The following is a 55,947-nucleotide window of genomic DNA, read 5'->3' on the forward strand; positions in this document are numbered from 1 at the left end:
CGTTCGGGCCGGTCCCGCCGCTGGAGCGCCTGCTCGTCGGCGGGCGCACCGTCGTGGCCGGCGACGCGCTCGTCACCGTCCCGCAGGACGAGGCCGGGCGGCGCGGCGCGGACGCGCACCGCCGCCTGATGCGGCTCGCGGAGGAGGTGCTCTGAATGACGTCCCCGGTCAAGAGTCCGGTCCCCGCGGCCGCTACGGGAACCGGCGGGGTCGGGGAGAGCCCGCTGCGCCCCGACGGCACCCTCAAGGTCGCCGGAGAGTTCGCCTACGCGTCCGACCTGTGGATGGAGGGGATGCTGTGGGGCGCGACGCTGCGCAGCCCGCACCCCCGGGCCCGGATCCGGTCGCTCGACATCGGGCCCGCGCTCGCGATGCCCGGCGTCCGCGCCGTCCTCACCCATGAGGACGTGCCCGGCCGCAAGACGTTCGGCATCGACCACACCGACGACCAGCCCGTCCTCGCGATCGACCAGGTCCGGCACCAGGGCGAGCCGGTCGCGCTGGTCGCCGCCGACCACCCCGAGACGGCGCGGCGCGCGATGGACCGGATCGCCGTCGACTACGAGGTGCTGGAGCCGATCACCGACCCGCGCGCCGTCATCGCCGACCCGGAGGGCCTGAAGGTCCAGGACCGCGGCGGCATCACCCGCCACCAGCCGGTCCGGGTCGGGGACGTGGACGCCGCAAAGGCCGAGGCGGCGGTCGTGGTGTCGGGCGAGTACGAGGTCGGCATCCAGGACCAGGCGTTCCTCGGGCCGGAGTCGGGCCTCGCGATCCCGGCCGAGGACGGCGGCGTCGACCTGCACGTCTCCACCCAGTGGATCCACAACGACCTCAAGCAGATCGCGCCCTGCCTCGCGCTGCGCGAGGACCAGATCCACATGACGCTCGCCGGCGTCGGCGGCGCGTTCGGCGGGCGCGAGGACCTGTCGATGCAGATCCACGCGGCGATGCTGGCGCTGCACACCGGCAGGCCCGTCAAGATGTCCTACAACCGGTACGAGTCGTTCTTCGGGCACGTCCACCGGCATCCCGCGCAGATGCGGTACGAGTTCGGCGCCACGCGCGACGGCAGGCTCCTCTACGCGGACGTCGAGATCGTCCTGGACGGCGGCGCGTACACCTCGTCCACGATGAACGTCGTCGGGAACGCCGCCTCGCTGGGCGTCGGGCCCTACGAGATCCCCAACATCCGGATCGACGGCTACGGCGTCTACACCAACAACCCGCCGTGCGGCGCGATGCGCGGGTTCGGCGCCGTCCAGGCGTGCTTCGCCTACGAGTCGATGATGGACAGGCTCGGCGCCGCCTGCGGCCTCGACCCGCTGGAGATCCGCCGCCGCAACGCCGTCTCGCAGGGGTCGAGGCTCGCGACCGGGCAGGTCATCGAGTCGCCCGCGCCGCTCGCGGAGATGCTCACCCGGCTGGAGGCCATGCCGATGCCTCCCGGACCCGACCGGTCCGACCTGCGCAACCTGCCGGGAGGGGTCTCCCAGACGACCCACGGCGAGGGCGTCGTGCGGGGCGTCGGCTACGGCGTCGGGCTCAAGAACATCTGCTTCTCCGAGGGCTTCGACGACCTGTCCACGGCCCGCGTCCGGCTGGAGGTCATCGGCGGGGAGGCGACCGCGCTCGTGCACACCGCGGCCGCCGAGGTCGGGCAGGGCCTCGTCACCGTCCAGGAGCAGATCGCGCGGACGGAGCTCGGCGTCCAGCGGGTCACGATCGCCCCGGCGGACAACCGGGTCGGCGACGCCGGGTCCTCCAGCGCGTCCCGCCAGTCGTACATGACGGGCGGGGCGGTCAAGACGGCCTGCGAAGCGGTCCGCGCCGAGCTGCTCGCGCGCGCCGCGCGCCGCTTCGGCCGCACCGACCTGGCCCTGGCCGGCGGGAAGATCATGTCGCGGGCGGACGGGGCGCTCGGCACGATCGAGGACGTCCTCGGGGACGCCGCCATCGAGGAGACCCGCGAGTACCACCACCGGCGCACGACCCCGATGGACCCCGTCACCGGGCAGGGGCGCACCCACACCCAGCTCGCGCTCTGCGTGCACCGGGCCGTCGTGGACGTGGACGTGGACCTCGGGCTGGTCAAGGTCGTCGAGCTGGCCGCCGTCCAGGACGTCGGCAAGATCATCAACCGGACCGGGGTGGAGGGCCAGATCCACGGCGGCACCGCGCAGGGCCTCGGCCTCGCCCTGATGGAGGAGATCGTCGTGACCGGCGGCCTCGTCCGCAACCCGTCCTTCACCGACTACCTGATCCCCACCATCCTCGACATGCCGCCCATGCGGCTGGAGATCCTGGAGAACCCCGACCCGGAGGCCCCCTACGGGCTGCGCGGCGCGGGGGAGCCGCCGACGCTGTCGTCCACGCCCGCCGTCGTCGCGGCGATCCGGGACGCGACGGGCCGGGCGCTGACCCGCGTCCCCGTCCGCCCGGAGCACATCGTGGCCGGCCCATGACACCGGCCGACCTCGTGATCCGTTCCCGCCGGACCGTCCTGCCCGAGGGCGAGCGGCCGGCGGCCGTCTCGGTCCACGACGGCCGCATCGCCGCGGTCCTGCCCTACGAGACCCCCGCCTCGGTGGACCTCGGCGACGTCGCGCTGCTGCCCGGACTCGTCGACACCCACGTCCACATCAACGAGCCGGGCCGCACCGAATGGGAGGGCTTCGCCACCGCGACCCGCGCCGCGGCGGCGGGCGGCGTGACCACGCTCATCGACATGCCGCTCAACTCGCTGCCCCCGACCGTCGACCCGGCCGCGCTCGCGGCCAAGCGCGCCGCCGCCGAGGGCGCGTGCGCCGTGGACGTCGGCTTCTGGGGCGGCGCGGTCCCCGGCAACGCGCCCTCGCTCCGCCCGCTGCACGACCTCGGCGTCTTCGGGTTCAAGTGCTTCACCTCCGACTCGGGCGTGCCGGAGTTCCCGCCCCTCGCGCCCGACGAGATGAGGACGGCGTTCCGCGAGATCGCCTCGTTCGGCGGCCTGGTCATCGTGCACGCCGAGGACCCGGCGTCCCTGGCCCCGCCCTCCGGCGGCGACTACGCCGCGTTCCTGGCCTCGCGCCCGCCGTCCGCCGAGCGCCGGGCCGTCGAGCGGGTCGTCCGGCTGGCGGAGGAGACCGGGGTGCGCGCCCACATCCTGCACCTCTCCGCGGCCGACTGCCTGGACGTCCTCGCGAAGGCCCAGGCCGGCGGCCTGCCGGTGACCGCCGAGACCTGCCCGCACTACCTGACCCTCTGCGACGGCGACGCCGGGACCGCCGCGTTCAAATGCTGCCCGCCCATCCGCGACGCGGCCAACCGCGACCGGCTCTGGCAGGGGCTCGCCTCCGGCGTGATCTCCTGCGTCGTCACCGACCACTCGCCCTGCACACCCGACCTGAAACGCGGCGACTTCGCGACCGCATGGGGCGGCATCTCGTCCCTGCAGCTCGGACTGCCCGCCGTCTGGACGGCCGCCCGCGCCCGCGGCCACGACCTGGCCTCGGTCGTCCGCTGGATGTCGCAGGCGCCCGCCGCGCTCGCCGCCGTCCCCGGCAAGGGCGGCATCGTCCCCGGAAACGACGCCGACCTCGTCGCCTTCGCTCCCGAGAAGACGTTCACCGTCGACCCCGCGTCCCTTCACCACCGCCACCCCGTCACCCCCTACGAGGGCAGGGCGCTGACGGGAGTCGTCCAGGCCACGTGGCTGCGGGGCGTACGCGTCGCCGACACCCCCACCGGACGCCTGCTCACCCGATCGGAGCCCCGGTGACCGACTTCACCTCCCTGCCGGACCTCGCCGTCCGCACGCTCGGCGGATCGGTCATCGCCGCGAGCGACGAGTCCTTCGCCGAGAAGGAGAACCTGCTCAACCCGTGGAAGCCCGCCTTCCGGCCGGAGACCTTCGGCCCGAAGGGCCAGCTCTACGACGGCTGGGAGACCGCCCGCCGCCGAACCCCCGGCCACGACTGGGCCCTGATCCGCCTGGGCCTCCCGGGCCAGATCCAGGGCGTGGTCATCGACACGGCGTGGTTCAAGGGCAACTACCCCCCGCACGCCTCAGTGGAGGCCTGCTTCGCCGACGCCTACCCCAGCCCGTCGGAACTCGAAGCCGCCGACTGGGTGGAGATCGTCCCGAGAACACCCCTCAAGGGCGACACCGAGCACGCCTTCCCGACCACCGAGCCGGACCGCGTCTTCACCCACGTCCGCCTCAACATGTTCCCGGACGGCGGCATCGCGCGGCTCCGCGTCCACGGCAGGGTCGTCCCCGATCCCGCCTTCCTGACCGGCCTGACGGTGGACCTGGCCGCCCTGGAGAACGGCGCCCGCGTCCTCGACTGCTCCGACCGCTTCTACTCGTCCCCCGACAACATGCTGTTCCCCGGCCTCGCCCGCACCCAGGCCGAAGGCTGGGAGACGTCCCGCCGCCGCGACGACGGCAACGACTGGGCCGAGATAGCCCTCGCCGCCCCCGGCACGATCGAACTAGCGGAGATCGACACAACGAACCTCAAATTCAACGCCCCCGCCGAGGCCCAATTGACGGCCACCACAAACACCGGCGAACAAACCACCATCCTCCCGCGCACCCGCCTACAACCCGACACCCGCCACCGTTTCCGCCTGAAAACGGAAGAGGTGACAAAGGTCCGCCTGGACATCTACCCCGACGGAGGCATAGCCCGCCTACGCCTCTGGGGCGCCCTAACCCCCAAAGCGGAACAGGCCCTGATAACCGCCTGGAGCACCCAAACTCGCCAATAATGCACTGTGATGCACGCCACACTTAGAGTTATTGGATAGTCACGATATCTAACAGTGTCGGTCAAGTAACTTTCCGCACATGGTCACCACCAAACATGAAGGGCCCATCCAGATCATCCGGGACAACCCGGAAGTCGTGGCCCAATTACTCAAAATCGCCTTCGGAATCGAGGTTTCGGACGCGTCCACCATCCGGTCGACGAGCGAGGCCTGTACCCAGCTGACCCCCGCCGCCTACGTCGCCGACAACGTCGTGGAGATATGCGAAGGCGGGTCGACCAAGCCCACCATCGGCGTCGTCGCCGAGACCCAGCTCGCCAAAGATCCCGACAAGCAGGGCAGTTGGCCGCTCTACCTGACCTCCCTGCATGCCAAGCTCATGTGTCCGTGCTATCTCCTCGTCATCTGCCCCAGCCGATCGGTGGCGGAATGGGCGCGGGAGTCGATCCAGATCGGCCACCCGGGCTTTGACCTCACCCCGTACGTGATCGGCCCCGGCCTGGGGTCTCTCGTCACCACCCCCGACCAGGCCGCGCAAATGCCTGAGATGACCATCTTGGCCGCACTGGCCAACATCATCCCGTCCGACAGGGAGTCCCTGGAGATCACACACGCAGCCCTCGCCACCATCTCGAACGAGGATGAGGAAAAGGGTCGTCTGTACACTGACCTGGTAACAGACGTGCTCTCGAAAGCCGCCCAGAAGATCTTGGAGGAGTACGTGAACACCGGAGTCGCCGGATACAAGTACAAGAGCGAGCCGTTCCGGCGTGCGTACGCCGAAGGCGAGGCCAAGTCGTTGCTGATGGTCCTCGACGCGCGGGGGCTGTCGGTGTCGGACGAGGTTCGGGAGCAGATCCTGGCCTGCACTGATCAGGAGCAGTTGGATCGGTGGCTGGTCCGCGCCGCCACGGCCGAGAGCGCCGACCGTCTGTTCGACTGAGGCGGCCTCGCGGTCAATGAGAACGCCCCCCGGTGGTCGCCGGGGGGCGTTTCTTGTTCAGGAGGCTTCGGTGGGGTCTTCCAGGAGGTCGTCGAACTCGCCGTCCTTGACGCCGGCGATGAAGGCGTCCCACTCGGCCTCGGTGAAGTAGAGGATCGGGCCCTCGGGGTTCTTGGCGTCGCGCATGACGACGGCCCGCTCACCGAAGTCCTTGTGCTGGACGGGGACGTCCTTGCCATCGATGAACTCGATGATGACCCCGTCGCTGAGGATCGGTTCCTGCTCGGTCACTGGCACCCCTTGCTCGTCCTGGGTCCTGTCGGATCCAAGGCTAATGGGGAAGGCATGGGCGCCACGTGGGAATGCGTTGGGGAGGTGACTCTCCGTTCGCGTCCGGCTCGGGGCGGGCGCGGTCAGTCGATGAGGAGGCGGGAGGCGGTGATCTCCAGGCGGGCCTGGATCTCCTCGGCGGTGGCGTTGCCGCGCAGCATCTCGATCATCTCCATGGTCCAGATGCCGGACAGGGCGCGGGCCGCGAGGCGGCGGGGGTCCTCGGCGGGGATGTCCTCCGGCGGGCCGGACGCGGCGCGCAGCAGCAGCTCGCTCATGCGGTCGCCGAAGTCGGTCTTGACGTCGGACAGCAGGAGGGAGCGGATCAGCGCCTCGGCCAGCTCCGGCTCGCGCATCAGGCCGCGGGTGGCGCGCATCAGCACCTCGACGGCGCGGTCGGGGGCGGCGCCCGCGCGGGGCGGGCGGCGCTCGATGCTGCCTTCGAGGAGGTCGATCTCCTCGCTGACGACGGCGACGACCAGGTCCATCTTGGACGGGAAGTAGCGGTAGAGGGTGCCGAGGGCGACGCCGGCGCGCTCGGAGACGGTGCGCATCTGCATCGCCTCGATGCCGCCGCGCGAGGCGAGCGCCGCGGCCGCCTGGACGATACGCTTGCGCCGCTGGTGCTGGCTGCGGGAGCGCACGCCCTGGCCGCCCGGCTGACCCCGGGTCTGGTCCCCGGCCACTGTCGGCTCTGCGGTCACGGTCGCCTTCCCTTCTGTGCGGGCTCGGCCGCCCGACGGTCCCCCCAAGCGTACCGCTCTTGCGAGAACCTGTTATCTGATCGGCCCATCGCGATCTCGTCTCGGCCGCCCATACCCGGCCGGTCGCCCATGACACCCAGGGGAACCGGGTTGCGGGCGAGGGAGATCGGCCCTCTGGACACTTAGTAGAATCTGTTCTACTTTTTCGCCGTGGGACGGACCAGGGAGGTGGGCCGGTGAGCGTCGCGGCGCTGCTGGAGGCGCGGGCGGACGACGACCGCCCCGGGCTGCGCTCCGCCGACGACGGCCGTACCTGGACGTGGCGGGAGGTCGTCGAGGAGTGCGCGGCCCGCGCCGCCTGGCTGAGCGGCCAGGCGCGTCCCGAACGTCCGGTCCATGTCGGTGTGCTCCTCGACAACCATCCCGAGGTGGTGTTCCTCCTCGGCGGCGCGGCGCTGTCCGGCGCGGTGGTGGTGGCGCTGAACCCGACGCGGAGCGCCGCCGAACTGGCGGGCGACGCCGAGCGCGCCGACTGCGACCTCGTCGTCACACAGCCCCGGTACTCCGAGAAGGCCGCCGCGCTCGGGCTCCCCGTCATGGACGTGGACGCTCTCGCCGGACTGGTCGCGGCGTTCGCGGGCTCCCCGCCGCCCGACGCGTCGGGGATCGGGCCCGGCACCCTGCTCATGCTGATCTTCACCTCCGGGACGTCGGGGCGCCCGCGCGCCGTCCGCGTCACCCACCGGAAGGTGGTCGTGCCGGGTGAGATGCTCGCCGAGCGCATGCTGTCCCCGGACTCGGTCGTCTACTGCCCGATGCCGCTGTTCCACTCGGGCGCGGTCATGGCGGCGTACGCGCCCGCGCTGGCCGCAGGCGCCGAACTGGTGCTGCGCGCCCGGTTCTCCGCGTCGGCCGTCCTGCCGGACGTGCGCGCCCACGGCTGCACCTACCTGCACTACGTCGGCAAGGCCCTGTCGTACGTGCTGGCCACGCCCGCCAAAGACGACGACGCCGACAACCCGGTGCAATTCGCCTTCGGGAACGAGGCGGCGCCGGTGGAGCAGAAGACCTTCGGTGAGCGTTTCGGCTGTTTCGTGATCGACGGCTACGGCTCGACGGAGACCGCGATCGCGCTGTCGCCCGACCCGCTCGGCCCGCAGGGCGCACTCGGGAAGCTGGGCGAAGGCGTCGCGATCCTCGACCCGGCGACCGGGCGGACGTGCCCGCCCGGGGTGTTCGACGAGGCCGGGCGCCTGCTGAACGGCGACGAGGCCGTGGGGGAGCTGGTCAACACCGGCGACCTCGGCCTGTTCGACGGGTACTACAAGGAGGACGCCCCCGACCGGCTCCGCGACGGCATGTTCTGGAGCGGCGACCTCGCCTACGCCGACGCGGACGGCTACGTCTTCTTCGCCGGGCGCACCGGCGACCGGCTCCGCGTGGACGGCGAGAACTTCGGCGCCGTCCAGGTGGAGCGCGTCCTGGCGGAGCTGCCCGGCGTCCGGCAGCTGGCGGTGTACGGGGTACCGGACGCGGCGTCCGGCGACCAGGTGATGCTCGCCGTCGCCGCCGACGCCTTCGACCCCGGCGCGTTCGCGGACTACGTGCGCGGGCGCGCCGACCTGAGCCCGAAATGGATCCCGCGCTACGTCCGGGTGGCGCGGGAGCTGCCCGCGACCGCGTCCAACAAGATCCTCAAGCGCCGGCTGGCCCGGGACGCCTGGCGCACCGACGACCCGGTGTGGTGGCGGCCCGGCCGCGACCTCGACTACCGCCCGCTGACCGCTTCGGACGCGGCGGCGCTGCGGGCCGAGTTCGAGCGCCGCGGCCGGCTGCACCTGCTGGAAGGGAGCGGATGAGTGGACTTCAACCTCGACGAGACCCAGCAAGAGATCAAGGGCCTCGCGGCGGACGTGCTCGCGCGGGAGGCCGCGCAGGAGCGTCTGGAGGCGTTCGAGAAGAGCGGGGCGCCCTATGACGACGTGACGTGGAAGGCGCTCGCGCAGGCGGGGCTGCTCGGCATCGTCCTGCCCGAGGAGGCCGGCGGCGCCGGGTTGGGGCAGGTCGAGCTGGCGGTCGTCCTGCGGGAGGTCGGCGCCCGCGTGGCGCCCGTCCCGGCGTACGCCTCGCTCGCGCTGGCGGCCGTCCCGATCGGGGTGCACGGCACGGCGGAGCAGCGCGCCCTGCTCGCCCCGCTCACCGAGGGCGCGGCGGTGCTGACGGGCGCGTACCGCGAGGTCGGCCCGGTCGGGGAGGTCGCCACGACGGCCCGGGAGGACGGCGGCGGCTACGTGCTCGACGGCGTGAAGACGTTCGTTCCGTACGCGCGGGAGGCGTCCCGCATCCTGGTCCCGGCCCGCGTCGAGGGCGGCGGCATCGGGGTGTTCCTCGTGGAGCCCGCCGCCGTGTCGATCACCGAGCAGCCGTCGGCGACGAGCGAGCCGCTGTCGCGGATCGCCCTGGACGGGGTCCGGGTCGGCGCGGACACCCTGCTCGGCGGGACGGCGGACGGCGCCGCCTGGGACACCCTGCGCCGCTCGGCCGTCGCGGGCGCGGTCGCCGTCGCGTCCGGCGTCATCGACGGCGCGCTGGAGCTGACCAAGGAGTACACCAAGACGCGCGAGCAGTTCGGCCGGGCGCTCGCGCAGTTCCAGGCGGTCACGATGCAGATCGCGGACGTCTACATCGCCAAGCGGGCGCTGGACGTGGCCGTGTGGGCGGGCGTGTGGCGCCTCGCGCAGGGCGCGGACGACGCCGAGGAGGTCCTCACCATCGCGGCCTACAACGCGTGCGACCCGGTGGTGAAGGCGCTCTACACCTGCCAGCACCTGCACGGCGGCATCGGCCTGGACATCACCTACCCGCTGCACCGGTACTTCGCCTGGGGCAAGCACTGCGGGCATCTGCTCGGCGGCGGCGAGGACCGGCTCGACGCGCTCGGCGCCCTCATCGCTCAGGAGGCCTGAATGTTCATCGACCTGACCGACGAGCAGAAGCGGCTGCGCGCCGAGCTGCGCGAGTACTTCGAGAACTGCCTGACGCCGGAGCAGCGGGCCGCGATCCGCGCCGACCCGTTCGGCCCGCCCTACCTGGAGCACTGCCGGCGCCTCGGCCGCGACGGCATGCTCGGCGTCGCGCTCCCGAAGGAGTACGGCGGCCGCGGCTACGGGCCGGTCGAGCAGACGATCTTCGCCACCGAGATCGCCCGCGCCGAGGTCACCTACCCGCTGATCACGCTGAACTCGGTGGCGCCGACGATCCTGCAGTACGGGTCGGACGCGCACAAGGAGTACTTCATCCCGCGCATCCTCGCGGGCGAGTGCCACTTCGCGATCGGCTACAGCGAGCCGGGCGCCGGCACCGACCTCGCGGCGCTGCGCACCACCGCGGTCCGGGACGGCGACCACTACGTCGTCAACGGCCAGAAGATCTTCACCTCCGGCGCCCACCACGCCGACTACGTGTGGCTCGCGGCCCGCACCGACCCGGAGGCCAAGAAGCACAAGGGCATCTCGATGCTCATCGTGGACTGCAAGGACCCCGGCTTCTCCTGGACGCCGATCATCACGATGGACGGCGCGCACCACACGAACTCGACGTACTTCCAGGACGTCCGCGTCCCGGCCGACATGCTGATCGGCGAGGAGAACAAGGGCTGGGACCTCATCGTCAACCAGCTGAACCACGAGCGGGTCACGCTCGGACCGGCCGGGAACATCGGGCACGTCCACGTCCGGTTCGCGCGCTGGGCCCGCACCACCCCCGGACGCGACGGCCGCCCGCTGATCGAGGAGCCCGCCGTGCGGCGCGCGGTCGCGCAGGTCTACGCGTACCTGCGCGCCAACGAGCTCCTCAACTGGCAGGTCGCGGCGAACCAGGACCTCGGCTGGCTCGGCGCGGGCGACGCGTCCGCCACCAAGATCTACTCCTCGGAGCGGATGATGGAGGTCGGCCGGATCGTGGGGGACGTCCTCGCCCGCTACGGAGACCCGGGCGACCCGGAGACGGCGGACTTCACGGCGTCCGTCGACCGGCTCGCCAAGGGCGCGCTCGTGCTGACCTTCGGCGGCGGCGTCAACGAGATCCAGCGCGAGCTGATCGCGATGATCGGCCTCGGCCTGCCCCGGGCGCCCCGCTGATGCCGCGCCGGGGAGTCAGCTGGGTCTGACGGCGGCCCGCGGCCTGACCCGGCCGTCCGTCAGACCTTCCTGGCCCGGACCTTCTTGGGCTCGGCGCCGTGCGCGAAGCCGCTGGCCTGCTGCGGGTCGCGGTGCGGCTGCCTCTGGGAGCGGAGCCGGAGCGTGGTGCGGCGGAGGTCCTCCAGGAACAGGTCGGCGAGGTCGTGCCCGAACCCGTTGCGCACCACGACGCGCAGGACGTCGAGGTCGGTGCGGTTCTCGGGGAAGCTGTAGGCGGGCACGAGCCAGCCGGACTCCCGCAGCGCGGCGGAGACGTCGTAGACGGTGAAGCCGTCGAAGTCGTCCCTGACCCGGAACGCGAAGACCGGCAGGTCGCCGCCGCCGGTGAGCGCGTAGTACGGGTAGGTTCCGTCGATCTCGGTGGCCAGCCGGGTGGCGACGTCCCGGCACGTCTGCTGGACGCGGCGGTACCCGTCGAAGCCGAGCCGCAGGAAGTTGTAGTACTGGGCGACGACCTGCGCGCCGGGACGCGAGAAGTTCAGCGCGAACGTCGGCATGTCGCCGCCGAGGTAGTTGACGTGGAAGACGAGGTCGTCCGGCAGGGCCTCCTCGTCCCGCCACAGCGCCCAGCCCACGCCGGGCATGACCAGCCCGTACTTGTGGCCGGAGGTGTTGATGGAGGCGACCCGGGGCAGCCGGAAGTCCCAGAGCAGGTCCGGGTCGAGGAACGGCGCGATCATCGCGCCGGACGCGCCGTCCACGTGGATCGGGACGTCCGGCCCGCCGCGCGCGTGGAGGTCGTCGAGCGCCGACGCGATGCCGGCGACGGGCTCGTAGCTCCCGTCGAACGTCGACCCGAGGACGGCGACGACGCCGATCGTGTTCTCGTCGCACAGCTCCACGGCCTCGGCCGCGCCGAGGTGGTAGCGGTCGCCCTCCATCGGCACGTAACGGGGCTCGACCTCGAAGTAGTTCGCGAACTTCTCCCAGCAGATCTGCACGTTGACGCCCATGACGAGGTTCGGCTGGTCGGCCGGCTCGCCCGCGGCCCGCCGCCGCCGCTGCCAGCGGCGCTTGAGCGCGAGCCCGCCGAGCATCGCGGCCTCGCTCGACCCGGTGGTGGAGCAGCCCACCGCCTTGTGCGGGTGCTCCGCGCGCCAGAGCTGGGCGAGCATCCGCACGCACCGCATCTCCAGCTCCGCGGTGCGCGGGTACTCGTCCTTGTCGATCATGTTCTTCTCGGCGCACTCGGCCATCAGCACCCGCGCCTGCGGCTCGGCCCACGTGGACACGAACGTCGCCAGGTTCAGGCGGGCGTTGCCGTCCAGCATCAGCTCGTCGTGGACCACCTGGTAGGCGGTGGACGGCTCCATCTCCCGCGCGGGCAGCCGGTACCGCGGGATCGTCATCGGCTCCCGGCTGAAGATGGGGTTGACCTCCAGGTCGCGGCCGCCGCGCCCGGGGCGGAGCGGGTCCTTCGGAGCCCTGTCGCCCTCCATGTCGCCCTCCTCCTCCGTGCGGGGACGGGCCGTCCCCCGGTTCGCACGGAAGTACCCCCGGCACCGCCCCGCACACCCGGCGCGACCGCGTCCTCGCAGGTCGGCAAGGGGATCCCACGGCGCAGGAGGGACCAGACGCCATCCGCGGAGGTCGGCCGCCGGGCGGGAGGACCAGACGCCGCCGGGCACGGGGCAGCGCCGCCCGGCCCGGACGGGCAGACGCCGTCCGGAGCGGTTCCGTCGCCGGGGCGAGCGGGTCAGTCGTCGGACGGGGCGGTTCGGTCGGCGGGCGGGACCGGGTCGTTCAGGCCGCCTTCGAGGATGGCGAAGGCCTGGTCGACGGTCTCCGACAGCGTGGTGAACGTCCCGCCGAGGCGGCTGACGGCGTCGGCGGAGGCCTGGAAGGCGCAGGTGGTGGCGGCGGCGACGACGTGCGGGCGCAGGTCCGTGGCGGGATCGAGGCCCATCCGCTCGGCGATGACCTCGGTGAGCAGCGCCTGTTTGCGCTGCGCGTGCTCCAGGCTGCCGGCCATGAGCGTCGGGCTGTCGCTCATCATCGTCAGCATGCACTCGAAGCGGCCCGGCTCGAACCCGAGCTCGCCGGCCTCGCAGGCGCGCGCGATCTCCACCACGGTGTGCCGCAGCGCGGTCATGATCGGCTCGTCCGGCGGGCGCTCGCCGAGCGCGGCCAGGACGGCGCGGGTCTGCTCCTCCTGGAAGGTGAGGGCGACGTCCTCCTTCGAGGCGAAGTAGCGGAAGAACGTGCGGGAAGAGACGTCGACGGCGTCGGCGATCTCCTCGACGGTGGTGGCGTCGAACCCCTTCTCGGCGAACAGGGCGAACGCCGCGTCGACGAGCGCCTCTCGGGTGCGCTGCTTCTTGCGTTCGCGCCTGCCCGGGGGCTGGGAACCGGGGCCGGGTGTGCCGGTCTCGGGGGCGGTCGCGGTCATGCGCGCATTGTAATCGCCCGGCGATCCCCCGTCGACCGTTGGCTGTCGTGATGTGAAACATGTCGCGTCGAGACCAAGGGCAGTTGACGACAAGTGTCATGCCATGACAATTTGAGAACCCTGCCAAGCCGGAGGTCGATGATGACTCAATCCCAAGGCGCCGAGATCCTCGAACCGGGCGCCGTCCCCATGACCCCGCGCGACCAGGCGCGCGGCCGACCCGCGAGAGCGGGCCACGGCCATCCCTGGCTCACCCTCGTCGCGGTCGCGCTGGGCGTGATGATGGTCGGGCTGGACGCGACCGTCGTGTCCATCGCCAACCCCGCGATCGCCAAGGACCTCGGCGCGAGCCTGTCCGGCCTGCAGTGGGTCACCAACGCCTACCTGCTGGCGCTCGCCGTCACGCTGATCCCCGCCGGGAAGATCGCCGACCGGTTCGGCCGCAAGCGCACGTTCCTGGCGGGCGTCGTCGGGTTCGCCGTGTCGTCGCTGCTGATCGGGCTCTCGGGCGGGCTCGGCATGGTGATCTTCTGGCGGGTCGTGCAGGGCTTCGCGGGAGCGCTCCTGCAGCCCGCGAGCCTCGCCATCCTGCGCAACACGTTCCCGGCCGAACGGCTCAACGCCGCGATCGGCATCTGGGGGTCCACGGTCGGCATCTCCATCGCGGGCGGCCCGATCGTCGCGGGCCTGCTGGTGGAGAACGTCAACTGGGAGTCGGTGTTCTTCCTGAACGCCCCGCTCGGGCTGGTCGCGCTGCTCGTCGGCATGTGGGTGATCCGCGAGTCGCGGGACGAGGAGGCCGCCGGCTCGTTCGACCTGCCGGGCGTCGCGCTGCTCAGCGGTGCGCTGTTCGCCCTGGTCTGGGGGCTCATCAAGGCCGGTGAGAACGGGTTCGGCGACGCGGTGCCGCTCGTGTCGTTCGCCGCGTCCGTCGTGCTGTTCGCCGCGTTCGTCTGGAACGAGCTGCGGGTCGAGCGCCCGCTGCTGCCGCTCGGGCTGTTCCGGTCGGTGTCGCTGTCGGCGGCCACCGGCCTCATCGTCCTCGGCTTCTTCGGGATGTTCGGGACGATCTTCTTCATCACCCTGTACCTGCAGCAGGTGCACGGGATGAGCCCGGTGGACGCGGGCGTGCGGATGCTGCCGATGACCGGCGTGTTCATCGTGGCCTCCCCGGTGGCGGGCGCGCTGACCAGCCGGTTCGGGCCGCGGGTGCCGCTCGTCCTCGGGATGGCGTTCACCGCGACCGCGATGTTCGGCCTGTCGCGCATCGGGGTGGACGCCCCGTACGTGCAGCTGTGGCCGTGGTTCGTGCTGGTCGGCCTGGCGTTCGGGATGGTCATCGTGGCCGGGACCGAGGCCATCGTCGGCAACGCGCCCGCCCACCTCGCGGGCGTGGCGGGCGGGCTCCAGCAGACCGCCGCGCAGGTCGGCGGCGTCCTCGGCACGTCGGTGCTGGGCGTGCTGCTCTCGACCAGGGTCGGGGACGTGCTGTTCGGGCGGCTCACCGACGCGGGCCTTCCCGGCGCGGCGGCGCGCCAGCTCGAAGGGCAGGGCGGGCTCGTGTCGCAGGGCGTGGCGCCCGTGCCGCCCGGCACGACGAAGGAGGCGGCCGACGCCATCACGACCGGGAGCCACCTCGCGTTCATGGACGGCTTCCAGACGTCCCTGACCGTGGCGGGCGCCGTCGCGCTCGCCGCGGTCCTCGCCGCGCTCCTGGTGCGGCGCGGCACCTCTCCGGTCGAAGGCGCCGTGGCGGCGTAGGTCCCGGATTAGGCTGCCGGTGTGATGGGTTTCGCGAGGCTCGGCCGGATCCTCAGGTCCTATCCGATGCCTGTGACGTTCCTCGGGCTGTTCGCGGCCGTGTGGACGGTGCAGGCCCTGGTCCTGCCGCCGGGCGCGCGGCAGGCGGTGATCGCCTGGGCGAGCACCAACCTGGCCAACCTCGAGGTCAACCCGGTCGGGACGCTGGTCGCCTCGGCGTTCGTCGCCGAGGGGGCGCAGGGCGTGCTGCTCGTCGCGGTGGCGATCGGGCTGTTCCCCATCACCCGGCGGTTCGGGAACCTGCGGGCCGTCGCCCTCATCGCCGCCTCGCACGTGCTCGGCACGCTCGTCAGCCAGGGCATCGCGCTGGTGCGGCTGGAGGCGGGCCTGCTCTCGGACTCCGTCCGCACGATCCCCGACGTCGGACCGTCCTACGTGCTCTGCGCGGCGCTCGTCGCGGCCTTCCTGTACGGGCACGGGCGCGTCCGCCGGCTGCTCGCGCTGGCCGGCTGGTGCGCGCTCGCGCCCGTGCTGCTGGACGGCCTGCTCACACTGGAGGTCGCCGCCGTCGGCCACGTCGTGGCCATGCTCACCGGCGCACTCGCCGGTCGGCTGCTCCTCGTCCTGGAACGCCGCCGCAAGCCCGCCGCGGCCCCGGCGCCCGCTTCCCCGGTCGCCGACGCCGCGCAGGCCTGACGCCCGTCAGTCTCCGCTCGGCTGCGGAGCCGGGTTGGAGGTGGGGTTCGGGCTCGGGGTGCCCGGGTCCGACGGCGGGTCCGACGGGGTGCCGGTCGGCGGCGTCGTCGGGTCGGTGGAGCCGTCGTCCGGCGGGGTCGTCGGGTCGGACGGCGAGTCCGGGGGAGTGGTCGGCGTCGCGTCGTCCGGAGGCGTGGACGGCTTCTCCGGCTTCGAGGGGGTGCCGGACGCCGGCGGCCTCTCGCGCGCGGGCTCCTTCGACGGAGAGGTCGCGGGCGGAGCCGGCGCCGCGCCGCCGCCCGGCGCGCCGCCCTGGGTGCCGCCCGCCTGCTGCGGCGGCGAGCCGTACGCGCTCGTCACCGGGTTCCCCGAGCCGCCGTCCGCACGCCGGGTGCCGGACAGGCCGGGCGTCGGGTCCTGCGGGACGCCGCCGCTCGTCGTGGACGCCGGGTGGGTCTGCCCGCTGCTGGACGTCGGGACGAGCGAGGCGGCGCTGCCGCCCTTGGCCGTGGGCCAGGACACCAGCAGCCCGATGACGGCGGCGGCCGAAGCCGCGACGCCCGCGACCGCGCCGAGGCCCCGGGAGACGCGGCCCTTGGGGGTCGCGCCGGGCGACCCGTGCTTCGGGCGGTCCGCCCGCTCCGAGCCGATGACGACGAGCGGGCTCGGCGCGATGACGCTGGGCAGCGGCCGGGTGGCCTCCTCCTCGCAGGCGGCCAGGACCTGCTCGCGCAGCCAGCCGGGCGCGTGCGCGGGCGCCCGCCGGGCGAGCAGCCGCGGCAGCCGCCCCTTCTCGAACGCGGAGATGAGGTCCAGCCGCGGCTCTGCGGTCCCGCGCATGAGGATGTCGAGGACGGCGCGCTCCAGCCGCGTCCGCGCCGCGTTGAGCAGCTGCATCACGGTGTCCGGCGCGATGCCGAGGACACGGGCGATGTCGTGCGGTTCGAGCCACTCGCCCGCCCACAGCAGCAGCACCTCGCGGTGGTCGGAGCGCAGGCCCGCGGCGGCGCGCAGCAGCGGGTCGGGGTCGGCGAACAGCGGACCGCGGCCGCCGGCGGCGCCCACCTCGCCGGTGAAGGCCCCGCGCTCGGCGCACGCCGTGCGGGAGAGCGAGTAGAGCCAGAGGACGCTGTCGCCGCGCGGCGGCTGGTGCACGGCCGCGCTGAACGTGTCGCCCACGGCCGCCGCCGCGAGCTGGTCGCCCACGAGCGACCAGCAGTAGGCGTACAGGCGGTCGGCGTGCGCGTCATAGAGCGAGCCCAGGTCTCCGCCCATGTGAGCCCCCGTCTCCGTCCGGTTTCACTTCCGACAAAACGTGCATATCGCTGGCCAGGGGGACTCTAGCGCTTCCGGTCAACCCATGAGAAGCCGGAGATCGGACGTTACGTCGAATAGCACAGAAGGTAGCAGTGAGGGCTGCGGACAGTGACGTTCACGGAGATTTAAGAAAGTTCCTGAAAAAGCGCTGATTCCTGATCCGGTTCAGCAGGGAAGGATTCGAACTCGTTATCGAACTACGTGAGGAGTCAAAGGTGACCCGGCTCACAGTGGACGACGTCTACCAGCACATTCGCGGCGTCTGCTTCAAGACGGGCCCGCCCGGGACGGTCGGCGCGGAGACCGAGTGGATCGTCGTCGACGCCGCCGACCCGGCCGCGCACGTGCCCGCCGAGCGGGTGCGCGCGCTCGTGGACGGGGCCGGACCGCCGACCGGCGGGAGCAAGGTGACCTACGAGCCGGGCGGGCAGCTCGAACTCAGCTCCGCCCCGTTCCAGGCGCTGGACGACCTGACCGCCGCGCTCGGCCGCGACATCGCGCACGTGCAGGATGCGATCGCGCCGGACGGGCTCGCGCTCGTCGGGCACGGCGTCGACCCGGTCCGCAGGCCCCGCTTCCAGGCCGACCATCCGCGCTACGCGTGCATGCGGGACTACTTCCGTGCGGGCGGCTTCCGCGACGCGGGCATGGCGATGATGTGCTCGACCGCGTCCGTCCAGGTGAACCTGGACATCGGCGCCGACGACCCGGACGCGTCCCGCCGCTGGCGGCTCGTGCACGCGCTCGGACCGGTGCTGGTCGCGGCGTTCGCCAACTCGCCGCTGCGGGCGGGCCGCCCTACCGGGATGCGCTCGTCCCGCCAGGCCATCTGGACCGAGCTCGACCCGTGCCGCACGCTGCCCGTGCTGCGGGACGGGGCGGACGGCGACCCCGCCGAGGCGTGGACGCGCTACGCGCTCGACGCCCAGGTCATGCTCGTCCACACCCCGGACGGCAGATGGGTGTCGGCGCCCGGGATGTCCTTCCGGGAGTGGCTGGACAAGGGGGAGCCGGGCGAAGAGGACCTCGCCTACCACCTGTCCACGCTGTTCCCGCCGGTGCGGCCGCGCGGCTGGCTGGAACTGCGCATGATCGACGCGCTGCCCGGCCCGTACTGGCCGGTGCCCGTCGCCGTCGCCACCGCCCTGCTGGACGACCCGGCCGCCTCGCGCGCCGCCGAGGCCGCGGCCGAGCCGGTGGCGGACCGGTGGGCGTCGGCGGCCTGCCACGGCCTGGCGGACCCGGCCCTGGCCAGGGCCGCGCGGGCGTGCTTCGCGGCGGCGCTGGACGCGCTCCCGCGGCTCGGCGCGTCCGGGCTCGTGCCGCTGGTCGAGGAGTACGCCGACCGGTACGTCCTGCAAGGCCGCTGCCCCGCCGACGACGGTCCCGCCGACGACGGTCCCGCCGCCGACCGGCCCGACCATGACAGTCCCACCGCCAACCGCCGCCTCACCGACGACCGGCCTGTCGGCGACCGGTCCGCCGCCGGTCCCGCCGTCGAGCGTCCCGCCGCCGGCTCCCAGACACGTCCGATGGAGGATCCGACATGAGCGTCCCTGGCCCGTCCGCCGACGAGGCCGCCCTGAAAGAACTGATCGCAGCCGAGCTCGGCGCGGTGCGCGACCGCAGCTTCGGGCTCACCACCGAAATCCTCGCCGAGGACGAGCTCACCGCGCAGGTGTCGCCGCTGATGTCGCCGCTCGTGTGGGACCTCGCGCACGTCGGCAACTACGAGGAGCTGTGGCTGCTGCGCGCGGCCGCCGGGCAGGAGGCGATGCGCCCCGAGATCGACGACCTGTACGACGCGTTCGAGCATCCGCGGGCGGAGCGGCCGACGCTGCCGCTCCTGAGGCCGGAGGAGGCGCGGTCCTACATCGGCACGGTCCGCTCCAAGGTGCTGGACTCGCTGTCGTCGGTGCGCTTCGACACCCCGGACCCGCTGACGTCGGGCGGGTTCGTGTACGGGATGGTCGTCCAGCACGAGCACATGCACGACGAGACCATGCTGGCCACTCACCAACTGCGCCGCGGAGCACCGGCCCTGCTCGACCCCAAGGCGGAGCCACTCCAGGTCCCCGCCGCCGGAGGGGCGCCGAGCGCAGACGAGGTGCTCATCGAGGCGGGCCCGTTCCAGATGGGCACGTCGGACGAACCGTGGGCTTACGACAACGAACGCCCCGCCCACCTCGTCGACCTGCCCGCGTACTACATCGACGTGGAGCCGGTCACCAACGCGGCCTACATCGCCTTCATCGAGGCCGGCGGATACGACGACCCGCGCTGGTGGGACCCGGCGGGATGGGAGTGGCGCAACAGCAGCGGCAAGCGCGCCCCCGCCTTCTGGGAGCGGGAGGGCGGGCAGTGGATGCGGCGCCGGTTCGGAAGGACCGAACCCGTCCCGCCCGGCGAACCCGTCCAGCACGTGTGCTGGTACGAGGCCGACGCCTACGCGCGGTGGGCGGGGAAGCGGCTGCCGACCGAGGCCGAGTGGGAGAAGGCCGCGCGCTGGGACCCCGCCGCAGGACGGTCCCGCCGCTATCCGTGGGGCGACGTCTACGAGGAGGGACGCGCCAACCTCGGGCAGCGCGCGCTCCGCCCGTCCGAGACCGGCTCCTACGCGGCCGGTGCGTCGGCGTACGGGGTGAGGCGCCTCCTAGGAGACGTGTGGGAGTGGACGTCGTCGGACTTCCACGGCTACCCCGGCTTCCGCTCGTTCCCCTACAAGGAGTACTCGGAGGTCTTCTTCGGACCCGACTACAAGGTGCTGAGGGGCGGGTCCTGGGCGACGCACCCGCTCGCCATACGCGGATCGTTCCGCAACTGGGACTACCCCATCCGGCGGCAGATCTTCTCCGGGTTCCGGTGCGCCCGCTCGGCGGCCCCGTCGGCAGGGGAGGCGCGCTGAATGTGCCGCCATCTCGGCTACCTGGGCCCCGAGCGCACGCTGCACTCCCTCATCTACGAGGGGGAGCACTCCCTTGAGGTCCAGTCGTACGCGCCGCGCATGACGAACGGCGCCGTCCTCAACGCCGACGGGTACGGCGTCGGCTGGTACCAGGACGGCGGGGCCGTCCGGTTCCGCCGCGCCCAGCCCATCTGGACCGACCAGTCGTTCCGCGAGGTCGCCGGGGCCGTCCGCGCGTCGTGCGCGGTCGCGGCGCTGCGGTCGGCGACCGTCGGGTTCCCCGTGGACGAGTCGTGCGCCCAGCCGTTCCGCGCCGGGCCGTGGCTGTTCAGCCACAACGGGAAGATCGAGGGCTACGGCGGCGTCGAGTCCAAGCTCCGGGAGCTGGCCGGGGACATCGCCGAGGTCCCCGACGCCCGCGCCCCGGTCGACTCCGCGCCGCTGTTCGCCCTCGCCGTCCGGAACTGGCGGGAGGGCGCGCCGCTCGGCGAGGGCCTCGCCGCGGTCGTCACCGCGATCACCGCGCTGGCCTCCGGCCGCTACAACCTGCTCGCCTCGGACGGGACGTCGCTGGCCGCCACGACCTGGGGCGACTCGCTGTTCGTCCGCGAGGGCGGGGACGCGGTCCGGATCGCCTCCGAGCCGCTCGACGGCGACGCCGCGTGGCGCCGCGTTCCCGACCACTCGCTCGTCACCGCCGATCTCGACACCGGCGTCCGCATCACCCGACTCTGAAGGAGAACCACGTGGACCGGTTCCTGACCGCCGACGATCTCGCCAAGACGCTCCGCCAGGACGTCCGGGCCGGGCTCTCCGGCACGCCCAAGACCCTTCCGCCCAAGTGGTTCTACGACGAGCGCGGCAGCGCGCTCTTCGAGGAGATCACGAAGCTGGAGGAGTACTACCCGACCCGGCGGGAGCGGGAGATCCTCGCCGCCCGGGCGTCCGACGTCGCCGCCGCCACCGGCGCCGGGACGCTGCTGGAGCTCGGCGCCGGCTCGGGGGAGAAGACCCGGCTGCTGCTGAACGCCCTGGCCGGCACGCTGCGCACCTACGTGCCGGTGGACGTGAGCGGTGACTTCCTGGAGCAGGCAGCGGCCGGAATCGCCGCCGACCATCCCGGCCTCGCCGTCCGGGCGGTCGTCGCCGACTACGAGCAGCACCTGCACCTGCTGCCCGGAGGCGGGCGGCGCCTCGTCGCCTTCCTCGGCGGGACGATCGGCAACATGCCGCCCGCCGAGCGCATCGGGTTCCTCGGCGGCCTGCGCGCCACCATGGACGACGGCGACTTCCTGCTGCTCGGCGCCGACCTCGTCAAGGACGAGGGGCGGCTCGTGCGCGCCTACGACGACGCGGCGGGCGTCACCGCCGAGTTCAACCGCAACGTCCTGTCGGTCATCAACCGGGAACTGGACGCCGACTTCGCCCCGGAGGCTTTCGAGCACGTCGCGGTCTGGAACCGGGCCGGGGAGTGGATCGAGATGCGGCTGCGGTCGCTGCGCGCCCAGGACGTCCGCGTCGGCGGCCTCGACCTGGAGGTGTCGTTCGAGGACGGGGAGGAGATGCGCACCGAGATCTCCGCCAAGTTCCGGCGCGAGCGGCTGGAGGCGGAGCTGGGCGCCGCCGGGATGGAGCTCGCCGAGTTCTGGACGGACGAGGCGGGCGACTTCTCCCTCACCCTCGCGCGCCCCGCGTCCAGCTGACGCCCTCCCGTCCGGGCCCCGGCCCGGACGGGCCGGGCTCAGCCCTTGCGGACGGGGTGATCGAGGCCCAGCCGCTTCAGGTCCGCCGCCAGGCGGGTCGCCACGTAGAGGTGGCCCGCCGGCGTCGGATGGGTGCGGTCCCTCTTGATGAGGCGGGGCGCGTTGCCCTGGCCGGTCAGCAGGTCGCCGGTGATCCACTGCTCGCCGATCGGGTCGACGAACGGGATGCCGAGCTGCCCGGCGAGGTTCTTCAGCGCGTCCCGGACGGCGACCGCGCCGGGCAGCGGCGTCCCCGTCCCCCAGAGCGGGCCCAGGATCACCAGGCGGGTGCCGGGCCAGCGCTGCCGGGCGCGCTGGAGCAGGACGTGCGCCGCCGCCGCGACCTGCGGCGCGGGGGTCCGCCAGTCGTTGTGGCCGCCGGACACCACCAGCATGTCGGGCGCCGGGCGCCAGCCGAGCTGGCTCTCGAACAGGCCGAGGAAGGCGCGCGGGCCGCGGCCCGTCGCGACGTACCCGGTGCCGGACCGCCCGCCGACGACGACCTGCCAGCCGAGCAGCCGCGCGGTCGCGGAGGCGTACGTCGACTCGGGCTCGACGCCGCGGTCGCCGACCGTGTAGCTGTCGCCGAGGAACATCACCACGGGCGGGGTCTTGCGCGCCCGGTCGTCCGGGCCGTCCGCCGCGGCCGGCTTGTGCACCGAACCCGCGAGCAGGGAGCAGCCCGCGACCATCGAGCAGCCGGCGAGCGACAGGACTGCCGCCAGGCCGAGGCACAGCATCCGAGTCGCCGCGCCGCGTCGGGCGCGGCGAGATGTCATGGAGTACCACCAATGAATCAGGGGGACGCCTCCGCATCTTACTGACCTCGCGCCTCTGCCGCGGGCACTCCGCGACCATGGCGTCACCATGCCGTCACCGCCCCGCAGCCGATCGTGTCCTTCCTTCCATCCGCCGTTCACCCCGCGGATCGGACCGGGCAACCTGGCGACGGGAGGGTTCCGCGGTGACTCGACGGGAACGGCTGCGCGAACTCGACCTGCTGCGCTTCACGGCCGCGCTGGCGGTGGTGCTCTACCACTTCACGGGATTCGGGGGCGCGGGGGCGTGGCCCTCGCCGTCGCAGGAGGTCTTCCCCGAGATCGCCCCGGTCACCCGGTTCGGGTACCTCGGCGTCGACCTGTTCTTCGTCATCAGCGGGTTCGTGATCCTGATGAGCGCGTGGGGACGCGGCCCCGGGGAGTTCGGCATCTCCCGGCTCGTCCGGCTGATGCCCGCGTACTGGGTGAGCGTGCTGCTGGGCGCCGCCGTCTACGCGGTCTTCCGGATGGGGCACGGCGTCCCCGGCCTGGTCGTCCCGAACCTGACGATGCTGCAGGGCGGGCTCGGACTGCGGAACGTGGACGCCGTCTACTGGACGCTCTGGGTCGAGCTGCACTTCTACGTGCTCGCCGCAGTCCTCGCGGGGATCGGGATCACCTACCGGTCCTGCCTGGTCTTCATGGCGGCCTGGCTGCTCGGCGGGGTCTTCGCCGACGAGGCCGACAACAAGCTGCTCCAGGTGATGCTGGTCCCGACCTGGAGCTGCTACTTCATCGCGGGCATGGCGCTGTACATGATCCACCGGTTCGGGCCGACGCTGCTGCTCTGGGGGTACGTGGCCGCGTCCTACCTGGTGGCGCTGCGCTGGGGCTCCTGGCGCGCGGAGCACGTCTTCAGGGGCGCGGACGAGACCGTGGTCAGCGCCGTCATCACGGGCATCTTCGCGGTGATGATCCTCGTCGCGACCGGGCGGCTGAGCCGGCTGCGCTGGCGCGGCCTGACCGTCCTCGGGGCGCTCACGTACCCGCTCTACCTTGTCCACTCCCAGCTCGCGCTCCCTCTGCTGGACGCGGTGTATCCGGGCCTCAACCGATGGACGGCGCTGGCGGTGGTGGTCGGGACCTCGCTGCTCGCCGCCTACGCGGTGCACCGGCTTGTGGAACGTCCGGGCGCGAAGTGGATGCGGGCCCGGCTCACGGCGTCGTTGGCACCCATGCGGCCTTCCGAGGAAACCTCTACGTTTGTCGCTCGTGGCGATTGGCGTGGACGCGGCGGTACTGACCTCGGCGGCGGTGAGCCTCGCGACCGCGCCCCGGTGGATGCGGCACGCACCTGACCCTCTGCCCGGTTCCACGCGACGCTGGGCTCGTCCAGAGGCGTTCCTCTGCCTCGTCATCGGGCTCGTCTACCTGAACCAAGTGCTCTTCACCGTGTACATGCTGCGCGTCCACGGCGGGGACGCATCCTTCATCGCGAAGTACCTCCCCGAGGGGTATTTCGCGCTTGAGGACGGCGCGGCCATGCGCGGTCTCGCGGAACACTTCCCGATGCCGGAACTGCTGGCGCCGTCCCTCCTGCGTGTCCAGGCGTTCCTGGAACTGCCCTTCGCGCTGCTGGCGTACATGACGGTGCTGCGATGGCTGGACCGCGGCCTCTACCGGCGCCTGGCGCGATCGTGGCTGGTGTGGGCCGCGTCGCTGTCCTACACGTTCGTCTTCTGCCTGGTCGAGTGGGATCTGCGCAACCCCTACACGATGGACGACATCGTGATTCGGGCCTGCTCGGCTGTGGTGACGCCGCTGCTGCTCCGCTGGCTGGCAGGGCAAGAGGAAGCCGCCCCAGACGAGCAGTCATTCGCACAGATGCTTCTCTTCGCCGCGTCTGCCTGGGCGTTGGGGCAAGTCGTGTTGGCCGTCTATGACACCGCTCTTCTGTACAACCTCGGTCATCTGGGTGGACGCCTGCCCGGGATGGTCGTCGCCGTGTGCGTCCTGGCGGGTGCGCGCTGGGCGTCGTCCCGTCTGAGACGACCGGGCGAGACGGGGGACGCCCTGGCGTCGGTCTTCAACGGGTTGCGCTGGGGACTGCTTCTCTTCTTCGTCCCGGCGCTCGCCGTCCGCTACGGGGTGAACTTCGGCACCCCGCTCCTGGCCGGGTCGGCCGGCCTGCTGGTCTGCGCCGCGGCCGCCGTGTACGCACTGCGGAGCACGCTCGCCGGCGCAGAGGCGACCCGCATCGCTCTCTGGGCCGTCCAGGCGGCGGTGGCGCTTCTCGCAGGAGCCGCGGCCGGGTACGCCGCCGTCCGCCTGGTCACCGACACCTACTACGAGGCGGGGCTGCTCAGGGGCGCCGTCTCCTGCTTCGCCGTCGTCGTCACCGTCTGCGCGCTGACCGACCGCGCGCTGACTGACCGATTTTTTCGCCGAAGGTGTGACACATCCGGAACGACGCGCGCTGAGTGAGTATGAGCGTTCGGTTGTTGGGAGCGGGCTACGCCGGACGCGCCGCCTCTGGCGGGCCCGTCGCCCCCGGTCGGGCCCGCCAGAGCACCTCAGGCAGAGAGCGCCTCAGGCCGGCTCGTCCGGTGACCCGGGCCCCGGTTCCTGAAGTTCCTCGGTGTAGCTGACCGGCAGACGACGCATCAGCCCCGTCTCGTCGATGGAGTACTGGCCGAGCCGCCACAGCGGCGGCGAGTAGGCGTGGATCGAGACGCTGGCGTCCTCCACTCCCGTGAGCCGGTGGATGTGCTCGGGACCGAAGCAGAAGGACGCGCCCTCCCGCACGACGGTCCGCAGGGGTTCGCCGCCGATGCGCGGGTTGTTCTCCTCGATGGCTCCGGCGACGACGCGGACGGCCCCCGAGGAGACGTCGTGGTCGTGCCAGCCGGTGTCGTTCTCGGGCGTCCAGCACAGCAGCCAGACGTCGACGTGCTCGTCCCGGTGGAGGGAGACGTAGTGGCGGCGCCCCTCCGGGAACGCGACGTGCTGCCGCCACAGACCGGGCCGCTCGGCCAGGTCGTCGACCAGCTCCCGCAGCTCCCGCTTGTCGAGGGGACGGCCGGGCAGGCGCTCCAGGCCGCTGGGACGGGGCAGGACCTCGGAAGACACGGGGTTCGCTCCTCTCTGAAACCGTCGCCGGGCACGGTCCGCTAAGCCCGTAACCCGCCGGGAATCGCCAGGCCAGAGCTTCTGAACCGCATCAGTTAACCGTTTCAGTGAACCGCTTCAGTGATGACGCCGTCAAGCCCGGATGCGGCGCGCTGTCGGTGGCGGCCTCTAGGGTTGGAGGGATGTCGGAGAAGCGCAAGCGCGCGACCATCCGCGAAGTGGCGCAGGCGACGGGGCTGTCGCCCGCGGCCGTGTCGTACGCGCTGCGCGGCATCCAGACCTCGGAGGAGACGCAGGAGCGGGTCCGCGCCGCGGCGCGGGAGCTGGGCTACGAGGCGCACCCGATCGCGCGGGCGCTGGCCAGCGGCCGCACCGACCAGGTCGGCCTGCTGTGCGGCTCGCTGGAGGACTACTGGCAGCAGTCCCTCGCCGTGGGCATCGGCCGGGCGCTGCTCGCCCGCGGCCGCTACGCCCTGATCGTGGACGCCGGGGGCGACCCCGAGCGCGAGCTGGCCCTCGCGCGGCGGCTGCGCGACCAGCGGGTGGACGGCCTGATCGTCCAGCCGCTCGACCCGTCCGCCGCGCTGTGGTCGGAGCTCGCGGCCTCGGTCCCCGTCGTGTCCATCGGCGACGTCCTGCACGGCGGGCAGGCGCAGGGCGAGGTCGTGTTCGACAACCGGCGGGGCGTCACGCTCGCGCTGGAGCACCTGCGGGCGCTCGGGCACCAGCGCCTCACCGTGTTCACCCCCACCCTCGCCAGCACCCCCGACCGCCCCGCCGACGTGTACGTCAACGCCGAGGCCGAGCGGCTCGGCCTGAGCGTCGACGTGGTGGTCGTGCCGCAGTCCCTCCCCGAGTCCACCGAGGTCGCGCTGCGGGTGCTCGGCGGCCCCGACCGCCCCTCGGCCGTCTTCTGCTTCGCCGACTCCATCGCCTACGGCGTCTACGCCGCCACCCGCGAGCTGGGCCTGGACGTTCCCGGTGACGTCGCGGTCTGCGGCTACGACAACCACCCGATGTCGGCGCTGCTCACCCCGCCGCTCACCAGCGTCGAGTGGGACATCGACGGCATCGTCCACTCCGCCGTCCGCCTCGTCGTGGACGTCATCGACGGCAAGCCCCGCAAGCGCCGCGTCGTCCGCGAGCCGTCCCTGCGCGTCCGCGCCTCCACCGGCGAACCGCCGGCGGACGGCTGAGCCACCGGTGTGCCGGGCCGCCGGTGTGCCGAGGTCTCATACGGACCGGGCCGCCGGCAGCCGCGTTCACCGGCGGGCTGAGAGCACCGTTCTCTGAGGTCAGGGGTGGAGGGGGGACAGGTGCGGTAGGAGGTCCGCGGCGGCGGCGATGTCGGTGTCGAGCGGGCGGTCCTCGACCCGCGGGTCGAGGACGGCGTCCGCCATGTCGTACGCCGAGCGCAGCGGGCCGCCGGACGGCGCCCGCCCCTGCATCCGCAGCGCGCGGACGGCGGCCACCAGTTCGCAGCCGAGGCCGAGCCGGTAGGCGGCGACCGCGTCGGTCGTGGCGCGCGCCGACTGCGTCGAGAAGCCCGCGTGCTCCTCGACGCCGCGTGACAGCACCGCGCTGCCGAGCGCCGCGGGGGTCGCGAGGCGCCGCACGTCCGCGAGGCACGAGTGCGCCACGTACTCCAGAATCATGATCCCGGACGAGGCCTCCGTGGCGCCCTGGAACGGGTAGAGGCCGGTGAACGAGGGCTCGGCGAGCGTGCCGAGGCGCGCGGCGGCCAGCGCCATCGTCTGGAAGAGGGCGGCGCGGGCCGCGTCCAGGGCGAGCCCGACGTAGGCGGTGTGGAAGTTGCCGTTGTGCCAGACCGCCCGGCCGGGGACGTCCACCAGCGGGTTCTCGGCGGCGGCGTTGATCTCCCGCGTGACGACCTCCTCGGCGTAGCCGGCCGCCTCCAGCGCGGGGCCGTGCACCTGCGGGAACGCCCGGTAGCCGTAGGGGTCCTGGATGCGCATCGGCGCCGGCCGGTCGAAGGCGAGCAGTACGCGCATCGCCGCCGCGGCCTGCTGCTGGCCCGGATGGGGGCACGCGTCCTGCACCGCCTCCGCGTAGGGCTCCTCGGAGGCGCGGACGGCCAGATGCGACAGCGCCGCCACGACGGTCGACGCGCGCAGCGCCACCCGCAGGTCGGCGACCGCGAGCGCCGACTCGCCGAGCGTGGCCGCGTTGGAGCTGATGAACGCCAGCGCGTCGGCGGAGCGGAGCCGGTAGCCGGGGCCGCGCTCCTGGCCGCCGTCCGGGCCGGGCAGCCACGGCCGCTCGCCGAGGAGGCACAGCGCGGTCGAGGCCAGCGCGGTCAGGTCGCCCGTGCCGATCGCCCCGTACACCGGCACCGGGGGGAGCAGGCCGAGGTTGAGCACGTCCGCCAGCGCCTGGAGCGCGCCCGGGTCCACGCCCGAGCCGCCCGCCGCGATCTGGTTCAGCCGGACCGCCAGCATCGCCCGGACGATCTCCGGCGCGACCAGCGGACCCGCTCCGGCGGCGTGGCTGCGCAGCAGCCGCAGCCCGTGGGCGTCGGCGTCCTCCCACTCGACGTCCACGACGCGGTTGGCGCCGACCCCCGTCGTCCGCCCGTACACCGGCCGCGCTTCGGTGATCTCACGGACGAGTCGCCACGCGGCGCGCGCCCGCTCGACCCCGGCCGGGGCCACGGCGACCGCCACATCCTCCCGGGCGGCGCGCGCCACCTGCGCACATGTGAGGGATGTCCCATCGATAACGATTCGGCTGTTCTCCACGCCGACACGCTACTTTCCCTGCATTACCGGTAGATATGCTTGCATGCTTGACGTGCCGGACATGCAGGGACACTGGGATGACGTTACCCACGGTTCGCGGTGGGGAACCAGTCGGAATCGATCATCGGCGTCACGGGGGACGCCCGGCGAGGACGTGATTCGTTGATCACCTTTGAGGGCGTCACCAAGCGCTATCCCGGGGGCACCGTCGCGCTCGACGACGTGAGCCTCGACTGCCCCGCGGGCCGCATCACCGTGTTCGTCGGCACGTCCGGCGGCGGCAAGACCACCGCACTGCGGACCATCAACCGGATGGTGGAGCCGACGTCCGGGCGCGTGCTGATCGACGGGGCGGACGTCCGCGAGCGCAAGCCCGCCGAGCTGCGGCGCGGCATCGGCTACGTGATCCAGCACGCCGGGCTGTTCCCGCACCGCACCATCCTCGACAACATCGCCACCGTCCCGTACCTGCTGTCCTGGAACAAGAAGAAGGCTCGGGCGCGGGCGCTGGAGCTGATGGAGCGGGTCGGGCTCGACCCGGCGATGGGCAAGCGGTACCCGTTCCAGCTCTCCGGCGGCCAGCAGCAGCGCGTCGGCGTCGCGCGGGCGCTCGCCGCCGACCCGCCGATCATGCTGATGGACGAGCCGTTCAGCGCCGTCGACCCGGTCGTCCGCGCCGAGCTGCAGGACGAGTTCCTCCGCCTCCAGGAGGAACTGCACAAGACGATCGTGTTCGTCACCCACGACATCGACGAGGCCATCAAGCTCGGCGACCGGATCGCGGTGTTCCAGACCGGCGGCAGGCTCGTCCAGATCGACAGCCCCGAGAACCTCCTCGCCCACCCGGCCGACGACTTCGTCGCCGGGTTCATCGGCCAGAACCGCGGCATCCGCACCCTGTCGTTCGCCGAGACGGGCGGCCTCAGGCTGAGCGACGCCGCGATCCGCCCGGCGAGCGCCGCCGCGGCGGACGCCGCCGGAACGGACTGGGTGCTCGTCGTCGACGACGACCGCCGCCCCCTCGGCTGGACCCGCCCGGCGCAGGCGAGCGGGCCGCTCGGCAAGGCGAAGCTCAGCCCGGTCGGCCCGACGTTCCGGGTCGGCGGCGACTCCGTGCGGACCGCGCTGGACGCGGCCGTCCTGTCCCCGTCCGGGCTGGCGGTCGGCGTCGACGAGACCGGCGCCGTCGTCGGGACGGCGAGCGGGACCGACCTGCTGGCCGTGCCCACCCACGGCCGCGACGGCGCCGCCGCCCCCGCCGGAACCCCCGCCGGAGCAGCGGGCGGTCCGGAAGAGGCGGATCCGGAAGGGGCCGACGCCGGAGGCGCCGGCTGATGGACATCGACTGGGGCTGGATCGGCGAGCACACCGACACGCTGTCCGAGCACGCCCTCATCCACCTGCGGCTCGCCCTGCTGCCGGTGCTGTTCGGCCTGCTCATCTCGCTGCCGGTCGGCATGATGTGCCGCCGCTGGCGCTGGCTCTACCCGCCCGCGCTGACGATCTCGAACATCTTCTACGCGATCCCGTCGCTGGCGCTGTTCATGGTCTTCATCCAGTACACCGGCCTGACGGCGTCCACGGTCATGATCCCGCTGACCCTGTACAGCCTGTCGGTGCTCGTCCCGAACGTGGTGGACGGGCTGGCGTCGGTGTCCGAGCCCGTCCGGCAGGCGGCCACCGCGATGGGCTTCGGCCCGCTGCGGCGCCTGCTCCAGGTGGAGCTGCCGATCGCCGTGCCCATCGTCATCGCCGGGACGCGCGTCGCCGCCGTCTCCTCCATCAGCCTCGTCGCCGTCGGCCAGCTGATCGGCCAGGGCGGCCTCGGCTACGACATCATCCGCGGCTACCAGCTCCAGTTCCAGACGCAGATCGTGGCCGCCACCGTCCTGATCGTCCTGCTGGCCCTGGTCACCGACGCGATCCTGGTCACCGTCCAACGCCTGCTCACCCCGTGGGCCCGAGCCCGGATGACCTCATGAACGAGCTGTGGAACCAGATCGACCTGTTCTGGACGTGGCTCACCACGTCCTCCCAGTGGCACGGCGGCGACGGCATCCCGCACCGGCTGCTCCAGCACGTCTACTACAGCGGCGTGGCGCTGGTGTGCGCCGCGGTCATCGGCCTCGCGCTCGGGCTGCTCGTCGGGCACACCGGCCGCGGCGGGTTCCTCGCCATCAGCCTGGCGAACGTCGCCCGCGCCGTCCCCACCTTCGGCCTGGTGCTGATCGTCGTGGTGATCGAGTACAGCATCACCCCGGTGCTCGTCGCCCTGGTGGCGCTCGCCGTCCCGCCGATCCTCGTCAACACCTTCGAGGGGATCCGCGGCGTCGACGCCGACGCCAAGGACGCGGCGAGCGGCATGGGCATGACCGGCTGGGGCGTGCTGTGGCGGGTCGAGCTGCCGATGGCGCTGCCCCTCATCCTGCTCGGACTGCGCACGTCCGCGATCCAGGTCGTCGCCACCGCCACCATCGCCGCCTACCCGGGCTTCGGCGGCCTCGGCCGCTACATCATCGACGGCCTGGCCCGCAACGACTACCAGCTCGTCGTCGGGGGCACCGTCCTGGTGGTGCTGCTCGCGCTGATCGTCCAGGCGGCCTTCGCGGCGCTGCGCCGCCTCCTCGTCTCACCGGGCCTGCTCGGCTCCGCCCGATCCTCCTGAAAACCGAAGGAAGAGCACCATGAACAGAATCATCAGGGGCGCGGTCGTCGGCCTCGTGGCCGCCCTGTCGCTGTCCGCCTGCGGAAGCGGGGACTCCGGCGACGACAAGAACCCGCTCTCCGGCGGCGGCGGGAACGGCACCGTCACCGTCGGCGGCGCGAACTTCCCCGAGAGCAACCTCCTCGGCGAGCTGTACGCGCAGGCGCTGGAGGCCAAGGGCGTCAAGGTCACCCGCAAGTTCAACATCGGCGCCCGCGAGATCTACTACGACCAGGTCGTCAAGGGCGGCATCAGCGTGATGCCCGAGTACAACGGCGCCCTGCTCACCACCTCGGTCGACAAGTCCAGCACCGCCGCCACCACCGACGAGATCAACGCCGCTCTCAAGGCCAAGCTGCCCGCCGGCGTCGAGATCCTGGACTCCGCGCAGGCCGAGGACAAGGACTCCGTCACCGTCAACCCGCAGACGGCCGCCAAGTACAAGCTGAAGTCCATCGCCGACCTCAAGCCGGTCGCCAAGGACCTGGTCATCGCGGGGCCGTCGGAGTTCAAGACCCGCCAGCAGGGCCTTGTCGGCCTCAAGAAGACCTACGGCCTGGAGTTCAAGAAGTTCCAGCCGTTCGACGCCGGCGCCCAGGCCACCCTGGTGAAGCTGCTCACCGAGAACAAGGTCCAGGCCGCCGACCTGTTCACCACCGACCCGACGATCCAGCAGAACAAGCTCGTCGTGCTGGAGGACCCGGAGAACGTCTTCTCCGCCCAGAACGTCACGCCGCTGGTGAACAAGTCCGCGGTGGACGACAAGGCCAAGGCGGCGCTGAACGCCGTCTCCGCCAAGCTCACCACCCAGGACCTCCTCGACATGATGAAGCGCGTCGCCATCGACAAGGACGACCAGGAGAAGGTCGCCGAGGAGTGGCTGAAGAAGTCCGGCCTCGCCTGACCCCCCGCCACTGAACGACCGCGACACCGCCGAACGGCCGGGCCCGCGCGGGGCCCGGCCGTTCGCCGTCCCGGGCGGTTCAGCCCGCGATGTGCCGGATCACCTCGTACATCGTCTGGCTCGCGGGAGCCGGACGGGGCGTGTCGTGCCAGCCGATCGCCGCGGCGCGCCGGGCGATCGCCGCACCCGCCGCGTCGGCGGCGGCCTCGTCGTCGAAGAAGGCGACCGCCAGCCCGTTCCCGGTCGCCGGGTCGACCAGATGGTAGGCGCCCCGGACGCCGGGGACCTCGGCCGCCGCCTCCAGCACCCAGTCCCGCTCGTCGTCCGGCATGGGCTCCCACACGGCCACTCTCGCGATCACGGCTTTCCCCCATCGGTTCGTGTGGCCGACATTCTCCTCTCGGGACGCCTCGCGGCGCGTGCGCCGCACCCGTCCGCTTGAGGCCATGGCGCCGTCCCGGTCAGGTCCGGAAGGCGAGCCGGGCGAGCACGGGATCGTGGTCGGACGGGTAGAGCCCGCCGGAGCGGTAGGGGTCGATCTCGGCCCACGCCGTCCTGATCCGGCCCCGCACCAGGATCCAGTCGATGCGCCTGCCGCCCGGCTCCGGCGGCTCCCAGTGGTTCTCGGTCCGGTACTGCGGCCCGTGCCGGTCGGCGGCCGTCCAGGTGTCGCGGAACGCGCCCGGCCCGGTGAGGATCGAGTACGCCGGGGACGCCCCGGCCGTGTCGTTGAAGTCGCCCGTGAGGACGACCGGCGCGCCCGCCTGGAAACCGCGGACGCGGTCGAGGATCAGCCGGGCGCTCTTCTCCCGCGAGCCCGCCGACATGTTGTCCAGATGCGTGTTGGCCTGGTAGAACACCGTGCCGGTGCGGCGGTCGCGGAACTTCGCCCACGTCACCATCCGGACGTACCGGTTGCCCCAGGTGGCCGAGCCGATCACCGACGGGGTGTCGGACAGCCAGAAGTGGTCGAAGTCCAGCACCTCGAACCGCTCCGCGCGGTAGAAGATCGCCAGGAACTGGTCGCGGGTGCCGCCCTGGCTGCCGAGACCGATCCAGCCGTACTCCGGCAGGGTCCGCAGGAGGTCGCGCACCTGGTACCAGCGCGCCTCCTGCACTCCCAGCAGATCCGGGTCGTGCTCCCGCAGCAGGCGCCTGACCAGCGGCAGCCGGGTCTTCCAGTCGCGGGGCGGCGGGTCGTTCACGCCGCGCAGGTTGTACGTCATCACCCGCAGCGACCCGTCGCCGGCCGCCCTGGGCTCGACCAGCACGAACCCGGAGACCAGCAGGACCGCCGCGGCCGCGACCGCCGGCCAGAACCACCGCCGGCGCAGGAGGCGCCCGGCCATCCCGCCGCCGTCACCATGACGCCGCTTCACCACGCAGCCACCGCCCGTCGCGCCGCACCCGCCGGTCCTGCCGCCGCTTCGAGCATAGATCGCGGCCCACGATTCGGACATGCTGCTTGAGCACCGAGGAAAGCGCCCGGTCGTTCCCGAGTCGGCGTACGTGGCTCCCTCAGCCGTCCTGTGCGGAGACGTCGCCCTGGGGGAGGGGGCCCGCATCCTGCACGGCGCGGTCCTCACCGCCGAGGACGGCACCGTGCGTACCGGCGCGAACGTCGTGGTCATGGAGAACGCGCTGGTCCGCGGCCGGGCCGGTCTTCCGGCGGTCCTCGGCGACGCCGTGCTGGTCGGACCGCACGCGCACGTCAACGGCGCGATCGTCGAGGACGAGGTCTTCGTGGCGACCGGCGCGTCCCTCTTCCCGGGCCCGGTCGCCGGAACGCGCTCGGAGCTGCGCATCAACAGCGTCCTGCACGTGAACTCGCGGCTGCGTCCGGACACGGTCGTCCCGATCGGTTGGGTGGCGGCCGGTGACCCCGCCGAACTCTTCTCCCCGGACCGGCACGACGACCTCTGGGAGGAGCAGCGCGCCCTGGACTTCCCCGGCACCGTCTACGGCGTCCCGCGCGGCTCCTCGATGCGCGACATCATGGCCCGCCAGGCGGACTTCTACGCCGCCCACCGCCACGACCGCCGACTCGACGGCTGACCACCGCCGCGCGGCCGGTGGTCAGGTCCAAGCGGGTGCTCAGACGCGGACGGGAAGGGAGACGAGGCCGCGGACGATCGAGCCGGTGCGGTGGTGGCGCAGCTCGTCGGCCGGGACCGCGAGGGCGAGGTCGGGGAAGCGGTCCAGCAGTCCGCCGATGGCGATCTGCCCTTCCAGCCGGGCCAGCGGGGCGCCGAGGCAGAAGTGCGGCCCGTGCCCGAAGGCGACGTGCCCCTTGGGAGCGCGCGTCACGTCCAGCCGGTCGGGGGACTCGAACACCGCCGGGTCCCGGTCCGCGGCGCCGAGCGAGACGTGCACCCAGGCGCCCTTGGGGATCGGCGTCCCGGCGATCTCCATGTCCTCCAGGGCGATGCGCTGGCTCGCACGCTCCACCGGGCCGTCGAACCGCAGCAGCTCCTCGACCGCGGACGGCAGCAGCTCGGGCCGCGTCCGGAGCAGTTCGAGCTGGCCCGGGTTCCGGAGCAGGGCGAGCACCCCGTTGCCGATGAGGTTGACCGTGGTCTCGTGCCCGGCGATGAGCAGCAGCGCGACGGTCCCGAGCATCTCGGCCTCGGTGAGGGCGGACCCCCCGTCGCGCGCGGTGATCAGACCGCTGACCAGGTCGTCCTCGGGACGGGCCCGCCGCTCGGCGATGACCGCGAGCAGGTAGTCGTTGAACGCGCGGGCCGCCTCGCGGCGGCGCTCGCGGGCCTCGGCGGTCAGCGCGGGCACGGTCAGCACGGCCGTCCACTCGCGGAACCGGGCCCGGTCGGACGCCGGGACGCCGAGCAGTTCGCAGATGACCCGGATCGGCAGCGGGACGGCCAGCTCCTCGATCAGGTCGGCCCCGCCGCGGGCCGCGATGCCGTCCAGCAGCCCGTCGGCGATCTCCTGGACGCGGGGGCGCAGCCGCTCGACCCGCCGGCCGGTGAACGCCTTCGCCACCAGCCCGCGCATCCGGGTGTGGTCGGGCGGGTCCATGGCGAGCATCGTGCCGCCGAAGAACAGCTCGGCGTTCACGGGCACGGTGCTGTACGAGCTGTCCTTGGACAGGCGCGGATCGGTCAGGGCCGCCCGGCCGTGCTCGTGGTCGACCACGAGGAAGGCGGTGGCGCCGGGAGGGAAGTCGATCGGATGGACGGGCCCGGAGGCGCGCAGCTCGTCGTACACGGCGTACGGGTCCTCGCTGAACGCCCGGCTGAACAGCAGGTCCACTGGCAGCATCAGATCACCCTTCCGACCCCGGCGAGAAAGCCCGGCCGCGACATGTCGGGCGTGGCCGGCTCGGCGTCCGGCCGCCAGTCGGCCACCTGGACCAGGCCGGGACCGACCAGCTCGGTGCCCGCGAAGAACGTCATGACCTCGTCGATCCCGCGCGGGATGATGTCGCCCGCTCCGGTCCTGCCGTACGCGCCCCGCACCTGCTCCTCGACCTGCGCGGGGATGTGGCCGCGGTGGCCGTGCGTGATGGCCAGGTGGCTGCCGGGGGCCAGCGGCGCGCGGAGCCTCGCCACGATCTCAGCCGGACGCGCCTCGTCCGGGATGAAGTGCAGGATGGCCAGCAGCAGGAGCCCCACCGGCCGGTCGAAGTCGATCCGGGCCTTGACCTCGGGATCGTCCAGGATGCTCTCCGGGTCCCGTAAGTCGGCCTGGATGACCGTCGTCAGCGGGTTGTCGGCCAGCAGCGCCCGCGCGTGCGTGAGCACGATCGGGTCGTTGTCGACGTAGATGACGCTGGAGCCGGGAGCGGCGCGCTGGGCCACCTGGTGCACGTTCTCCTGGGTCGGCAGCCCGGAGCCGATGTCGAGGAACTGCCGGATGCCGCGCTCGGCCATCATCGTCACGGCCCGCGACAGCAGCCTGCGGTTGGCGCGGGTGAACTCCAGCACGTTCGGCATCGCGGCCACCACCTGGTCGGCGGCCTCGCGGTCCGCGGCGAAGTTGTCCTTGCCGCCGAGGTAGTAGTCGTACATTCGGGCCACGCTGGGGGTATGGGGATCGATCACCCACTCCGGATGGTGCTCACCGCTCACGGAAACGGACCTCCCTGTCCGGGTACCCGACCGCCCGAGTCTAGGGGCGAACCCCGGACGATGTTGATCAATTCGCCACACCCGGACGGCCGGCCCCGGCCGGTGCGGGCCATCATGTGGATCATGATGTTCGTCGCGGACCCCGAGCGGATCGGGGAGACCACGCTGCCGGACGGCCGGCTGCTCGGCTGGGCCGAGTGGGGCCCGGAGGACGGAACGCCCGTCCTGCTCTGCCCCGGAGCGGCCACGAGCAGGCGGCTCGGCTTCGGCGCGGGCGCCGTGCGTCCCCTCGGAGTGCGCCTCGTCTCGGTGGACCGTCCCGGCCTCGGCGCCTCGTCGCCCTCGCCCTGCAGGACGTTCGCCGACTTCACGAGCGACATGAGCGCCTTCTTCGCGCTGCGCGGCCTGGAACGTCCCGCCGTGGTGGGGAACTCGCAAGGCGCACCGTTCGCGCTGGCCTGCGCCGTCGCGGGCCTCGCGTCCGCCGTGGCCGTCGTCTCCGGCGCGGACGAGGTCGCCGCCCCCGAGTTCGCGACCGCGCTGCCGGACGAGCTGCGCGGACTCGTCGACCGGGTGGCCGCCGACCCGCACGGCGCCGAGGAGTTCTTCCGCGGATTCAGCGCCGACGCGATGTGGACGATGGTGATGAACGGGAGCCCCGAGTCGGACCTGCGCGTGTACGGCGAACCGGCCTTCGCCGCGGCCTACCGGCGCGCACTGGACGAGGCCTTCGCGCAGGGCCCGGACGGCTACGCCCGCGACACCGTCCTCGCCATGAGCCGCTGGCCCTTCGACCTCGCCGCCATCGACGTCCCCGTCGACCTCTGGTACGGAGAGCAGGACACCACCCATTCACCGGACAACGGCGCCACACTCGCGACACGGATCCCCCGCGCACGGCGCCACGTCGTAGAAGGGATCGGCGGCGCCGTTCTCTGGACGCACGCCGACCGCGTCCTTCGCACGTTGACCGCTCCCCGCCCCTAGAACCGGAGGAGCCCGCATGCCCGGCACTACGATACGGGCGGTTCGAGACGGATTGGTGTGCGGGTCGCGTATCGCGGACGGATCGTCCAGGAGGCGGGCGGTTCCGCGACGATGCGTTCAGGCGCGATTGCGCGCGGCGCGGAACCCGGCACCATGACACCCGTGAACGCGAATGATCTTTTCAATCTGGACGGCCGCCGGTTCGCGATGGTCAGCTCGACCGCGAGCCGGGTGGACCCCGCCGCGCCCACACGGTTCGCCTACACGGAGGCCGACGGCGTGGTGTGGGGCAGCTACGAAGGCGACACCGTGGTCCACGGCCGGTTCGTGGGGGCCCGGCGCGGGGCCGAGGTCCGGCTGAACTACGTGCATCTGACCAAGCGGGATGCGGATCCGGTCGCCGGATCCAGCACGAACCGGATCGAACTCCTCCAGGACGGCCGGATCCGGCTGGTGGAGGAGTTCCGGTTCGAGGGGGACGACACGCCCCAGGTCAGCGTCTGCGAGGAGATCATTCGGGGAGGTCTTTGAGGTCGGCCCGCCCCGCGCCCGCGCGGATGAAGCGCATCCGTCCCATGGTGACCGGGGCGGGGCCGGGCTCCGCCTCGGCCTTCGCCGGGGCGGAGTCGGACGTCAGCACGAACGGGCGGCGGATCACCTCGTCGAGGATGAGCACCGTCTCGGTCGCCTTCACGGCCGGGATGCCGGCCAGGCGCTCGGAGACGAGGCGGTGCACGGCCGCCACGTCGGTGGCCCGGACCTGGATCATCGCGTCGTGCTGGCCGGTGGTGATCGCGCAGTACTCGACCTCGGGCATCAGCGCGAGCTGGGCGCGGAACTGCGGCCACATCTGCTGCCGGACGGTGACGAAGATCAGCGCGCAGATGCCGAGGCCGGTGCGGACGGGGTCGACCTGCACGGTGAACCGGCTGATCACGCCGCTGGTGCGGAGCGCCTCGAAGCGCATGTAGGCGTTGGCCCGGGAGATCCCGACCTGCTGGGCGAGGGCCGCGATGGAGATCCGGCCGTCCTGGCGCAGGACCTCCAGCATCTTGAGGTTGATCGAGTCCAGCTCGGCGCGGATCTGTCCAGGCTCGGGCCCCCTATTGGGCGGTCCTTGGGACGCTCTGGCCATGAATTCGTTTCCTTCTTCGGCTTCGTCTTGACTTTCGCTGGCTGCATAGACGTTCAGCCGGAAGTCTCGCACTATCGGACATCGTCGTCCAGACGCAGAGAACTGACCTGACGGACCCCCGGAGGCCGCGATGCCGATCACGAGTGGAACCACACGGCGGGCGGCGTTGTCCGTCCTCGTGGCCGCAGCACTCAGCCTGACCGCCTGCTCGGGCGGGGACGAGGCGTCCTCGTCCGGGGGCGGCAAGGCCCTGGTCATCGACACCTCGTTCAACCTCAAGACCGTGGACCCGGGCCGGATGTACGAGCAGACCGGCCTGCTCATCGACCGGGCCCTCTACGACACCCTGCTGAGCTTCAAGGGCTCCGACGTCAGCAAGCCGGTGCCGGCGCTGGCGGAGTCGTACGAGCTGTCCAAGGACGGCAAGAAGCTCACCCTCAAGCTGCGCCAGGACGCCGTCTTCTCCGACGGCAGCCCCGTCACCGCCGACGACGTGGTGTTCTCGCTCGACCGGGTCCGCGACCTCAAGGGCAACCCGTCGTTCCTGCTCGATGGCGTGAAGGTCGAGAAGACCGACGACAAGACCATCACCCTGGTGTCGGCCAAGCCCAACCCGTCGCTGCCGTTCATCCTGCCGAACCCGGCGCTCGGCATCGTCAACTCCAAGGTCGTCAAGGCCAACGGCGGCGCCGCCGGCCCCGACGACAAGGCGGAGAAGTACCTGAACGGCCAGTCGGCCGGATCCGGCCCGTACATGCTGGAGTCCTTCAACGCGGCCACGCAGGTCGTGCTCAAGGCCAACCCCAAGTACTGGGGCGCCACCAAGCCCGTCTACAAGCGGGTCGTGGTGCGCAACGTCCAGTCGCAGACCCAGAAGCTGAACGTGCAGCGCGGGGACAGCCAGATCGCGGTGGACCTGACGGCCGACCAGGCCCAGGGCATCGGCGGCGGCAACCAGATCGTCAAGGGCGCGTCCGCCAACGTGTTCTTCCTGCTGACCAACCGGAACCCGGCCGTCAGCAAGACCACGTCCAACCCCCGGTTCGCCGAGGCCGTCAGCAAGGGCGTCGACTACGCCGGGCTGCTGGAACTCGCCGGCGAGGGCTCGGTGCAGGCGGCCGGCATCGTGCCGTCCATGATCAACGGCTCGCTGCCGGCGGAGCAGGCGCCCAAGCGCGACGTCGCCGGCGCCAAGGCGGCGCTCGCCGCCGGCGGGATCACGAACCCCCGGGTCAAGCTGGAGTACCCCAGCGACTTCACGCTCAACGGCCTGTCCTTCCAGCCGCTGGCCGAGCGCGTCCAGGCCAACCTGAAGGAGGTCGGCATCACCGTCGACCTCGCCCCCGCGCCGATCGCGACCGCGCTGGAGAGCTACCGCGACGGCAAGGAGGAGATGGGCCTGTGGTGGTGGAGCCCGGACTACCCGGACGCCAGCAACTACCTCGCCTTCCTGCCCGGCGGCCTGATCGGCGAGCGCGCGGGCTGGAAGAAGGGCGCGGACAAGGCCCTGGAGGACGCGGGAGCCAAGGCCGCGACCACCATCGGCGATGACCGGTTCGCCCAGTACCACCAGATCCAGACCGAGCTCAACGCGCGCGGCCCGATCGTGCCGCTGATGCAGCCGAGCCAGCGCCTGGTCACCGCCGGATCGCTGACCGGCCTGGCGGTCAACCCCGTGTGGACCTTCGAGATCGCGGCGCTCGGCAGCAAATGAAGTCCCCACACCCGTCGGACGAGCGGACGCTCAAGGGCCGCCGGCCACCCGGCGCCCGGTGGTGGTCGCGGCATCCGCTGATGCGGTTCCTGACCCGGCGGCTGGCGGTCTCCGTACTGCTGGCCGTCGGGGTCACCCTCGTCACCTTCATCCTGACCAACATGGTGCCCGGTGACCCGGCCACCGCGAACCTGGGCCAGCAGGCGCTCGGCAACCCGGCGATCGTCCAGCAGTTCCGGGAGCAGCACGGCCTCGACAAGCCGCTGCCCGTCCAGTACGCGACCTACATGGGCAACCTGGTCCGCGGGGACCTGGGCGAGTCGCAGCAGAGCCACCGGCCGGTCGCCGACGACCTGCGGGAGTTCGTGCCCGCGACGTTCGAGCTGGCCGGCACGGCGCTGCTGGTGTCGCTGCTGGTCGGCGTGGCGTTCGGCGTGATCGCGGCGCTGCGCCGGGACCGGTTCGTGGACCAGTTCCTGCGGGTGACCAGCCTGGCCGGCGTCTCGGTGCCGACGTTCTGGCTGGCGCTGCTGGCCTTCTACCTCTTCTTCTACAAGTTCGGGCTGGCGCCGGGCTCCGGCAGGCTCTCCCCGGCCATGGCGCCTCCGCCGCACACCACCGGCCTCTACACGGTGGACGCGGCGCTCGCCGGCCAGTGGGACGTCTTCGCCAGCGCCGTCGGCCATCTCGTGCTGCCCGCGCTCGTGCTCGCCACGTACACGATCGGCCTGCTCACCAGGTTCACGCGGTCGGCCGTCCTGGAGGTGCTCGGCCAGGACTACGTGCGGGCCGCCAGGGCCAAGGGCCTGCCCGGCCGCGCCGTCCTCTTCCGGTACACGCTGCGCGCCGCGCTGGTACCGGTCATCACGGTGGCGGGGCTGGCCTTCGGCAGCCTGCTGTCCGGCACCGTGCTGGTCGAGGCGATCTACGCCTGGCCGGGCGTCGGCGAGTACGCGTACAAGAGCGCCACCACGCTCGACCTGCCCGCGGTGATGGGCGTCGGGCTCGTGGTGGGCGTGATCTACGTGGTGGTCAACCTGGTGGTGGACATGCTGTACGGCGTCATCGACCCAAGAGTGAGGCACACGTGAGCCGCAGGGTGCCGGAGGCATGGCGCAAGCCGCTCGCCGTCGTCGGCCTCGCCATCGCGGCGGCATGGCTGGTCGTGGTGCTCGCCGCGCCGCTGCTCGCGCCGCACGACCCGCTGAGCCAGGCGTTCCCGCGGCTCCAGGCGCCGAGCGGGGCGCACTGGTTCGGCACGGACGAACTCGGCCGCGACGTCCTCAGCCGGGTGCTGTACGGCGCGCGCCTGTCCATCCCGCTCACCATGCTGCTGGTCGTGATGTCCGTCGTCATCGGCGGGCTGCTGGGGGCCTGCGCGGGCTACTTCGGCCGCTGGCTGGACGAGACGATCATGCGGGTGGCGGACCTGGTGTTCGCGTTCCCGACCGTCATCCTCGCGATGGCCGTGGCAGCCTCGCTCGGCGCCAGCCTCCGCAACGCGGTGCTCGCCGTGCTCGTCGTCTCCTGGCCCGCCTACGCCCGGGTCACCCGCGGCCTGGTGCTCGGCATCCGGTCCCGCGAGTTCGTGATCAGCGGGCGGCTCCTCGGGTTCTCCGCGTGGCGCTCGCTGCGCACCGACGTGCTCCCGAACGTGACCGGCCCGGTCCTGGTGCTGGCCACCCTCGACATCGGCACCCAGCTCCTGCTGCTGTCGGGACTGTCGTTCCTGGGCCTCGGCGCCAAGCCGCCCACCGCCGAATGGGGCTCCATGGTGGCGTCGGCCACGCACGTGTTCGACAAGTGGTGGGTCGGCGTGTTCCCCGGCCTGGCCATCCTGACGGTGGTGCTGGCCTTCAACTTCCTCGGTGACACGATGCGCGACGCGCTCGACCCGCGGACCGCACGGGCGATCAAGGAGCGGGCGCTGTGACCGTGCCGAACACCGGGCCGGAAAGCGGGCCGGACACCGTGCTGAACATCGAGCGGCTCACCGTCGAGCTGGGCGGACGGCAGATCATCCAGGGGATCGACCTGGCGCTGGAACCGGGCCGGATCCACGGGCTGGCGGGCGAGAGCGGCTCCGGCAAGACCATGACCGGGCTGGGCGTCATGGGGCTGCTCCCGCACGGCGCGCGTACCGGCGGGCGGATCCTCTTCGGCGGGACCGATCTGCTGACCCTCCCGCCCAAGAGGATGAACGCGCTGCGCGGCAGCGAGATCGGCATGGTCTTCCAGGACCAGTCGACGAGCCTGCACCCCATGCTCTCGGTCGGCCGCCAGCTCACCGACCACATGCGCCACCACCTGGACCTGGACAAGGCCGAGGCGCGCCGCCGCGCGGCCGAACTGCTGGCCAGGGTGCGCATCCCGGATCCCGGCGGCGCGCTCCGGAGATACCCCCACCAGTTCTCCGGCGGGATGCGGCAGCGCATCGCGATCGCGATCGCGCTGGCCTGCGACCCGAAGGTCCTGATCGCGGACGAGCCGACCACCGCGCTCGACGTGACCGTCCAGGCCGGCGTGCTGCGCCTGCTGCGCGGCCTGTGCGACGAGCTCGGGCTCGCCGTCCTGCTGGTCACCCACGACCTCGGCGTCATGTCCGCGGTGGCCGACACGATCAGCGTGATGCGGGCGGGCCTCCTGGTCGAGACCGGCCCGCGCGCGCAGGTCATGTGCGAGCCCGCCGACCAGTACACCCGAACGCTGCTGGACGCGCTGCCGGAGCGGAGCACCTCATGAAACTGCTGGACGGCGCCGAGCCGGCGCCCGCCACACCGCTGCTGTCCGTCGAGAACCTGGTGGTCGACCACCGCAGCCCGGACCGGCCCCCGGTGCGGGCGGTGGCGGGTGTCGACCTGTCCGTCGCGCCCGGAGAGGTCGTCGGCCTGGTGGGCGAGTCGGGCTGCGGAAAGTCGACGCTGGCCCGCGCCATCTGCGGCATCATCCGCCCGTCCGGCGGCTCCATCGGGTTCGAGGGCCGCCCGGTCACGCCGCTCGGCCTGCGCCGCCGCGATCCCGCGCTGACCAGGATCCAGATGGTGTTCCAGGACCCGTTCGCCTCGCTGAACCCGCGCCGCCGGATCGGCGGCCAGATCGCCGACGGCCGGCGCGGCGGCCCGGACCCGGGCGAGCTGCTGGAGCGGGTCGGGCTGTCGGCCGACATGGCCGGCCGCTACCCGCACGAGTTCTCCGGCGGGCAGCGGCAGCGCATCGCCATCGCCCGCGCGCTGGCCGCCCAGCCGTCCCTGCTGATCGGCGACGAGCCGATCTCCGCGCTGGACGCCTCCGCCCAGGCGCAGGTCGCGGGGCTGATGCGGTCGCTGACCGTGGAGTCGGGAGCGGGCCTGCTGTTCATCAGCCACGACCTGTCGGTCGTCCGGATGATCGCGGACCGGATCGCGGTCATGTACCTGGGCAGGATCGTCGAGATCGGCCGCACCGCCGAGGTCTGGGCCGACCCGCGCCACCCCTACACCCGGGCCCTGCTCGCCGCGGTCCCCGCGCCGGACGGGGCGGGCACGCTGCCCGCCGAGCTGCCCGGGGACGTGCCGGACCCGGCGGCGCCGCCGTCCGGCTGCCGGTTCCACCCGCGCTGCCCCCACGCCATGGAGATCTGCTCGCGACGGGAGCCGGTGCAGGAACGCGGGGTCGCCTGCTGGCTCTACGACTCGGCGCCGGAATGAGCGACGACCGGCTGGAGCGGGTGCGGGCCCGCATGGTCGAGCACGGGGTGGACGTCCTCGTCCTGCGCCCCTCCTCGAACCTGCGGTACCTCGCCCGCTCGGTACGGCACGGCTTCCTCGTCATCACGCCGGACGGCCCGCCCGCGCACGTCCCCGATGCCTCGCCCCTCATCCCGGTGGGCTCGCGGGTCGCCGTCGACCCCCAGATGCTCGCGCACGAACTGCTGTCCATCCAGGAGCGGCTCGGCCCGCAGACCCTGTTCGCCTCGGCCGAGCCGCTCCTCGCGGCGCTCCGGATGCGCAAGTCCGGCGCCGAGATCGCGGCGCTGGAACGCGCGGCCGTCGCCGCCGACCGGGCCGTGGCGTCGGCCGCCGAACTGAGCTGGTCCGGCGCCACCGAACGGGAGATGGCGCGGCTGCTGCGGCGGCTGCTGCTGGAGGCCGGCCACGACGAGGTCACGCTCGTCACCGTCGCGGCGGGGGAGCACTCCGCCGACCCCTACCACCGGCCCACCGAACGGACGATCAACCCGGGCGACGCGGTCCTGGTCAACATCGGCGGACGGTACGAGGACTACTGCTCCGACATCGCCCGGATGTTCGTCGTGGCCGAGCCGCCCGAGGACTTCGAGGCCATGTACTCCGTCGTCCTCGCCGTCCACGGCGCCGCCTGCGAGGCGGTGCGCCCCGGTGTCACCGCCGCCGAGATCGACGAGGTCTGCCGCGACGCCATCGCGGCCAGCGGGTACGGGTCGTTCTTCGCCCACCGGACGGGCCACGGGGTCGGCCTCGACCAGTTCGAACCGCCCTACCTGTCGCCGGGGGACCGGACCGTCATCGAGCCCGGCATGACCATGTCCATCCAGCCCGCCATCTACCTTCCGGGACTGTACGGCGCGCGGATCGAGGACGTCGTCGTCTGCACCGACGTCGGAGCCCGCCGCCTGAACCAGAGCCCCCGCCTGCTCATCGTCACCGACCGCTGAACGAGCGCCCCGGGCCGCTCCGCGAAGCCGGCGGCCTGGCGTTTGAGGTTTTCCGCAGGGGACGGGGTGCGGTGCGGGCGGCGGTATCCGGTGGTCCGCCGCATGGGCGGGGGAGCGGCGCGGAAATAGCTTCGTCCGCGTGAAGATCAAGAAGCCGGTGACGGCACGGGTGGCGCGCTGGAGCGCGCGGCGGCCCTGGGCGGCGATCGGGCTCTGGACGCTGTTCGTCGGGCTGTGCCTGGTGCTGGGCGGCACGGCCGGCACCAACAAGATCAGCGACGCGGAGTCCGGCGTCGGGGAGTCGGGACGGGCCGGACGGATCGCGGCGTCCGGGAAGTTCCCCGAGCGGCCCGAGGAGAGCGTCCTCATCACGCGGACCGAGGGCGGCGCGCTCGACGCGAGGACGGCACGGGCGGCGGCCAAGGAGGTCGTCCGGCGGATGAAGCCGCTGCCGGAGGTCGAGTCGGTAGGACGGCCCGTCCGGTCGCCCGACGCCACGGCGGTGCTCGTGCCGGTCACCATGAGGGGCGACACCGAGTCCGCCGACCGCCGGGTGGGGCCGCTGCTGGAGCAGAGCGCGGCGGTGCAGCGGGCACACCCGGGACTGCGCGTGGAGCAGGTCGGCACGGGCTCCACCGCGAAGGGCCTGGGAGAGACGCTCGGCGAGGACTTCAAGCGGGCCGAGTTCATCAGCCTGCCGCTCACCTTGCTGATCATGCTCGTGGTGTTCGGGGCGGTCGTCGCCGCGGGCGTGCCGGTGGCGCTGGCGCTGTCGTCGGTGGCCGCGGCGATGGGGCTGTCCGCGCTGGTCTCGCACCTGCTGCCCGCCACGGGCGCGGTCGGCAACGTGATCCTGCTGATGGGCATGGCGGTCGGCGTCGACTACTCCCTCTTCTACCTCAAGCGCGAGCGCGAGGAGCGGCGCCGGGGCAGGCCGGACGCGATCGAGATCGCGGCGGAGACGTCCGGGCACACGGTCGTGGTGTCGGGCGTGACGGTGATCGTCGCGATGGCGGGGCTGTACCTGGCCGGAGAGGCGACGTTCTCCTCGCTGGCCACCGGGGCGATCATCGTGGTGGCGGTCGCGGTGCTGGCGTCGCTCACGGTGCTGCCCGCGCTGCTGGCACGGCTGGGGCGCTGGGTGGACCGCCCGAAGGTCCCGGTGCTGTGGCGGCTCAGCATGAGGCCGGGGGAGTCGCGGCTGTGGCCCGCCCTGCTGCGTCCGGCGCTCGACCATCCGGCCGTGACGCTCGCGGTCTCCGGTGGGCTGCTCCTGCTGCTCGCGGTCCCCGCCCTGGACATGCGGCTCAAGCAGCCGGGCTCGGACGACCTGTCCCGCGACATCCCCGTCGTGCGGGCGATGGACCGGCTGACGCGCGCGTTCCCGAGCGAGGGGACCGTCCACCAGGTCGCGGTGCGGGCGCCGGCCGACCGCTCTACGGAGGTGGAGGCGGCCCTCACCGGCCTGGCCCGGCGAACGGCCGGGGACCCCCTCTTCGCGCACGACCGCCGTCCCCGGATCAGGACGTCGGCCGACCGGCGGGTCCACGTGGTCGACATCGCGACCCCGCACACGCCCGAGAGCGACGGCGCCCGCCGCTCGCTGGAGAGGCTGCGGGCCTGGGTGCCGCAGGCGGTGGGCGGCGTCCCGGACGCGGAGTACGCCGTGACCGGCAAGGTCGCCGAGGGCGTCGACTTCGCCGGCCACCTGGAACGGCGCCTGCCGCTGGTGGTGGGCTTCGTCCTGCTGCTGACCCTCGTCACGATGGGCGCCATCTTCCGCTCACCCGCGATCGCGCTGTCCACCACGCTGCTCAACCTGCTGTCGGCGGGCGCCGCGTTCGGCGTGCTGGTGGCCGTCTTCCAGCACACCTGGGCGGAGGGACCGCTGGACTTCACCTCCTCCGGCGCCGTCGTCTCGTGGCTGCCGCTGTTCCTGTTCGTGATGCTGTTCGGGCTGTCGATGGACTACCACGTGTTCGTCGTGAGCCGGATCCGGGAGGCCGCCGAACACGGCCTGCCCACCAGGGACGCCGTCCGCGAGGGCATCACCCGCTCGGCGGGCGTGGTCACCAGCGCCGCGATCGTCATGGTCGGCGTCTTCTCGATCTTCGGAACGCTCAGCATGGTCGAGTTCAAGCAGCTCGGCGTCGGCCTCGCCGCGGCCATCCTGATCGACGCCGTGGTCATCCGCGTCTTCGTCCTGCCGTCCCTGATGGCGCTGCTCGGCCCCTGGAACTGGTGGCCCCGCCGCCCGCTCCGGAGCAATTCGCGGCGCCTCCTGGAGGAGAAGACGGAGGGGCCGGTCCCATGACCGTGTCCGCGACGGCGGTCGAGGAGCCGAGCGGCGGGCGCCCGCCCGCCCGGCTCGTCCCCCGCCCGTGCGTCCCGGCCCGAGCCGGTCTCCACGCGGCCGCGATCCGAGCAGGCCGGATCACCGCACGTCGAGGATGTCCCGGACGTCTAGGTTGTGGGAATGGAGACGGTTGCTCTGGACGGGCTGGACCGGGCGATCGTCCATGCGCTGCACGTGGACGGGCGTGCGAGCTTCAGCCGGATCGCGGCCGTGCTGGAGGTGTCGGACCAGACGGTGGCGCGGCGCTACCGCCGGCTGCGCACGACCGGCGCGCTGCGCGTCGTGGGCCGGCCGGTGGCGCAGCGGATGGGCTGGGTGGAGTGGGTGCTGCGCATCCAGGCCCTGCCCGAGGCGGCCAACGCGATCGCGGACGCGCTGGCACGCAGGGACGACACGCTGTGGGTGAGCCTGACCTCGGGCGGCACGCAGATCGTCTGCGTCGTGCAGGCCCGGGACCGGCGGCGGCGCGACGCCCTCCTGCTCGGGCAGCTCCCGCGGACGCCGCAGGTGACCGGGATCAGCGCGCACTGCGTCCTGCGGGTGTTCGCCGGCGGCCCGACCGGATGGCACGGCCGGACCGACGCGCTCACGTCCGCGCAGGTCGCCGCGCTGGCCCCCGACCTGGACGATCGCCATGGCGAGGCCGTCGTCCTGACCGAGGAGGACGAGCAGCTGTTGCGGGTGCTCCTCCAGGACGGGCGGGCGGGGTACACGGACCTGGCCAGAGCGATCGGAGCCTCGGAGATGACCGCCCGGCGCAGGCTGGACCACCTGCGCCGGACCGGAGCGGTCTTCTTCGACGTGGACATCGACCCCCTGCTGCTGGGCTACGACACGGTGGCCATGCTGTGGCTCACCGCCGAGCCGTCCGCGCTGCGGCGGACGGCCGAGGCGCTGGCCGCGCATCCCGAGGCCGCCTTCGTGGCGGCGACCACGGGGCCGACGAACCTGCTGGTGTTCGCCGCCTGCCGCGACGTGTCGGCGCTGTACGACTACCTGGAGGCCGGGATCGGCGCGCTCCCGGGCGTCCGCCAGGTGGAGAGCGCGCCGATCCTCCGCAGCAGCAAGAGGATCGGGGCGGCTATGGGAAGTGATGGACCTCGGATCGACGGCCGTAGCGGTCCCACCCCGGTGACCCGCCGTGGATGAAGGCGGTCCACGCCTCCTGGACGCGGTCGACGAGGCGCCGCAGGTCGGCGGGATCGGCTCCGGCCAGCATCGGCGCGGCGCGCCAGGCGTCCAGGCCGCCGAACACGAACGGCAGCTCGATGCAGTGGCAGGCCCCCAGAGCGCCGGCGGCGGGGGACCAGTCGAACCGGTAGGCGTAGGCGGTGGCCATGGACGCGGCGAGTTCCAGGCTGCCGTGCCGGAACAGCCGATCGGTCTCCGCCTCCGTCGCGCCGGGGAAGAACGCGCGCATCTCGTCGCGGGTCGTCCCGATCAGCATCGGAACCCGCCGTGGCGCTCCCGCCCAGCGGGGGTCGTCGACCAGTTGGAACGGCGGGGTGATCCCGCCCGGTCTCCTGGTGCGCCGGGCGACCTCGCCCTGAGCGGCCAGGATCGACGCGGTGGACGCCGCCATGACGTCGGTTCCCAGCACCTCCAGGAAGAGGTCGCCGATGAACTCCGCCTGCTCGACGCCGTAGGGCGGCACACCGGCGGGCAGGCTCTGCAGGATGACCTGCTGGAACAGGTCGTCGCAGGCCGCGTCGCGCAGCATGGCCAGGGCCGAGAGGGCCCCGGCGGACTGGCCCGCCAGGGTCACCCGGTCCGGGTCGCCGCCGAAGCGGGCGATGTTCCGCCGCACCCAGCGCAGTGCCATGGCCTGGTCGAGCAGACCGAGGTTGGCTTGCCCGCCGGGCAGGCAGAGGTATCCCAAGGCGCCGAGCCGGTAGTTGGCCGTGACCACCACCATGCGGCCGCGCCGTGCGAGCAGCCCGCCGTCGTACCACGCCTCACCGCCCGATCCGCTGGTGAAGCCGCCGCCGTGCAGCCATACCAGGACCGGGAGCCCGTCCCCGCCCGGCGTCCAGACGTTGAGCGACAGGCAGTCCTCGCTCTGCTCCAGTCCGCTGCCCGGACCCATGACGTGCTCCAGCCGGGACGGCGGCTGGGGCGCGGCCGGTCCGGGCCGGCCCGCCGGACCAGGGCCGTCCTGGCCGGCGTCGCCCGGATCCGGTACGGGCCGGGGCGCCGAGAGCCGCCGTGCCGTCCCGTACCGGATCCCGCGGAAGGCACCCCCGGTCGCCATCACCGCACCTGCTGGAACGCGAGCGCCGCTCCCCGCGCCTGGGCCGCGCCGACGAAGAAGCCTCCACCCGGCAGGTCCCGCGCGGCGAAGCCGTTGCGCTCCACCAGCGTGCGCGCGGCGCCGAGGTCGCCGACCGCCACCGTCTGAGCCGCCATGTACGGCAGGGCCGGGACGTCCTCGCCGGGCAGGACCTCGCCGAAGGCGGAGACCGCGACGATCTCCACCTGCCCCAGCGCCAGCCGCAGCACCCGGCGCGGCCCCTCGGCGACCGCGGGCACGTCCAGGATGCGCGCGTAGCGGTCCGCGGTGGCGGCCAGTTCGCCGTCGTCGACCACCAGGAGGACGCTCTCCAGGTGCGTCGCGCCGTTGGCGTGCTCCAGGTACCGGGGCTGGTGGATCAGCTCCGGCGTCAGGTGCCGGGCCGCGTGGACCAGGCCCTCCGGGGTGAGCGACCGCTCCAGGTGGACGGCCTGGAACCGGACGGTGGCGGTGCCGCCGGGGGTCTCCACGTCGCGCTGGAGCGGCAGCACTCCCGAGGAGGACAGGCCCGCCCGGCGCAGACGCTCCTCGGCCGCCTCCGCGTCCACGCAGCCGAACGAGTAGCCGTGCAGGCCCTCGTACTCGGCGATCAGGGGACGGATGTTCCACGGGTCGACGCTTCCGTCGCCGAAGAGGCCGAGCAGTTCGAGGTAGTTCTGTCCGAACAGGGCGCAGCGGTTGCCGGCGCCCATGGGCCTGCGCTCGCCGCCGGGCCGGTCGGAGCCCATGTGCATCGACAGCGGGCTCAGGGTGAAGCCCAGGGCTTCGTAGGCCGCGGCGGTGGCGTCCATGTCGGTGGTGTAGAGGACGGAGTGGTCGATCCGGTCGATGTCGGTCATGTGCCCAGCGTCCGCGCCGCCCCCTCGCCGCCCCAGCCGCCCGCCGGAAACCGAGGATTTCCGACGTCCGCCCCCCTGCCGGTGGGGGAATGCCACGTCGCGCCCACATGCCCGACGGCGAGGGGAGGCGGGGCGGACGCCGGTCAGGCGAAGCCGAGCGCGACTCCTCCGTCCACGACGAGCTCGATCCCGGTGACGTACTTCGACCGGTCGCCGGCGAGGAACAGGGCCGCCTCCGCCACGTCCCACGGCGTGCCCATGTGGCCCATCGGCACCTGGGCGTCCCGCTTCGCCCACATGGCCTCGATGTCGGGGCTGTCGTAGGCGTCGGCGAGCATCGCCGTGGCCACCATCGGCGTCTTCATCAGGCCGGGGAGCACGGCGTTCACCCGGACCCGCCGCCGGGCCCATTCACGCGCGGTCATCCGCGTCAGGTGGTTGAGCCCGGCCTTGCTCGCGTAGTAGCTCGCGTACGGCACGCCGCTCCAGCGGATCCCGGTGACCGAGGAGATGTTGACGATGGAGCCGCCGCCCTGCTCGACCATGTGCGGGATGACGTGCTTCATCGTGAGGAACGCCCCCTTGAGGTTGACCGCGAGGACCCGGTCCCAGTCGGCCTCGTCGAGGTCGGTCACGCCGCCCACGGCTCCGATGCCGACGTTGTTGTCGAGCACGTCCAGGTGCCCGTGCTCGTCGATGACGGCGCCGACGACGGCGCGGACCTGCGCCTCTTCGGTGACGTCGAGCTCGACCGCCTCGGCGGCCCCGCCCTCCTCCCGGATCAGGCGGACGGTCTCGCGCGCCGACGCGAGGTCGATGTCGGCGCAGACCACGGTCGCGCCCTCGCGGGCGAACGTCAGCGCGGTCGCGCGGCCGTTGCCCATCCCCTCGCCGACGCAGCCCGCGCCGACGACCAGCGCGACCTTGGCCGCCAGTTCGTTCCTGCCCGCCGGTTCGTTCCCGGTGGTTCTCGGTTCCGTCATGGTGCTCCTCAGATCCTTGTTCGTGTGCCGGCCCAGAACCCCTCGCGGATCTCCCGCTTGAGGACCTTGCCGTTGCCGCTGCGCGGGAGCCGCTCCATGAAGACGACCTTCTTGGGCGTCCGGACCGGGCCGAGCCGCTCGCGGCACCGGGCGATCAGTTCGGCCTCCCCGACCTCGTGTCCGGCCTTGAGCTCGACCACGGCCGTCACGGCCTCGCCCCAGTCCGGGTCGGGAGAGCCGACCACGGCGCAGTCGCGCACCGCCGGGTGGCTCCAGATCACCTGCTCGACCTCGCTCGGGTGGACGTTGAAGCCGCCCGAGATGATGAGGTCCTTCTTGCGGTCGGTGATGTGGAGGTAGCCCTCGGCGTCGCGGTGCCCGAGGTCGCCGGTGTGCAGCCAGCCGTCGACGATCGTCTCCGCGGTGCGCTCGGGGTCCTTGTAGTAGCCCTTCATCACCAGGTCGCCCCGGACGCAGATCTCGCCCGTCCGGCCTTGCGGCACCTCCGTCCCGTCCTCGTCGAGGATCGCCACCGTGGCCAGCGGGTAGGGGCGGCCGCACGAGCGCAGCCTCTCCTCGGGCGCCACCTCCCCGCCGGCCAGGTGCTCGTCCGGCCGCAGGAACGAGATCGCCGCGATGGCCTCGGTCTGCCCGTAGCCGCCCAGGAAGACGGGACCGAGCCGGTCGATGCCGGCGCGCAGCCTGTCGGTCGACATCGGCGCCGCGCCGTACACCAGGTAGCGCAGGGACGAGGTGTCCGCCGCCCGGTGCTCCAGCGTCTCCAGCAGGCGGTACACCGCCGTCGGCGGGAGGAACAGCTCCGTGACCGCGTGCCGTTCGACGGCGTCGAGGACGGCGTCCGGCGTCGCGCGCGGGACGATGACGACCGTGCCGCCGCGCGCGGTCGTCTGCAGGCTGAAGAGCCCGGCCGTGTGCGTCATCGGGGCGGCGGCGAGGTTGACGGCGGGCGCCCCCGCCGGATAGGTCAGCGCCATCATCTGGTGGGCGACCATCACCGACAGGGAGCGGTGGGTGTTCATCACGCCCTTCGGCTCGCCGGTCGTCCCGCCGGTCGGCGACACGGCGACCACGTCGTCCATGGCGAAGCGGACGGGCGGCGGCGTGTCCGGCCGGCCGGCGGTCCAGGCCTCCAGCGCGACGTCGCCGGTACCGGCCGTGAGAGCCACGTAGAGGCCGACCCCCGTCGAGGCGGACTTCATCGCCGCGACCTGGTCCGCGAGGTCGGGGTGGTAGAAGAGCACCTCCACGTCGAAGCGCCGCAGCAGCGCGATGTTCTCGCTCACCGGAGTGGCGGGGTTCAGGGGCACCCACGCCGCGCCGGCGCGCCACGCCCCGAGGACGCAGATCCACGCGGACGGCGAGTTCGGGGACAGGACGGCGACCTTGGACTCGCGCCGCGCTCCCGCGCCCAGCAGGGCGTGGGCGATCCGGCACGACAGCGCTCCCGCGTCGTCGAAGGTCCACACCTCGTCGTCGGACCGGTAGGCGACCCCCGTCGGGTCGATCGCCCGGCCGCGGTCGAAGAAGTCGATGACGGCCATCTCTCACGCCCTCCCGAGGACGGTCACGCAGGTGACGGCCTCTTCGCCGCGGTGGAAGCCCCCGCCGTTCTCGGCGACGGCGATCCGGGCGCCCTCCACCTGGCGGGGCCCCGCGGTCCCGCGCAGCTGCTCGGTGAGCTCGAAGATCTGCCCGAGCCCGCTCGCCGCGAGGGGGTGGCCCTTGGACTCCAGGCCGCCGGAGGGGTTCACCGGCAGCCGGCCCCCGAGGGCGGTCTCGCCCCGCAGGGCCGCCGGTCCGCCCTCGCCGGGGGGAACCAGACCGAGCATCTCGGTCTGGAGCACCTCGCCGAAGGCCGTGGCGTCGTGGACCTCGGCCACGTCCACGTCGTCCGGGCCGACCCCGGCCTGTTCGTAGGCGCGTGCGGACACCGAGCGGCTCTGGTGGCCCTCGAAGGTGCGCGGGTCCCGATCCGTCCCGGTGCCGATCGCGGTGGCGAGGACCTCGACCCTCTTCGCCGCCCCCAGCCGCCGCAGCCCGGCCTCACCGCACACGACGACCGCCGCGGCCCCGTCGGTGATCGGCGCGCACATCGGGACGGTGAGCGGGTACGCCAGCCTCCGCGCCGCCAGCACGTCCGCCACCGTCATCGGCTCGCGGTGGTGCGCCCGCGGGTTCGCGGCGGCGTGGCCGTGGTTCTTGGCCGCCACCGCCGCGATCTGCTCCTGCGTCGTGCCGTACACGCGCATGTGGTTGCGCGCGACGGCCGCGTAGACGTCCATGAAGACCGAGCGGGGCCCGAGGCCGTCCACGTCGACCCCGCCGCCGAGTTCCTTCAGGGTGCGGGCGAGCGCGGCGGGATCGGACACGTCGTAGGCGCCGTCGAACACCGCCATGGTGCGCGCGGGGTCGTCGACGTTCATCCGTTCGACCCCTACGGCCAGGGCCACGTCCGCGGCTCCCGCCCGGATCCGGTCCACGGCGAGCGCGAACGCGGTGGCGCCGGTGGCGCAGGCGTTCTCGACGTTCACGACGGGGATCCGCTGGACGCCCATCGCGCGCAGGGCGATCTGTCCCGGGACCATGTGCTGCCCTTCCAAGGCGCCCTGGGTGGCGGTACCGAAGAAGGCGGCGTCCAGACCGCCGACGGTGGCGCCGCAGTCCCGCAGCGCGTCGGCGACGGCCCAGCGGGTGAGGTCGCCGACGCTCTTGCCGCGATGCCTGCCGAACGGTGTCATCCCGACACCGGCGATCCAGACGGGAGTTGGCACGGTCGTCCTTTCGACGGGGCGGGGGTCAGTGGACGGGGAGGTTCGTCAGGGAGTTGAGGACCGGGACCAGGTAGTGCTCTTCGCGGTCCAGGTGGGTCAGGAGCTCGACCGACAGCCGCTCCAGCTCGGCGTGGAAGCCGGGGGCGAGCGGAGTCTCGGCGGCCTTGCGGAGATCGGTCAGGAGAGCGGCCATGTGCCGGTGGTCGGACGCGAGGCGGTCCAGCACCTCGGACAGCTCGGGGTGCTCCTGCGACAGGAATGGGAAGATCGCGCCGTCCTCGGTGGTGTGGTGGTCGTGCAGCGCTTCGCAGAACGTCACGCAGTGGCTGCGGAGCCGGTCCGGCAGGGCGAGCGGGCCGGCGGCGCCGCCGTCGGCGGGGAGCCGTGCGGCCTCCTCCCGCAGGGCGGCGATGTCGCGGCGGAGCTCGTCGTGGAGCGCGATCAGATGGTCGCCGAAGGCGGTCAGGCGGGAGTGCTCGGAACCGGCGGCGGTGTGCGCGTGGTCGGACATGGGAGGATTCCTCGTCTTCGTTTTCGGGCAGGCGGAACAGACCCGGCGGCGCGGGCGGCGTGCGCGGGGGCTCAGGCGGTCAGGGCGCGGACCTCAGTCGGCCGGCGCGCGGCGTTCAGTCCGCCAGGGCGCGGCGCAGGGCGGCGGCGAGGGCGGCGATCTGGCGCTGCGACACGTCGGCGGACAAGATCGCCTGCGACCCGTGGAAGGTGCCGGGCCACTGGTGCAGCTCGACCGACACGCCCGCCTGCAGAAGTCGGACGGCGTAGTCGATGCCCTCGTCGCGGACGGGGTCGAACTCCGCGGTGGCGATGTAGGCGGGAGGCAGGCCGGACAGGTCGGTGGCCCGCCCCGGGGCGGCGTACGTGGTGGCGGGCGCGCCCCCCAGGTAGTGCCCCCAAGCCAGGGCGACCTTGTCGCGGTCGTGCCAGGGCGTGTCGGTGAAGGTGCGCTGCGACCAGGTCTCCTGCCGGTCGTCGAGTCCGGGCTCGTTGAGCAGCTGGAAACGGATCGGCGGTCCCTGCTCGTCCCGCGCCCGCAGCGCCACCGCGGCCGCCAGGCACGCTCCGGCGCTGTGCCCGCCGACCGCGATCCGGCCCGGGTCGACGCCGAGGTCGTCTGCGTGCTCGGCCGTCCAGGCCAGCGCGGCGCAGGCGTCGTCGAGCGCGGCCGGGAACCGGTTCTCCGGGGACCGCCGGTAGTCCACCGAGACCACCACCGCCCCCGAGCCGTCGGCGATGCGGGAGGCCCACGGGTGCTCGGTGTCCAGGTCGCCGAAGACGAACCCGCCGCCGTGCAGCCAGACGACGGCGCCCTGGGCCTCGCGCGGGCGGTAGATCCGCACGGGCACGTCCGGGTCCGCGGGCACCGTGCGGTCCTCGATCCGCATGTCCGGGACGTCCGGTGCCGGACGCGCGGCGGCGCGCTCGGCGAAGCTCTTGCGCGCGCCGAGGGGGTCGGTCAGGTCGGTGTCCGGGAGGAAGGGGATGAACGCTTCGAGTTCGGGATCCATGCCGGTCATCCTCACCGCCGCCGCCCGGCCAGGGCATCCGCCATCCGTCGCGCATCCCGCATGGATCGCGCGCCGACCGGCGCTTATCCTCGTGCCCATGGAGGCCTTGGTCGAACGGTTGTCCGGACTGGACCCGCAGGTCGACGGCATGATCCGCGTGGTCATGTTCTACGACACGCTGATGCGCCGGCGGGTCGACCTGCCGGCGCTCGCCCGGGCCTCGGCGGGCCTGGCCGAGTGCGTCGCCGGGATCCGGCTGCACAGCACGGGCCGGGTGATCCGCGTCGCCCCCGACGGCGCGAACGCCTCCGGCCCACCGGCGCCCGCGTCCACCACGGCGCCGGTCGTCCTGGACGATGAGGAGATCGGCACGGTCTGGCTGGAACGCCCCGGACCGCCCGGCCCGCTCGACGAAGCGGTCCTGGACCGGCTCGCCATCGCCGCCGCCGCGGTCTTCGAGAGGTACGGCCCGGAACGCACCACCATGGCCGACCCCGCCCTGGTCGAGCTCGTGATCAGTCCCGACGCCGACGAAGCGGCCAGGGCCCGGGCGCTGCGGCTGCTGGGCTTCGC

53 protein-coding genes (2 of these 53 running past the window's edge) are annotated in these 55,947 nt (G+C 72.8%); 33 read left to right on the forward strand and 20 right to left on the reverse strand.

Going from position 1 to position 55,947, the window contains the following annotated elements:
* From AB0C21_RS35985 to AB0C21_RS36005, 5 genes are all read left to right on the forward strand, one after another.
* A protein-coding gene (locus AB0C21_RS35985) for an 8-oxoguanine deaminase (RefSeq protein WP_500210374.1) crosses the window boundary here: on the forward strand, positions 1–155 show its final stretch. 1,207 nt of this gene lie to the left of the window's left edge; only the last 155 of its 1,362 coding nucleotides appear in the window; its start codon lies off the left edge, out of view; the stop codon is at positions 153–155.
* Positions 156–2,465, forward strand: coding sequence for a xanthine dehydrogenase subunit D (pucD, locus tag AB0C21_RS35990; RefSeq protein ID WP_500210376.1), 2,310 nt, complete (start codon positions 156–158; stop codon positions 2,463–2,465).
* Positions 2,462–3,760: an allantoinase AllB gene (gene allB / locus AB0C21_RS35995; protein ID WP_500210377.1), complete on the forward strand. Its 1,299-nt coding sequence runs from the start codon at positions 2,462–2,464 to the stop codon at positions 3,758–3,760. Before pucD ends, allB begins: the two co-directional genes overlap by 4 nt.
* On the forward strand, positions 3,757–4,755 hold the full coding sequence (gene alc / locus AB0C21_RS36000) for an allantoicase (RefSeq protein WP_500210378.1): 999 nt from the start codon (positions 3,757–3,759) through the stop codon (positions 4,753–4,755). The genes allB and alc overlap by 4 nt, the downstream gene beginning before the upstream one ends.
* Positions 4,756–4,834: 79 nt before the next feature.
* Positions 4,835–5,698 (forward strand): hypothetical protein, encoded by an 864-nt coding sequence (locus AB0C21_RS36005; RefSeq protein WP_500210380.1) that lies wholly within the window; start codon positions 4,835–4,837, stop codon positions 5,696–5,698.
* A gap of 57 nt (positions 5,699–5,755) precedes the next feature.
* Here the strand turns inward: AB0C21_RS36005 and AB0C21_RS36010 are convergent, their stop codons facing one another.
* On the reverse strand, positions 5,756–5,989 hold the full coding sequence (locus AB0C21_RS36010) for a DUF397 domain-containing protein (protein WP_149264124.1): 234 nt from the start codon (positions 5,987–5,989) through the stop codon (positions 5,756–5,758).
* Positions 5,990–6,111: 122 nt separating this feature from the next.
* Entirely contained in the window at positions 6,112–6,732 is a 621-nt protein-coding gene (locus AB0C21_RS36015; protein WP_149264123.1) for a TetR family transcriptional regulator, read from the reverse strand.
* A gap of 236 nt (positions 6,733–6,968) precedes the next feature.
* Here AB0C21_RS36015 and AB0C21_RS36020 point away from each other — a divergent pair, with 236 nt between their 5' ends.
* The 3 genes from AB0C21_RS36020 to AB0C21_RS36030 are packed head-to-tail and all read left to right on the forward strand — an operon-like array spanning position 6,969 to position 10,871.
* On the forward strand, positions 6,969–8,591 hold the full coding sequence (locus AB0C21_RS36020) for an AMP-binding protein (protein WP_500210382.1): 1,623 nt from the start codon (positions 6,969–6,971) through the stop codon (positions 8,589–8,591).
* Positions 8,592–9,698 (forward strand): acyl-CoA dehydrogenase family protein, encoded by a 1,107-nt coding sequence (locus AB0C21_RS36025; RefSeq protein ID WP_500210384.1) that lies wholly within the window; start codon positions 8,592–8,594, stop codon positions 9,696–9,698.
* Complete coding sequence (locus tag AB0C21_RS36030) at positions 9,699–10,871, forward strand: acyl-CoA dehydrogenase family protein (RefSeq protein WP_500210386.1); 1,173 nt, start codon at positions 9,699–9,701, stop codon at positions 10,869–10,871.
* 59 nt (positions 10,872–10,930) lie between these two features.
* On the opposite strand, the gene gad is transcribed toward AB0C21_RS36030, so the two are convergent.
* On the reverse strand, positions 10,931–12,370 hold the full coding sequence (gene gad, locus AB0C21_RS36035; RefSeq protein WP_500210388.1) for a glutamate decarboxylase: 1,440 nt from the start codon (positions 12,368–12,370) through the stop codon (positions 10,931–10,933).
* A gap of 257 nt (positions 12,371–12,627) precedes the next feature.
* Entirely contained in the window at positions 12,628–13,320 is a 693-nt protein-coding gene (locus AB0C21_RS36040) for a TetR family transcriptional regulator (protein ID WP_500210390.1), read from the reverse strand.
* 141 nt (positions 13,321–13,461) lie between these two features.
* Between AB0C21_RS36040 and AB0C21_RS36045 the strand changes: the two genes are divergently transcribed.
* Complete coding sequence (locus AB0C21_RS36045) at positions 13,462–15,081, forward strand: MFS transporter (RefSeq protein ID WP_500210392.1); 1,620 nt, start codon at positions 13,462–13,464, stop codon at positions 15,079–15,081.
* A 24-nt stretch (positions 15,082–15,105) separates the two neighbouring features.
* Complete coding sequence (locus AB0C21_RS36050; RefSeq protein ID WP_500210394.1) at positions 15,106–15,777, forward strand: rhomboid-like protein; 672 nt, start codon at positions 15,106–15,108, stop codon at positions 15,775–15,777.
* A gap of 6 nt (positions 15,778–15,783) precedes the next feature.
* On the opposite strand, the gene AB0C21_RS36055 is transcribed toward AB0C21_RS36050, so the two are convergent.
* Positions 15,784–17,052, reverse strand: a complete 1,269-nt coding sequence (locus tag AB0C21_RS36055; protein WP_500210395.1) for an RNA polymerase sigma factor — start codon at positions 17,050–17,052, stop codon at positions 15,784–15,786.
* A gap of 257 nt (positions 17,053–17,309) precedes the next feature.
* On the opposite strand from AB0C21_RS36055, the gene egtA reads away from it, so the two are divergent.
* Genes egtA through egtD form a run of 4 tightly spaced genes read left to right on the forward strand, consistent with a single transcriptional unit; the run spans position 17,310 to position 21,702 of the window.
* Entirely contained in the window at positions 17,310–18,644 is a 1,335-nt protein-coding gene (gene egtA, locus AB0C21_RS36060) for an ergothioneine biosynthesis glutamate--cysteine ligase EgtA (protein ID WP_500210396.1), read from the forward strand.
* Positions 18,641–19,999, forward strand: a complete 1,359-nt coding sequence (egtB, locus tag AB0C21_RS36065) for an ergothioneine biosynthesis protein EgtB (protein ID WP_500210398.1) — start codon at positions 18,641–18,643, stop codon at positions 19,997–19,999. The genes egtA and egtB overlap by 4 nt, the downstream gene beginning before the upstream one ends.
* Positions 20,000–20,734, forward strand: a complete 735-nt coding sequence (egtC, locus tag AB0C21_RS36070; protein ID WP_500210399.1) for an ergothioneine biosynthesis protein EgtC — start codon at positions 20,000–20,002, stop codon at positions 20,732–20,734.
* 11 nt (positions 20,735–20,745) lie between these two features.
* Positions 20,746–21,702 (forward strand): L-histidine N(alpha)-methyltransferase, encoded by a 957-nt coding sequence (egtD, locus tag AB0C21_RS36075; protein ID WP_500210401.1) that lies wholly within the window; start codon positions 20,746–20,748, stop codon positions 21,700–21,702.
* A gap of 38 nt (positions 21,703–21,740) precedes the next feature.
* On the opposite strand, the gene AB0C21_RS36080 is transcribed toward egtD, so the two are convergent.
* The gene (locus tag AB0C21_RS36080) at positions 21,741–22,520 is read right to left on the reverse strand and encodes an SGNH/GDSL hydrolase family protein (protein WP_235037369.1); all 780 of its coding nucleotides are present in this window, start codon (positions 22,518–22,520) and stop codon (positions 21,741–21,743) included.
* Positions 22,521–22,705: 185 nt separating this feature from the next.
* On the opposite strand from AB0C21_RS36080, the gene AB0C21_RS36085 reads away from it, so the two are divergent.
* Positions 22,706–23,857: an acyltransferase family protein gene (locus tag AB0C21_RS36085; protein ID WP_500210403.1), complete on the forward strand. Its 1,152-nt coding sequence runs from the start codon at positions 22,706–22,708 to the stop codon at positions 23,855–23,857.
* Positions 23,763–24,983: a hypothetical protein gene (locus AB0C21_RS36090; RefSeq protein WP_500210405.1), complete on the forward strand. Its 1,221-nt coding sequence runs from the start codon at positions 23,763–23,765 to the stop codon at positions 24,981–24,983. Before AB0C21_RS36085 ends, AB0C21_RS36090 begins: the two co-directional genes overlap by 95 nt.
* Before the next feature lie 105 nt (positions 24,984–25,088).
* Here AB0C21_RS36090 and AB0C21_RS36095 read toward each other — a convergent pair whose 3' ends face one another.
* Positions 25,089–25,628: a cysteine dioxygenase gene (locus AB0C21_RS36095; RefSeq protein ID WP_500210406.1), complete on the reverse strand. Its 540-nt coding sequence runs from the start codon at positions 25,626–25,628 to the stop codon at positions 25,089–25,091.
* 182 nt (positions 25,629–25,810) lie between these two features.
* Between AB0C21_RS36095 and AB0C21_RS36100 the strand changes: the two genes are divergently transcribed.
* Positions 25,811–26,824 carry a LacI family DNA-binding transcriptional regulator gene (locus tag AB0C21_RS36100; RefSeq protein ID WP_500210408.1) on the forward strand — a complete coding sequence of 338 codons (1,014 nt, stop codon included), beginning with the start codon at positions 25,811–25,813 and terminating at the stop codon, positions 26,822–26,824.
* Between the two features lie 99 nt (positions 26,825–26,923).
* Here AB0C21_RS36100 and AB0C21_RS36105 read toward each other — a convergent pair whose 3' ends face one another.
* The gene (locus tag AB0C21_RS36105; protein WP_500210410.1) at positions 26,924–28,387 is read right to left on the reverse strand and encodes an aromatic amino acid ammonia-lyase; all 1,464 of its coding nucleotides are present in this window, start codon (positions 28,385–28,387) and stop codon (positions 26,924–26,926) included.
* A 162-nt stretch (positions 28,388–28,549) separates the two neighbouring features.
* Here AB0C21_RS36105 and AB0C21_RS36110 point away from each other — a divergent pair, with 162 nt between their 5' ends.
* The 4 genes from AB0C21_RS36110 to AB0C21_RS36125 are packed head-to-tail and all read left to right on the forward strand — an operon-like array spanning position 28,550 to position 31,995.
* A complete protein-coding gene (locus AB0C21_RS36110) occupies positions 28,550–29,722 on the forward strand; it encodes an ABC transporter ATP-binding protein (protein ID WP_500210411.1) in 1,173 nt (390 codons plus the stop codon).
* Positions 29,722–30,369 (forward strand): ABC transporter permease, encoded by a 648-nt coding sequence (locus AB0C21_RS36115; RefSeq protein ID WP_149264105.1) that lies wholly within the window; start codon positions 29,722–29,724, stop codon positions 30,367–30,369. Before AB0C21_RS36110 ends, AB0C21_RS36115 begins: the two co-directional genes overlap by 1 nt.
* On the forward strand, positions 30,366–31,052 hold the full coding sequence (locus tag AB0C21_RS36120; RefSeq protein WP_149264104.1) for an ABC transporter permease: 687 nt from the start codon (positions 30,366–30,368) through the stop codon (positions 31,050–31,052). The genes AB0C21_RS36115 and AB0C21_RS36120 overlap by 4 nt, the downstream gene beginning before the upstream one ends.
* 19 nt (positions 31,053–31,071) lie before the next feature.
* Positions 31,072–31,995 (forward strand): ABC transporter substrate-binding protein, encoded by a 924-nt coding sequence (locus tag AB0C21_RS36125; protein ID WP_500210413.1) that lies wholly within the window; start codon positions 31,072–31,074, stop codon positions 31,993–31,995.
* A gap of 79 nt (positions 31,996–32,074) precedes the next feature.
* On the opposite strand, the gene AB0C21_RS36130 is transcribed toward AB0C21_RS36125, so the two are convergent.
* Together AB0C21_RS36130 and AB0C21_RS36135 are read right to left on the reverse strand one after the other, a co-directional pair.
* Positions 32,075–32,356 carry a hypothetical protein gene (locus AB0C21_RS36130; protein ID WP_500210414.1) on the reverse strand — a complete coding sequence of 94 codons (282 nt, stop codon included), beginning with the start codon at positions 32,354–32,356 and terminating at the stop codon, positions 32,075–32,077.
* A 100-nt stretch (positions 32,357–32,456) separates the two neighbouring features.
* Positions 32,457–33,377: an endonuclease/exonuclease/phosphatase family protein gene (locus AB0C21_RS36135; RefSeq protein ID WP_500210416.1), complete on the reverse strand. Its 921-nt coding sequence runs from the start codon at positions 33,375–33,377 to the stop codon at positions 32,457–32,459.
* A 76-nt stretch (positions 33,378–33,453) separates the two neighbouring features.
* Here AB0C21_RS36135 and AB0C21_RS36140 point away from each other — a divergent pair, with 76 nt between their 5' ends.
* Positions 33,454–34,050 carry a gamma carbonic anhydrase family protein gene (locus AB0C21_RS36140; protein ID WP_500210417.1) on the forward strand — a complete coding sequence of 199 codons (597 nt, stop codon included), beginning with the start codon at positions 33,454–33,456 and terminating at the stop codon, positions 34,048–34,050.
* 39 nt (positions 34,051–34,089) lie between these two features.
* Here AB0C21_RS36140 and AB0C21_RS36145 read toward each other — a convergent pair whose 3' ends face one another.
* Both AB0C21_RS36145 and AB0C21_RS36150 read right to left on the reverse strand, forming a co-directional pair.
* Positions 34,090–35,274, reverse strand: coding sequence for a cytochrome P450 family protein (locus tag AB0C21_RS36145; protein WP_500210419.1), 1,185 nt, complete (start codon positions 35,272–35,274; stop codon positions 34,090–34,092).
* Entirely contained in the window at positions 35,274–36,023 is a 750-nt protein-coding gene (locus AB0C21_RS36150) for an SAM-dependent methyltransferase (protein WP_500210421.1), read from the reverse strand. Before AB0C21_RS36150 ends, AB0C21_RS36145 begins: the two co-directional genes overlap by 1 nt.
* A 183-nt stretch (positions 36,024–36,206) precedes the next feature.
* On the opposite strand from AB0C21_RS36150, the gene AB0C21_RS36155 reads away from it, so the two are divergent.
* Together AB0C21_RS36155 and AB0C21_RS36160 are read left to right on the forward strand one after the other, a co-directional pair.
* The gene (locus AB0C21_RS36155) at positions 36,207–37,070 is read left to right on the forward strand and encodes an alpha/beta fold hydrolase (protein WP_500210422.1); all 864 of its coding nucleotides are present in this window, start codon (positions 36,207–36,209) and stop codon (positions 37,068–37,070) included.
* 162 nt (positions 37,071–37,232) lie between these two features.
* Positions 37,233–37,601 carry an avidin-fold protein gene (locus tag AB0C21_RS36160; RefSeq protein ID WP_500210423.1) on the forward strand — a complete coding sequence of 123 codons (369 nt, stop codon included), beginning with the start codon at positions 37,233–37,235 and terminating at the stop codon, positions 37,599–37,601.
* Here the strand turns inward: AB0C21_RS36160 and AB0C21_RS36165 are convergent.
* Positions 37,582–38,205: an Lrp/AsnC family transcriptional regulator gene (locus tag AB0C21_RS36165; RefSeq protein ID WP_353821233.1), complete on the reverse strand. Its 624-nt coding sequence runs from the start codon at positions 38,203–38,205 to the stop codon at positions 37,582–37,584. The genes AB0C21_RS36160 and AB0C21_RS36165 overlap by 20 nt on opposite strands.
* 130 nt (positions 38,206–38,335) lie before the next feature.
* Between AB0C21_RS36165 and AB0C21_RS36170 the strand changes: the two genes are divergently transcribed.
* The 8 genes from AB0C21_RS36170 to AB0C21_RS36205 all read left to right on the forward strand — a co-directional run bounded on the left by AB0C21_RS36170 (position 38,336) and on the right by AB0C21_RS36205 (position 48,096).
* Positions 38,336–39,919 carry an ABC transporter substrate-binding protein gene (locus tag AB0C21_RS36170; RefSeq protein ID WP_500210425.1) on the forward strand — a complete coding sequence of 528 codons (1,584 nt, stop codon included), beginning with the start codon at positions 38,336–38,338 and terminating at the stop codon, positions 39,917–39,919.
* On the forward strand, positions 39,916–41,010 hold the full coding sequence (locus tag AB0C21_RS36175; RefSeq protein WP_500210426.1) for an ABC transporter permease: 1,095 nt from the start codon (positions 39,916–39,918) through the stop codon (positions 41,008–41,010). The genes AB0C21_RS36170 and AB0C21_RS36175 overlap by 4 nt, the downstream gene beginning before the upstream one ends.
* The gene (locus AB0C21_RS36180) at positions 41,007–41,852 is read left to right on the forward strand and encodes an ABC transporter permease (RefSeq protein WP_149264096.1); all 846 of its coding nucleotides are present in this window, start codon (positions 41,007–41,009) and stop codon (positions 41,850–41,852) included. The genes AB0C21_RS36175 and AB0C21_RS36180 overlap by 4 nt, the downstream gene beginning before the upstream one ends.
* Positions 41,849–42,661: an ABC transporter ATP-binding protein gene (locus tag AB0C21_RS36185; protein ID WP_500210428.1), complete on the forward strand. Its 813-nt coding sequence runs from the start codon at positions 41,849–41,851 to the stop codon at positions 42,659–42,661. Before AB0C21_RS36180 ends, AB0C21_RS36185 begins: the two co-directional genes overlap by 4 nt.
* Positions 42,658–43,605: an oligopeptide/dipeptide ABC transporter ATP-binding protein gene (locus AB0C21_RS36190; protein WP_149264095.1), complete on the forward strand. Its 948-nt coding sequence runs from the start codon at positions 42,658–42,660 to the stop codon at positions 43,603–43,605. The genes AB0C21_RS36185 and AB0C21_RS36190 overlap by 4 nt, the downstream gene beginning before the upstream one ends.
* On the forward strand, positions 43,602–44,591 hold the full coding sequence (locus tag AB0C21_RS36195; RefSeq protein WP_500210430.1) for a M24 family metallopeptidase: 990 nt from the start codon (positions 43,602–43,604) through the stop codon (positions 44,589–44,591). The genes AB0C21_RS36190 and AB0C21_RS36195 overlap by 4 nt, the downstream gene beginning before the upstream one ends.
* Before the next feature lie 139 nt (positions 44,592–44,730).
* On the forward strand, positions 44,731–46,905 hold the full coding sequence (locus AB0C21_RS36200) for an MMPL family transporter (protein WP_500210432.1): 2,175 nt from the start codon (positions 44,731–44,733) through the stop codon (positions 46,903–46,905).
* 162 nt (positions 46,906–47,067) lie between these two features.
* Entirely contained in the window at positions 47,068–48,096 is a 1,029-nt protein-coding gene (locus AB0C21_RS36205; RefSeq protein ID WP_500210433.1) for an Lrp/AsnC family transcriptional regulator, read from the forward strand.
* On the opposite strand, the gene AB0C21_RS36210 is transcribed toward AB0C21_RS36205, so the two are convergent.
* The 7 genes from AB0C21_RS36210 to AB0C21_RS36240 all read right to left on the reverse strand — a co-directional run bounded on the left by AB0C21_RS36210 (position 48,029) and on the right by AB0C21_RS36240 (position 55,374).
* Complete coding sequence (locus AB0C21_RS36210) at positions 48,029–49,198, reverse strand: carboxylesterase family protein (protein ID WP_500210435.1); 1,170 nt, start codon at positions 49,196–49,198, stop codon at positions 48,029–48,031. The genes AB0C21_RS36205 and AB0C21_RS36210 overlap by 68 nt on opposite strands.
* Entirely contained in the window at positions 49,198–50,076 is an 879-nt protein-coding gene (locus tag AB0C21_RS36215) for a VOC family protein (RefSeq protein ID WP_500210437.1), read from the reverse strand. The genes AB0C21_RS36210 and AB0C21_RS36215 overlap by 1 nt, the downstream gene beginning before the upstream one ends.
* Before the next feature lie 143 nt (positions 50,077–50,219).
* The gene (locus AB0C21_RS36220) at positions 50,220–51,059 is read right to left on the reverse strand and encodes an SDR family NAD(P)-dependent oxidoreductase (protein WP_500210439.1); all 840 of its coding nucleotides are present in this window, start codon (positions 51,057–51,059) and stop codon (positions 50,220–50,222) included.
* 8 nt (positions 51,060–51,067) lie between these two features.
* Entirely contained in the window at positions 51,068–52,621 is a 1,554-nt protein-coding gene (locus tag AB0C21_RS36225; RefSeq protein WP_500210440.1) for a class I adenylate-forming enzyme family protein, read from the reverse strand.
* A gap of 3 nt (positions 52,622–52,624) precedes the next feature.
* On the reverse strand, positions 52,625–53,851 hold the full coding sequence (locus AB0C21_RS36230) for a thiolase family protein (RefSeq protein ID WP_500210442.1): 1,227 nt from the start codon (positions 53,849–53,851) through the stop codon (positions 52,625–52,627).
* 25 nt (positions 53,852–53,876) lie between these two features.
* A complete protein-coding gene (locus AB0C21_RS36235) occupies positions 53,877–54,362 on the reverse strand; it encodes a hemerythrin domain-containing protein (RefSeq protein ID WP_500210443.1) in 486 nt (161 codons plus the stop codon).
* A 115-nt stretch (positions 54,363–54,477) separates the two neighbouring features.
* Complete coding sequence (locus AB0C21_RS36240; protein WP_500210445.1) at positions 54,478–55,374, reverse strand: alpha/beta hydrolase; 897 nt, start codon at positions 55,372–55,374, stop codon at positions 54,478–54,480.
* 97 nt (positions 55,375–55,471) lie between these two features.
* Between AB0C21_RS36240 and AB0C21_RS36245 the strand changes: the two genes are divergently transcribed.
* On the forward strand, positions 55,472–55,947 hold the 5' portion of the coding sequence (locus AB0C21_RS36245) for a PucR family transcriptional regulator (protein ID WP_500210446.1). It continues 559 nt past the right edge of the window; only the first 476 of its 1,035 coding nucleotides appear in the window; the start codon lies at positions 55,472–55,474; its stop codon lies off the right edge, out of view.

The sequence above is a fragment of the Spirillospora sp. NPDC049024 genome, assembly GCF_040649235.1.
Classification (GTDB): domain Bacteria; phylum Actinomycetota; class Actinomycetes; order Streptosporangiales; family Streptosporangiaceae; genus Spirillospora.

Excerpts from the sequence above, each read along its gene's own strand:
- pucD (WP_500210376.1), top strand. The coding sequence starts at position 156 with ATGACGTCCCCGGTCAAGAGTCCGGTCCCCGCGGCCGCTACGGGAACC.
- allB (WP_500210377.1), top strand. The coding sequence starts at position 2,462 with ATGACACCGGCCGACCTCGTGATCCGTTCCCGCCGGACCGTCCTGCCC.
- AB0C21_RS36005 (WP_500210380.1), top strand. The coding sequence starts at position 4,835 with ATGGTCACCACCAAACATGAAGGGCCCATCCAGATCATCCGGGACAAC.
- AB0C21_RS36030 (WP_500210386.1), top strand. The coding sequence starts at position 9,699 with ATGTTCATCGACCTGACCGACGAGCAGAAGCGGCTGCGCGCCGAGCTG.
- gad (WP_500210388.1), bottom strand. The coding sequence starts at position 12,370 with ATGGAGGGCGACAGGGCTCCGAAGGACCCGCTCCGCCCCGGGCGCGGC.
- AB0C21_RS36040 (WP_500210390.1), bottom strand. The coding sequence starts at position 13,320 with ATGACCGCGACCGCCCCCGAGACCGGCACACCCGGCCCCGGTTCCCAG.
- AB0C21_RS36045 (WP_500210392.1), top strand. The coding sequence starts at position 13,462 with ATGACTCAATCCCAAGGCGCCGAGATCCTCGAACCGGGCGCCGTCCCC.
- AB0C21_RS36050 (WP_500210394.1), top strand. The coding sequence starts at position 15,106 with ATGGGTTTCGCGAGGCTCGGCCGGATCCTCAGGTCCTATCCGATGCCT.
- AB0C21_RS36055 (WP_500210395.1), bottom strand. The coding sequence starts at position 17,052 with ATGGGCGGAGACCTGGGCTCGCTCTATGACGCGCACGCCGACCGCCTG.
- egtB (WP_500210398.1), top strand. The coding sequence starts at position 18,641 with ATGAGCGTCCCTGGCCCGTCCGCCGACGAGGCCGCCCTGAAAGAACTG.
- egtC (WP_500210399.1), top strand. The coding sequence starts at position 20,000 with ATGTGCCGCCATCTCGGCTACCTGGGCCCCGAGCGCACGCTGCACTCC.
- AB0C21_RS36080 (WP_235037369.1), bottom strand. The coding sequence starts at position 22,520 with ATGACATCTCGCCGCGCCCGACGCGGCGCGGCGACTCGGATGCTGTGC.
- AB0C21_RS36100 (WP_500210408.1), top strand. The coding sequence starts at position 25,811 with ATGTCGGAGAAGCGCAAGCGCGCGACCATCCGCGAAGTGGCGCAGGCG.
- AB0C21_RS36115 (WP_149264105.1), top strand. The coding sequence starts at position 29,722 with ATGGACATCGACTGGGGCTGGATCGGCGAGCACACCGACACGCTGTCC.
- AB0C21_RS36120 (WP_149264104.1), top strand. The coding sequence starts at position 30,366 with ATGAACGAGCTGTGGAACCAGATCGACCTGTTCTGGACGTGGCTCACC.
- AB0C21_RS36125 (WP_500210413.1), top strand. The coding sequence starts at position 31,072 with ATGAACAGAATCATCAGGGGCGCGGTCGTCGGCCTCGTGGCCGCCCTG.
- AB0C21_RS36140 (WP_500210417.1), top strand. The coding sequence starts at position 33,454 with ATGCTGCTTGAGCACCGAGGAAAGCGCCCGGTCGTTCCCGAGTCGGCG.
- AB0C21_RS36145 (WP_500210419.1), bottom strand. The coding sequence starts at position 35,274 with ATGCTGCCAGTGGACCTGCTGTTCAGCCGGGCGTTCAGCGAGGACCCG.
- AB0C21_RS36150 (WP_500210421.1), bottom strand. The coding sequence starts at position 36,023 with ATGTACGACTACTACCTCGGCGGCAAGGACAACTTCGCCGCGGACCGC.
- AB0C21_RS36155 (WP_500210422.1), top strand. The coding sequence starts at position 36,207 with ATGATGTTCGTCGCGGACCCCGAGCGGATCGGGGAGACCACGCTGCCG.
- AB0C21_RS36165 (WP_353821233.1), bottom strand. The coding sequence starts at position 38,205 with ATGGCCAGAGCGTCCCAAGGACCGCCCAATAGGGGGCCCGAGCCTGGA.
- AB0C21_RS36170 (WP_500210425.1), top strand. The coding sequence starts at position 38,336 with ATGCCGATCACGAGTGGAACCACACGGCGGGCGGCGTTGTCCGTCCTC.
- AB0C21_RS36175 (WP_500210426.1), top strand. The coding sequence starts at position 39,916 with ATGAAGTCCCCACACCCGTCGGACGAGCGGACGCTCAAGGGCCGCCGG.
- AB0C21_RS36190 (WP_149264095.1), top strand. The coding sequence starts at position 42,658 with ATGAAACTGCTGGACGGCGCCGAGCCGGCGCCCGCCACACCGCTGCTG.
- AB0C21_RS36195 (WP_500210430.1), top strand. The coding sequence starts at position 43,602 with ATGAGCGACGACCGGCTGGAGCGGGTGCGGGCCCGCATGGTCGAGCAC.
- AB0C21_RS36205 (WP_500210433.1), top strand. The coding sequence starts at position 47,068 with ATGGAGACGGTTGCTCTGGACGGGCTGGACCGGGCGATCGTCCATGCG.
- AB0C21_RS36210 (WP_500210435.1), bottom strand. The coding sequence starts at position 49,198 with ATGGCGACCGGGGGTGCCTTCCGCGGGATCCGGTACGGGACGGCACGG.
- AB0C21_RS36215 (WP_500210437.1), bottom strand. The coding sequence starts at position 50,076 with ATGACCGACATCGACCGGATCGACCACTCCGTCCTCTACACCACCGAC.
- AB0C21_RS36220 (WP_500210439.1), bottom strand. The coding sequence starts at position 51,059 with ATGACGGAACCGAGAACCACCGGGAACGAACCGGCGGGCAGGAACGAA.
- AB0C21_RS36225 (WP_500210440.1), bottom strand. The coding sequence starts at position 52,621 with ATGGCCGTCATCGACTTCTTCGACCGCGGCCGGGCGATCGACCCGACG.
- AB0C21_RS36235 (WP_500210443.1), bottom strand. The coding sequence starts at position 54,362 with ATGTCCGACCACGCGCACACCGCCGCCGGTTCCGAGCACTCCCGCCTG.
- AB0C21_RS36240 (WP_500210445.1), bottom strand. The coding sequence starts at position 55,374 with ATGGATCCCGAACTCGAAGCGTTCATCCCCTTCCTCCCGGACACCGAC.